The organism is Streptomyces sp. NPDC060000, assembly GCF_042737375.1.
Classification (GTDB): domain Bacteria; phylum Actinomycetota; class Actinomycetes; order Streptomycetales; family Streptomycetaceae; genus Streptomyces.
Map to the genome: position 1 here is coordinate 1 of NZ_JBHWUU010000056.1, position 56060 is coordinate 56060.

Below are 56060 nucleotides of genomic sequence, written 5' to 3' on the forward strand. Positions count from 1 at the left end.
AGACAGCCCCCGCACCGGGCCGGAGCCGATATCTGTCGGAACTACTCGCCGGGGTGGGCGAGTTCGATGTCGTGGCCGTCGACGCCGGAGCCCGCCACGGTCAGCGCGGTGGCCACCGGCGGGTAACCGGTCGCGATGACCGTGTACTCGCCGCCGTCGAGGTCGGCGAAGGCGTACGCCCCGTCCGCGCCGGTGGTGGCCGTGCCGACCACGTTGCCCGCCGCGTCCACGAGCGTCACGCGCGCGTCGGCCAGCGGACCGTACGGCGCCCGGACGACACCCTGGAGCTGGACTCCCGCGTCGAGGACGACCTCCGCGCGGGTCACGCCCGTCACGCCGATCTCGACGGGCAGGGCGCGCGGCCGGAACCCGACGGCGTTCACCGCGACGGTCACGGCACCCGGTACCAGCTCCGTGAAGGAGAACTCGCCCTGCTCACCGGTGGCCGCGGTGGCCAGCAGATCGCCGCGCACATCGGTGACGATCACCATCGCGTCCTTGACGGCCTCACCCGACTCGGCGGCGCGCACCACACCGCCGAGGCCGCTGGTCCCGCTGAGCAGGATGTCGTACGCGACCGGCTCGCCGTTCACGACGATCGTGGACGCCTGCGGCTGGAAGCCGTCGGCGGAGGCGATCAGCACGTACGAACCCGTGCCCGGCGCGTCCAGCGCGTAGGAACCGTCGGCCTGGGCGACCGACCGGCCGAGCTGGCGTCCGGCGAGCGAGATCAGCGTGACGGCGGCCTGCGGGACGGGCGCGCTCTCCGTGCCGCGGACGAAGCCGTGCACAGGGATGCCGCCCGAGGGCGCCTGGAGGGGTTCGGCGGTGGCGACGGCGGCGAGCCGCTGCGTGCCCTGGACACCGGCCTGGTGACCCGGCTCGGCAGCCGTCTCGGCGACCGCCCAGCTGGGGACGTTCTCCTCGGGGCGAGCCGTGGCCGTGTCGGTCACCGCAGCCCCGGCCGGAGTCGCCGCCGTGGTCGTGGTCGTCGCCGGGGACTCCGTCGTGGTCTCCGTCTGCGCCAGCGCACCCTTGGTCCGCAGCGGGACCTCCTTGATGAACAGGGTGATCAGGAAGGCGAGCAGTGCCAGGACGGACGCGATCAGGAAGACGTCCGCGATGCCGTGGCCGTACGCGCTCTCCATGACGGTGCGCAGCGGCGCGGGCAGCTTGTCCATGTCCGGGATCTCGCTCGAGCTCGAACCGGAGCCGAGGGACGCGTACTCGGGGCCGAGGTCGGCGATGCCGTCCTTGGCGTAGTCGGTGATGCGGTGGGCCATCACGGCACCCAGCGCGGAGACGCCGACCGCACCGCCGAGGGAACGGAAGAAGGTGACGGTGGAGCTCGCCGAACCGAGGTCGGCCGGGCTCACCTGGTTCTGCGTGGACAGCACCAGGTTCTGCATCATCATGCCGATGCCGAGACCCAGCAGGGCCATGAAGACGGCCATCTTCCAGTAGTCCGTGTCGTACCGGATGGTGCCCAGCAGACCGAGGCCCGCCGTCACCAGGACGCCACCGCTGACCAGCCAGATCTTCCACTTGCCGGTCCGGGTGATGAACTGCCCGGAGACCGTGGAGGAGATGAACAGACCGCCGATCATCGGGATCGTCATGACACCCGACATGGTCGGCGACTTGTCCCTGGCCAGCTGGAAGAACTGGCTGAAGAAGACGGTGCCGGTGAACATCGCGACACCCACGAAGAGCGAGGCCAGCGACGACAGCGTGATGGTGCGGTTGCGGAACAGCCGCAACGGGATGATCGGCTCACTTGCCCTGGACTCGACCAGCACGAACAGCAGGCCGAGCAGGATCGAGCCGCCGACCATCGTGTACGTCTGCCACGACACCCAGTCGTACTTGTCACCGGCGAAGGTGACCCACAGCAGGAGCAGGGAGACCGCGGCGGAGATGAAGAACGCGCCGCCCCAGTCGACCTTGACCTCCCGCTTGACGACGGGCAGGTGCAGGGTCTTCTGCAGCACGATCAGCGCGATGACCGCGAAGGGCACACCGACGTAGAAGCACCAGCGCCAGCCGAGCCACGAGGTGTCGGTGATGACACCGCCGAGCAGCGGACCGCCGACGGTGGCGATGGCGAAGGTCGCGCCGAGGTAGCCGGAGTAACGCCCGCGCTCACGCGGGGAGATCATCGCGGCCATGACGATCTGCGCCAGGGCGGAGAGACCGCCGACGCCGATGCCCTGGACGACACGGCAGGCGATCAGCATGGCCGGGTTCTGCGACAGACCGGCGGCCGCGGATCCCAGCACGTAGATGACGAGCGCTATCTGGACGAGCGCCTTCTTGCTGTACAGGTCGGAGAGCTTGCCCCACAGGGGCGTGGCCGCGGTCATGGAGAGCAGCGCGGCGGTGACGACCCAGGTGTAGGCGGACTGGCCGCCGCCCAGGTCGCCGATGATCTCGGGCAGGGCGTTGGTGACGATCGTGGACGACAGGATCGCCACGAACATTCCGAGCAGCAGCCCGGAGAGCGCCTCCATGATCTGCCGGTGGGTCATCGGAGCGTCGTCGGCGGAGCCGTGGGACCCTCCGCCGTGCTTCGCGTGAGCCCGCACACCGGCTGGTGTGGTCGTTGCCATGGGCTTCCTTTTCTTATGTTGCTCGTGCGGGTGTACGGGTGGTCTGTGTCTGTTCGCTTACGGGAACAGGAGGCGGGGGTGCGGGCGGGGGCGGCGGGCGGTGCGCGATCGTCCGGCAGTCGCCGAAGCTGGCGCGCAGCCGGGTCAGCAGTCCGATGAGCTGGCCGACCTCGGTGTCGGTCCAGTCGCCCAGCCGCTCCGCGAGCAGCTCGGTGCTCCGGCGGGACAGCTCGACGAGCATCGCGTGGCCCTCGGGGGTGAGGTGCAGGATGCGGGAGCGCTTGTCCGCCGGGTCGGGGGAGCGTTCGATCCAGCCCCGGTCCGCGAGGTGCGCGGCGTGTCGGCTGGTCACGGACATGTCGACGGCGAGCAGCTCGGAGAGTGCGCTCATGCGCATGTCGCCGTGGCGGCCGAGGAGCGCCAGCACGCCGGCCGAACCCGCGGAGCAGTCCTGCGGCAGGATCCGCCCGAGGTCCCGCTTCACCGCCCCGACGGCACTGAGCTGACGCGCCAACTCCTCGTACTGCGCCTGCCCTGCCATCACACCTCCCAAGTTGTTGCTTAGGGCAACCATAGGAGCGGTTGGTTGCTGCAGGCAAATAAAACGGCGACAGGCCCCGCAAAAAGTTGGCAAAGGCAAGTATTGCGAGGGTAAATGTGCAGGTGAGGGAGTTGCCGGTGGCCCCGAAGGGAGCGGGAGCCGACCGCGGACGAGAGCGAGATCCGACCGCGGCGCGGCTGCGGTCGTTTCAGTGGCCGTGGCCGTGGCCGAGTTCTGGAGGAGAGGGGGGACGACCGTGGCCCAGAGGCAGGAGCAGGGCAGGGGCGGCCAGTACCGGGCCGCGTCGCCCTCCCCTGGTGCGCACGAACCGGGTTGTGCGGGGCCCCTTCGGTATCAGTGCCGAATCGCGGACGAGGCGGCCGGCGAGGGTGGCGGCCTGCCGGTCCCCAGTGGTCGGCCGTCGTGTCCGCAGGGTGGCGGCCTGCTCTGGTCCTCGGAAACCGGCCGTCGTGTCCGCGGGGTCGCGGACAGCTCGGGTCCTCGGAGGCCGGCCTCCGTGTGCGTGGGGTCGCGGACATCCCGGATCCCCCAGTGGTCGGCCGTCGGGTCCATCCGCAGGGTCCCGGGTGTCCGGAGTGGTGACCCCCACTTGGGCCGCCCCGCGCATTTTCGCTAGTGTCTCGGCCCATGGCTAACACGCAGGGCCCCCAGGGCAACCACGACCCCGCCGGCAGCACCCAGATGTTCCGCGCGTTCGTCGACGACGGCGCCCCCCGGGCCGCCCAGCCGGCTCCCACTCGGTCCGGGCCCGGTATCGGCCTGATCGTCGGCATCGTCGCCGCGGTCGTGATCGTCGCGGCGGTCGCCTGGCTGGCGCTGAAGTAACGGCCGGCCCGTACCGGACGGTGTGGCCGGGGGCGTCAACGGCCGTGTTTCACCACGGCGTTACCGCGCACCCGGCACCGCTCGACCGACCCCACCGGCCTCTCGCTGCCCGCCCTCACGCAGCTCCCACGGTTCCTCACTCCCACCGGACCGAGACGTCCCGTGTCTCGATGTGCATGCCCAGTGGTACCCGCCACGCGTCGACGCAGACCGTCCAGGTCTTCTCCCTGCGCGCGCCCGCGGCGATCGGCGTCGGGAGCGCGGCCGTCGATCCACGCGTCGCCCAGTCGATGCCGAGCGAGTCGACGACATGGGTCCCGAAGGTCACCGTGCCCGAACGCACAGCGGTGCCACCGGAGTTGCGGAAGGCGAGCGTCACGTCCTCGCACCACCGTTGATCCGTACCCGCGCGGACGGGATCGCTCACGGTGAGGGAGGCCGGCCCGGCGGGCGCGGTGCCGGACGGGCCCGTGGGCGCCGGTGAGGCCGAGCCCGAGGACGTACCGCCTTCGGAACCCGTGGAACCTGTGGAACCCGTCGATCCCGACGAGCCCGTGGAGCCGCCCTCGGGGGCCGGAGTGGCTGGAGAGTCAGAGGCGCCCGAAGAACCCGGGGCAGCGGTTTGTGAGGAGGCGGCGCCGGATTCCGCGCCGCCTGCGGCCGGGCCCCGCGCCCCGTATCCGCTCCCGCCTCCGGCCGTTGCTCTCTCCGCGGTGGCCCCCGGACCGGCTCTTCCCTCGGGAGGGCCGCTCGCTCCGTCCAGCGGGACGAGCCGTACCCCGCCCGTCGGATCCGCGGGGTCGCCCGGTCGTGAACCCGGAGGTGCCGTCTCGCCCGCCGTGCCGATGGCAACGTAGCCGTCCTGGTGACCGCCGCTCCCGCAGCCGGCCAGCAGACCCGCCGCCATCACGACGGCGGCCGCCGACGCGCCTCGTACGGCGCCCCGGCGGCCACGTGCCCGTGTCGGACTTCGCATCGCGTCAGTGTGTCTGACGCTCAGTCAGGAAGGAAGTCCTCGACCGAGTACGACCAATTGCCAGTCGTCAGTAACCAGTTGTCAGTGCCAGAAGCTGGTAGCCAGCGGCCGGCAGCTGGTCGCTGAACCGGCTAGTCGGAGATGAGGCCCTCGCGCAGCTGCGCCAGGGTCCGGGTCAGGAGACGGGAGACGTGCATCTGGGAGATGCCGACCTCCTCGCCGATCTGGGACTGGGTCATGTTGGCGAAGAAGCGCAGCATGATGATGCGGCGTTCACGCGGCGGGAGCTTGGCCAGCAGGGGCTTCAGCGACTCGCGGTACTCGACGCCTTCCAGGGCCGTGTCCTCGTACCCGAGGCGGTCGGCCAGGGAGCCCTCGCCGCCGTCGTCCTCCGGGGCCGGGGAGTCCAGCGAGGAGGCCGTGTAGGCGTTGCCGACCGCGAGGCCGTCGACGACGTCCTCCTCGGAGACGCCCAGCACCGCGGCGAGTTCGGCGACCGTCGGTGAGCGGTCCAGCTTCTGGGAGAGCTCGTCGCTGGCCTTGGTGAGGGCCAGGCGCAGCTCCTGGAGGCGGCGCGGGACGCGCACCGACCACGACGTGTCGCGGAAGAAGCGCTTGATCTCGCCCACGACCGTCGGCATGGCGAACGTGGGGAACTCCACGCCCCGTTCGCAGTCGAAGCGGTCGATCGCCTTGATCAGGCCGATGGTGCCGACCTGGACGATGTCCTCCATCGGTTCGTTGCGCGAGCGGAAGCGGGCCGCCGCGTAGCGCACGAGGGGGAGGTTGAGCTCGATGAGGGTGTCCCGGACGTACATGCGCTCGGGGCTGTCCTCGGCGAGGGTGGCCAGTCGCAGGAACAGGGAGCGGGACAGGGTGCGGGTGTCGATGGCCCCCGTGGCCGTGAGGGCCGGGGCCGGAGCGGCCTCGGGAGCCGTGACGTCGTCGAGCACGTCGAGAACGACGGGCTCGGCAGGCGTGCTGGGCGCGGACTCGCTCTTTGTGAGCGTGAGCACCTTCGAGCTGCCCTGATCTGCGGACATGCCACCCCCTTTGGGTCGCGGGACGGTCGCGGCGAACATTCCCGCTTGAGGAACGTCAGCCTTCACCTGAATACCGGCGCCGAAGCCCCGGCAAACGCGCTTCCGGCAGAATGTCACATGTCGGCAACACGCTGTAGTGACATGTCGACATGAGAGTTACGAAACGGCCCTGGAAACAGGGGGTCTGACGGCATTTCAGCGCAGATATACCGGGAATGGCGCCGGTGAGTGATTCGCTCTCAGAGGTGACGTCTCGGTCAGGCTTGCGATCCCGGATCGAGTGACGTGTCGGAGCGTGTCAGCGTGTGCCCGCGTGGGTCCGCGTCATGCCTCGATGCGGTTGGCCGAGCGAAGCCGCTGGAAGCTACGCGCGAGTAGCCGGGACACATGCATCTGGGAGACACCGAGTTCGGCGCTGATCTGGGACTGCGTGAGGTTGCTGTAGTAGCGCAGCAGGAGGATGCGCTGCTCGCGCTCGGGGAGTTGGACCAGGAGGTGGCGCACGAGGTCGCGGTGCTCCACGCCGTCCAGTGCCGGGTCCTCGTAGCCGAGGCGGTCGAGCAGGCCCGGCAGGCCGTCGCCCTCCTGGGCCGCCTCCAGCGAGGTGGCGTGGTACGACCGGCCCGCCTCGATGCAGGAGAGCACCTCGTCCTCGCCGATACGCAGCCGCTCGGCGATCTCGGCCGTCGTCGGGGTGCGCCCGAAGGCGGTCGTCAGGTCCTCGGTCGCGCTGTTGACCTGCACCCACAACTCGTGCAGCCGGCGCGGTACGTGGACCGTGCGGACGTTGTCGCGGAAGTACCGCTTGATCTCGCCGATGACCGTCGGCATGGCGAACGTCGGGAACTGCACGCCCCGCTCCGGGTCGAAGCGGTCGATGGCGTTGATCAGGCCGATGGTGCCGACCTGGACGACGTCCTCCATCGGTTCGTTGCGGGAGCGGAAGCGGGCGGCCGCGTAGCGCACGAGCGGCAGGTTGGCCTCGATGAGCGCCCCGCGCACCCGGTTGTGCTCCGGCGTGCCCGGCTGGAGCTCCTTGAGCTCGCCGAAGAGCAGCTGGGTCAGCGCCCGGGTGTCGGCGCCTCGGCGCCGCTCGGGGGGCGGCTCGGTTTCGGGGACGGCTTCCCGGGCGGCTTCCCCGACGGCTTCGGGCGCCGCTGCGGGCGCGGCCAGGGCTTCCAGGGCGGGCGCCGGGGCCGGTGCCGGGGCGGTTGCCGGGGGTGCCTCTTCCTGAGGCGGCGCAGTACTGGCCGACACGGTCAACGCCACCTCTTCGTCAGGTCAACATCGGTCAACTCATCCGTCAAAAGCGGTCATAGCATCACAAGACATGTGCACTGTGTGCAAGCACCCCATAACGCCGTGTTGAGGGAGAAGTTGGGCCGTCGTGCCGGTCCCGGACAGGCGAAAGCCCCCCGCTGTTCCGGCGGAGGGCTCCGTACTGCCGAGGAGGTGTGCCGCGAGGGACGGCTCAGAACTCGTAGTCGGCGACCACCCAGGTGGCGAACTCCCGCCACAGGGCGACGCCCGCCTGGTGGGCCGGGTGCTCGATGTACCGCTTCAGGGCGTCCGCGTCCTCGACCGCCGAGTTGATCGCGAAGTCGTGGGCGATGGGCCGGTCGCTGATGTTCCAGCCCAGCTCCCAGAAGCGCAGTTCCTCGATCCGGCCGCCGAGTGCCCGGAAGGCGGCCTCACCCTCTACGACCCGGGGGTCGTCGCGCTCGACGCCCTCGTTGAGCTTGAAAAGGACCAGGTGGCGGATCATGGGCACTCCCGGTGGGTGCTACTTGGCCCCGTCGGCGAGCCAGGTGAAGAAGTCACCGACGGCCTTGGCGGCGTCCGATATGCCCTGGAACCCTATCTGGACGTAGTCCGCGGCCTTGGCCGGGTCCGTGATGATCACGTAGAGCGCGAAGACCACGATTACGTAGACGGCGATCTTCTTGGCGTTCACCGCCACCTGGCCTCCCCTGTATGCGCCCGTTCGGGCCCTGTTGCCGGCGGCGAGTGTAACCGGAAGTGCGATTTTCACACCGCTTTTTGAGCGTCTCCGGCGCGTTGGTGAACCGTTCGAGGGCCCTCGTCCGATGAAGGGGCGAAGGGCCACGGAAACGCGACGAAGGGCCCGGCTCACAGAGCCGGACCCTTCGTCCTGAAGCGGTAGCGGAGGGATTTGAACCCTCGGTGACTTGCGCCACACTCGCTTTCGAGGCGAGCTCCTTCGGCCGCTCGGACACGCTACCGAGGGAGACCTTACAGCAAGGCGGGGCCCGGTTTGAAATCGGTATTCGGCGGTGGATCACCGGTCGCGGAAGAACTCCGTGAGGAGTCCGGCGCACTCCTCGGCGAGGACGCCTTCGAGGACCTCGGGGCGGTGGTTGAGGCGTCGGTCGCGGACGACGTCCCAGAGGGATCCGGCCGCGCCCGCCTTGTCGTCGCGGGCGCCGTAGACGACCCGGTCCACCCGGGACTGCACGATCGCGCCCGCGCACATCGTGCACGGTTCGAGGGTCACCACGAGCGTGCAGCCGGACAGCCGCCACTCGCCCAGCGCGGCCGCCGCCCGACGGACGGCGAGCACCTCCGCGTGGGCCGTCGGATCGCCGCCGGCCTCGCGTTCGTTGTGGCCCCTCGCGAGGACCGTCGTACCGTCCGGAGCCAGCACGACGGCACCGACCGGGACGTCCCCGCCCCGGACGGCCAGCCGTGCCTCGTCCAGGGCGAGCCGCATCGCGGCCCGCCAGGGGTCGCGTACGGGGTCGGGCGCCGTTCCCGGTGCGGTCAGCGGACGGTCTCCAGGACCTCCGAGGCGCCGAGGGCGTCGGCGATCTCGGTGACCGCGTCCGAGGACAGCGCCCTCAGCTCCTTCTCGCCGACACCGAGGTCGTCGAGGATGCCTGCGTCGCCGACCGGACCGTGCGGCACGGCCTCGGCGGAGCCGTTCACGGTGCTGACGGCATCCTCTTCCTCGTCGTCCTCGGCGTCCTCGTTCTCACCGTCCTCGGTGCCGTCGAGATCGAGGGTGTCCAGGGCGTCCAGGTCGCCAGGATCCCTTCCGAGCAGTTCGTCGGTGAGCAGGATCTCGCCGTACGAGCTGCGGGCGGCGGCTGCGGCGTCGGAGACGAAGATGCGAGGATCCTCCTCGCCGTCGATGCGGACGACCCCGAACCAGGAGTCCTCCTGCTCGATCAGCACGAGCACCGTGTCGTCGTCGGGAGAGGCCTCCCGGGCCAGGTCGGCCAGATCCGACAGGGTCTCCACATCGTCGAGCTCCGTGTCGCTCGCTTCCCACCCGTCTTCGGTGCGCGCGAGCAGTGCGGCGAAGTACACCGTGACTCTCCCACTGGTCTTAGGCGTGCCGGTTGGGGGTCCCCCCGGCGGAGGTTGTGGGCGGAGAGAGCTCAGGCTCCGAGCCCCACCCACTCGGAATCGTGGCAGAAACAAAGCGTCCAGGGGACATCTTCGGCCCCCTGTGTCCGGTGGTTTTGATCGCACGTCCATGAGCAGGTCCATGACCGCGTCCGCGAGTGACTCACCAGCGCGCTCGTTGCCGCCTTCAGCGGATCGTACGCGGCTTTCCCGTGCGCCCACGCACGCCCGCTCCGCGTGACCACCTGTGGCGGGTGGCGATCTTCCCCGTATGCCCCAAGTCCCGTACGGCTGCGGCTACCAGCGGAATGTGCGCATGCGCATCGCGTGGCGCAGACGGGCGGTCTTGGCGCGGCGTGGCTGGACCCGGTCGCGCAGTTCGCGCGCCTCGGCCAGCTCGCGCAGAAACCGGGCGCGGCGCCTTCGGCGCTCGGCGTCGGTCTCGTCCGATCGCGCCCTCTCCGGCGAGTCGTTGTCGGGCAGGTTGGGCAGCTCAGGCATCAGCACATCACTCCGGGTACCCCGGTCCGTCTCCTTACCTTTCTCCCACTTTCCCTCTCACGGGCGGTTTGACGCCGGCCAACGGCCCAACCCGGGGGCAACCCAGGGTGAGAGGTTCACTGTGTGTGGGGGCGCCCGGGCGGGTTCGGCCCGGTTACTGTTGTGGACATGCGTCTTCACGTCGTCGACCACCCCCTGGTCGCCCACAAGCTCACCACGCTGCGCGACCAGCGCACGGACTCCGCGACCTTCCGCCGGCTGGCCGACGAGCTGGTCACCCTGCTCGCCTACGAAGCCACGCGTGACGTACGCACCGAGCAGGTCGACATCAAGACGCCGGTCGCCTCGACCACCGGCGTCAAGCTGTCCTACCCGCGTCCGCTGGTCGTGCCGATCCTGCGCGCGGGCCTCGGCATGCTGGACGGCATGATGCGGCTGCTGCCGACCGCCGAGGTGGGCTTCATGGGCATGATCCGCAACGAGGAGACGCTCGAGGCGTCCACGTACGCGACGCGCATGCCGGAGGACCTCCTGGGCCGCCAGGTGTACGTCCTGGACCCGATGCTGGCCACCGGCGGCACGCTGGTCGCCGCGATCCGCGAGCTGATCCGACGGGGCGCCGACGACGTGACGGCCGTGGTGCTGCTCGCCGCTCCGGAGGGCGTGAAGCTCATGGAGCGCGAACTCGCGGGCACCCCGGTCACCGTCGTCACGGCGGCGATCGACGACCACCTCAACGAGCACGGCTACATCGTCCCGGGCCTGGGCGACGCGGGCGACCGGCTGTACGGCGCGGCCGAATAACCCGAGCAGGCCGAGACACCCGTAACGCCCGTAACGCCCGTAACGCACGTAGCGCTCGAGCAGCCGGTCGGTGACGGGGCGGGAAGGCGGCGGGGCGGCAGGGCGGCGGGGCGGGAAGGGCTGCTGCTAGCAGCCCTTCTTCGTGGACGGTGTCGGCTGGGGCGCGGCCAGGGCCGTCAGGGCCTTGACCGAGGCCGTCTGGCTGGTCAGCGCCTTGAACTGGTTGCCGATGATCAGATCGACGGCCGTGCCCCTACGGGCGGCGTCGGTACGGCGCTCGGCGGCGATGAGCTGGGTGGCGAGCACCGGCAGGGAGGTGTTCAGCGAGGATGCGGGGCCGAGCAGTATCCCGGCGCCGGTGACCTTCTTGTCGTACTGCTTGGCGGCGTTGCCCACCTCGCCGATCTTGAAGCCGCGTTTCTTCAGCTCGTCCGCGGTGGTCTTGGCGAGGCCGCTGCGGGTGGTGGCGTTGAAGACGTTGACGGTGATCTGGGCGGGCTTGGGCACCGCGCCCACAACGGCAACGGCGGCGGCAGCGGCAGCCGACGCGGAGGCCGCGGGGCTCGCCTTGGTCGCGTTCGCCGGGCAGCCGGCCCCGGCGGCCGTGGCCGTACCCCCGCCGCCCGTGAAGACGTCGATGAGCTGAAGGGTGCCCCAGCCGGCCACGCCGAGCACGGCGCCGCAGGCGACGACCACGACGGCCAGCCTGCCGCGGCGTCGATGGGGGCGCATGCGGGGGTATTTGTCCCCCGTGATCCGGTACTTGCCGCCCATGCCGGGGGGAGTCAGCATGCTCATGAGCGCAGCGTAGTGCGCCCGGGCGGCCGTGACGAATAAACGATCATCCGACACCGCTCGGGGTGCGGGAAAGCACCCGAAAGGGTCAACCCGAAGGGTCGGCCGGGGCGGGTGGCGGGGGTCCGGCGGAGGGTCAGTCCAGCTCGAGCACGCGCGCGTGCAGTACCTGTCGCTGCTGGAGTGCCGCCCGCACCGCGCGGTGCAGCCCGTCCTCCAGGTACAGGTCGCCCTGCCACTTCACGACGTGCGCGAAGAGGTCGCCGTAGAACGTGGAGTCCTCCGCGAGCAGGGTTTCCAGGTCGAGCTGCTGCTTGGTGGTCACCAGCTGATCGAGGCGGACCGGGCGCGGCGCGACGTCCGCCCACTGCCGGGTGCTTTCCCGGCCGTGGTCGGGGTACGGCCGGCCGTTTCCGATGCGCTTGAAGATCACACGGAAAGCCTACCGGTCCAGACGTTCCGGGCGCAGCCATGGAGACGGAGTGCGACGCTGGAAAAGACGTGATGAACGGGGGTAAAACGGAACGATGGTCTGCCGACGAGTGGGTCGACGAGCGCCGCTGACATCGCCGTCGGGTACGCCTTCACCGGGCCCGCCCTCGACCTCGGCGCGCTGCTGTGGGACGGGAAGTGGCCTGCCCGAGGCCCCGTCCGGATCCCGCTCCCGATGCTGAACAGGCACGGTCTGGTCGCGGGCGCCGCCGGCACAAGCAGGACCAGGACGCTCCAGCTGATCGCCGAGCAGCTCTCGGCGCGGGGTGTGCCGGTCTTCCTCGCCGACGTCAAGGGCGATCTGTCGGGTGTGTCGGCGCCGGGAGCGGCGGGCGACCGGGTGTGGGGCCGGGCGGCGGAAGTCGGCCAGAAACGGACGGCGACCGGCCCCCGCCGAGTTCTACGCCCTGGGCGGCCTCTTCCACGACCTCCCCGAGATCGGCGACGCCCCCGAGCTCGTCTTCTTCTTCGACGAGGCGCGTCTGCTCCCCAGTGACGCCTCGAAGGCTTTACTCGAAGGCTTTACTGGACTCCATCACGCGGACCGTCCGGCTGATCCGCTCGAAGGGGATCGCCGTGTTCTTCGTCACGCAGACCCCGAAGGACGTGCCCGGCGATGTCCGGGCCCAGCTCGCAACCGTGTCCAGCACGCCCTGCGGGCCTTCACCCCGGACGACCAGAAGGCCCTCGCGGCCACGGTGAAGACGTTCCCGAAGTCGCCGTACGACCTGGAGGAACTGCTCACCTGGCTCGGCACCGGGGAGGCCGTCGTGACCGTCCTCAGCGAGAAGGGCGCCCCGACGCCGGTCGCCGCGACCCGGCTGCGCGCGCCGGAGTCCCTGATGGGTCCGGTGGATGGGCCGGTCCTCGACCGGGCCGTGCGGGAGTCCGCGCTCCCCGAGCGGTATGCACAGGCTGTGGAAGAGCGGTCCCAGTGGTCCCAGTGGTGGCGACGGGTGCCGCCGCCGTGACTTCGGCGACCGAGCCCGGCATCAGCAGGACGAGCAGCAGCAACCAGCGTCCGCAGCCGGGTACGGCTGCGGGGGAGGCGGGCTGCGAGGCTCATGAGGGGTCATCTCCCCGCGACACGCGCCGTCTTCAGCATGCCGGGGCTCGGATGCGCCCGTTCGGCGGACAACCGGCTCACCCGGTGTGCGGCACCTGGGCACCTGGCGGCCCGGCCCCGGATGCGCCGCGCGGTGACGGTCCCGACGAAGCCGACCGCCACCGGCCGGTGCCGCCGACAAGGTGAGGACGGCGACGACTAACTCTTCGTGGCCTTCGCAGCCTTGCTCTTCGTGTCCTTCGCGGCCTTCGCCGCCGCCTTCATCTCCTGTTTGTGCGCCCGCACCTTCACCAGCGACTCCGGGCCGGTGATGTCGGCGACGGACCGGAAGGACCTCGGCTCGCCGTAGCTGCCGGCCGCCTCCCGCCACCCCGTGGGCCGGACGCCGAGCTGCTTGCCCAGCAGCGCGAGGAAGATCTGCGCCTTCTGCCTGCCGAAGCCGGGCAGTTCCTCGAGCCGTCCGAGCAGGTCCTTGCCGCTGTCCACGCCCTTCCAGACGGCACCGGCGTCACCGTCGTAGTGCTCGACGAGGTACTGGCAGAGCTGCTGGACGCGCTTGGCCATGGAGCCGGGGTAGCGGTGCACGGCCGGCTTCTCGGAGAGCAGCGCGGCGAAGGTCTCCGGGTCCTGGGCGGCGATGTCGTGCGCGTCCAGGTCGTCGGCGCCGAGCCGGTCGGCGATCGTGCGGGGCCCCTTGAACGCCCACTCCATCGGAACCTGCTGGTCCAGCAGCATTCCGACCAGCGCGGCGAGCGGGGACCGCCCGAGGAGCGCGTCGGCCTCGGGGTCCTGGGAGAGGTGAAGGGTGACGTCCATGCGTCGATGATCCCGCCTGTGCCGTCAGCCCGCGCGCCAGTACCCCAGCGCGTGCAGCCGATCCCTGGGGACGCCGAGTTCCTTGCGTACGTAGGCCGACAGCGTCCTGGTGGTGCGGGTGTCGCAGGCGATCCAGACGTACGGGTCGGGGGTGGCCGTCAGGAGGGCGGGCAGCTCGGCCCTCACCTGTTCGACGAGGTGGGCACCGGCGTCCACCCTGGGCACGTGCCGTATCTCATGGCGTGCGGGGTCGGTCCGGAAGGGGAGGCCGTCCGCGCCGTCGGGTGGGCCCTCGAACCAGACGGTCGCCGGGGCCGAACCGAGCGCCCCCTCGCCCGCGCCGAGCAGGGAGTTGATGGCGGGCAGGGAGGCGGGGTCGCCGATCACCAGGACGTGCGAGGGGGCCGGGACGGGCGGTTCGAAGCCGGTGCCCTGGACGGTCGCGTCGATCGTGTCGCCGGGTTTCGCCGCCCGAGCCCAGTCGCTGGCCGCGCCCTCGTGCAGGGCGAACTCCAGGGCGAAGGCGCCGGCCGCCTGATCCGGGTCGACGAGGGTGTAGGCCCGCTGGTGCGGCCGGCCCGCGTTCTCGAACCAGAGCCGGATCCAGATCGTCGGGTGGACGCCGGTGGCGGCGAGCAGCCCGCCGTCCGAGAGGCGCAGCCGGCGGTACTCGCCGGTGACCTCCTCCACGTCCGTGACGGTGAGCGTGAAGTCCTTCGCCCGCATCAGTCTGAGGACCGTGCCCTCCCAGCCCCGCCCCTGCGCCATGGCCTCCACACCCCTCGCGTACGATTTCGGCTCAATCCACTTAGGCAAGCCTAACCTAAAGCAAAAAGGGGCCAGAGGGTGACCACCGAGATCTACCGGGACGCCTGGGGCGTCCCGCATCTGCGCGCCGGCAGCGCCCTCGCCCTCGCCCGCCTCCAGGGATCGGTCACCGCCCGCGACCGTGCCTGGCAACTGGAGGTCGAACGGCACCGGGCGCGCGGCACCTCGGCGTCCTTCCTCGGCCCCGAGGCCCTGCCCTGGGACCTCTTCGTGCGCCGCGCCCGCCTCGACGACACGGCGAGACGCTGCTTCGGCGAGCTGGAGAGACAAGATCCGGAGACGGCGGACTGGGTACGGGCGTACGTCGACGGCGTCAACGAGGGGCTGGCCGGCGCCGACGCCCCCGAGTTCACCCGGACCGGCCTCGCCCCCGGCCGCTGGGAACCCTGGACCCCGCTCGGCGTCTGGCTGGCCACGCACATCCTGTTCGCCGGATTCCCCGCCAAACTGTGGCGCGAGGAGGCCGCCCGGCACCTCGGCCCCGAGGCGGTCGGCCTGTTCGCCACCGACGGGCCCGGCACCTCAGGCAGCAACGGCTGGCTGGTCGGCGGGGACCGCACGGTCACCGGGCAGGCGGTCATCGCAGGCGACCCGCACCGCTTCATCGAGGACCCCGGCGTCTACCAGCAGATCCGGCTGGCCTGCGACGAGTTCGACGTCGTCGGGCTCGCCGTCCCCGGTGTTCCCGGCATCGCCCACTTCGGCCACACCGGCACGGTCGCCTGGGCCATCACCAACGCCATGGCCGACTACCAGGACCTCTACCGCGAACGGCTGCGCCGCACCGGCGCGGGCGTCGAGGCACTCGGTCCTGACGGCACCTGGCGGCGGGTCGCCCGGCACACCGAACTCGTGCGTGTCGCGGGCGAGGAGACCGTCGAGGTGGAGGTCCTCGAGACCGAGCGCGGCCCGGTGATCGCCGGCGGCCCGGAAGGCCTCGACGACGGCACCCCGCTCGCACTGGCACTGCGCTATCCGCCCCGCGTCACCGCCGACCTGGGCTTCGATGCCCTCCTCCCCCTGCTCCGGGCCCGCCGGGTCGCCGACGTGGACCGTGCCTTCGACCGCTGGGCCGAGCCCGTCAACGTCGTCCAGGCCGCCGACACCGAGGGCGGTCTGCTGCACCGGGTCGCGGGCCGGGTGCCGCTGCGCGCCGAGGCGAACGGAACCCGGCTGGTGCCCGCCTGGGAACCCGGCCACGGGTGGACCGGCTGGCACGAGATGCCCCGAGCGGGACTGACCGACGGCCTCGCGGTGATGGCCAACCAGCGGGGCCCCGCCGCGGAACTGGGCGTCGAGTTCGCCCCGCCGCACCGGGCCGACCGCATCCGGGCGCTGCTGGGGGAACGCCGGCACTGGGCCGCGTCCGACATGCCGGCCATCCACACGGACACCCATCTGGCCTCCGCCGCGCCCCTGCTGGACCACCTGTCCGCCCTCGACGACCTGACCGGCCCGGCCGGCGACCTCCGCGACCGTCTGCTGCGCTGGGACCGCCGGATGGACGCCGACAGCCCGGAGGCGGCCCGGTTCGCGGCCCTGCGCAGCGCGCTGGTCCGCCGGCTCGCCGCCCACCCGGCCTTCGCGGCCCTCACCACCCCGCCTGCCTACCCGGAGGTCCTCCTCCCCTGGCTCGCCCTCCTCCCGCGCATCGGCTTCGCCCTCGAACACCTCCTGCGCGTCGAGGAGCTGTACGGGATCGACCGGGCGGCGCTGGTGCGGGAGGCCGTCGAGGAGGTCGCCTGGCAACCGGCCGCCCGCTGGGGCGACACCCACCGCCTCGCCCCCTGGCGGGCACTGCCCGACCCCACCCGGGAGGCCCCGGCCCTGGCCGGCGACCACGACTGCGTGCTGTGCACCTCGGCCGTGCCCGGCTGGACCGACCTCGCCGCGCGCGGCCCGGCCGCCCGTTACGTGTGGGACCTGGCCCGCCGCGAGGACAGCCTGTGGGTCGTCCCGTTCGGCGCGTCCGGTCTCCCCGGCCACCCCCACCACCACGACCAGCTCCCCCTGTGGCTCAAGGGCGAACTGACCCCGGTCGTCACCGACTGGGCACAGCTGACGAAGGAGAGCGACGATGACTGACAGCCGGGACAGCCGGGACAGCCGGGACAGCCGGGACAGCCGGGACAGCCGGGACAGCCGGGACAGCCGGACCGTCCGGGGCGCCTATGTGTACGAGCAGGTGGTCGACGGGTTCGGGACCTTCGGCATCCGTCCGCTCGACGCCGAGGGCGACGCGGACGTCGTCCACGGCTGGGTGCGCGAGGAGCGGGCCGTGTTCTGGGGCATGAACGGCCTGACGCGCGACCAGGTCGCCGAGATCTACGCCCATATGGCGGGCCTCGACACCCATCACGCCTTCCTGGCCGAGCTGGACGGCACCCCGGTCGCCCTCCTCCAGACCTACGAGCCGACCGAGGACCGGGTCGGCGAGTGCTACCCCGTCGAACCCGGGGACATCGGCGTCCACCTGCTCATCGCGCCGGCCGGCGAACGGGGGGCCCGGCCGGGCTGGTCGGCGGCGCTGATGGGCGTGTTCGCGTTGTACGTGCTGGTCGGCCTGGACCGGCCGCGTGTCGTGGTGGACCCCGATGTGCGCAACGGGAAGGCGGTCGCCCGCTTCCTCCGGCAGGGCTTCGAGGCCGGGCCGGTCGTCACGCTGCCGGAGATCGACCTGCCGGACGTGTACCTGCCGGAGAAGCGCGCGCAACTGGCGTTTCTACGCCGGGAGGTAGCGTTCCCCGGGTGACCTCACCGCTCACCCCCGAAGACCTGGTCGCCCTCACCCCCGAAGACCTGGTCGCCCTCCCCCATGCTCGGCTTCGTTCGCGCGGGGGACCCCGATCGACCTGGAGCCGATTCGCCGCGAGCCGGGAGGGCCTGGCCGAGGCGTGGCCGCAGGGGGTGCGGCGGTGGCGGGATGCGGTCGCGGTCGGCCGCCTGGGCCCGCCCGGAGGACGTCGGTGCCGCCTGCGTCTTACTGGCCTCCCCGCTCGTGTCCTGGATCACCGGACACGATCTGGTGGTCGACGGCGGGGTGTCGGCACGGCCGACCTGGTGAACCGGATGCCCTGTGCATGCGTACGTAAGCCCGAGCACACGAGTCTCGGGTCTCAAGCAAGGCGGAGCGGTGACGTGAGCGAGGGGCGAGATGGCGGACGACACGGTGGTGGGCGCCACGCCGACGGGCGACCCGGCGGCGGTCGACGCGGACTTCAGGGGCTGGTGCTGCTGGGCACCGTGCTGGTCCTGCTCCTCCTCGGCGGCGGACCGGCCTCGGCGCACGCGGCCCTCCGCGGCGCCGACCCCGCCGACGGAAGCGTCGTCAAGAAGGCCCCCGGCTCCATCACCCTCACCTTCACCGAGTCGGTAGGCCTGCTCGACGACTCCTTCCGCGTCTTCGACCCCGACAACCGGCGGGTCGAGACCGGCAGCACGAGCCACGCGGACGGCCGCGCCGACACCGCGCGGGTCAGGCTTCCCGCCAAGCTCGGCACCGGCACCTTCACGGTGGCCTGGCGCGTGGTGTCGGCGGACAGCCACCCGATCGCCGGCGCCTTCACCTTCTCGGTGGGCGAACCGTCCGCGATCCCGCCGCCCCTGCCCAGCACCTCCGTGGAGAACCCGGTCACCGGCGGCCTCTTCAACATCGGCCGCTACCTCGCGTACCTCGCCGCGGCCCTGCTCATCGGCACGGCCGCCTTCGTCGCCGTCTGCCGTCCGCCGGACGTCCGGCCCCTGGGCAGGCTGCTGCTGGCCGGCTGGTGGACGCTCGCCGGATCGACGGTGTTCCTGCTGCTGCTCCGCGGCCCGTACGAGACCGGCACCGGCCCCGCGCGGGTCCTGGACCCCTCGGAGCTCACCCGCACGCTGGGCACCCGGCCGGGACTGGCCCTGGTGGCGCGCCTCGCGCTGCTCGCGGTGGCCGCGGTCCTCCTCCTGCGGCAGCGGAAGGCCCTGCGGGAGGGGAAGGGCACGGGGGAGCGGCCGTCCCGCACGGCGCTGCTGACCGGCGCCGCGCTGGCGGTGGGCCTGGCCCTGACCTGGGCCGGCGCCGAACACGCGTCGGCCGGTATCCAGGTCCCGGCGGCGATGACGTCCTCGGTGCTGCACCTGCTGGCGATGGCGGTGTGGCTGGGCGGTCTGGCGGCCCTGCTCACCCTGTTCTACCGCGCGTCCGTCCCGTCGCGCGTGGTCGGCCGCTTCTCGCAGATCGCGGGCCTCGCGGTGACCGTCCTGGTGGTGACGGGCGTCTACCAGTCCTGGCGCGGTCTCGGCTCCGTGTCCGCGCTGACGGACACGACGTACGGGCGGGTCCTGCTGGCCAAGCTGGCCGCGGTGACGCTGCTGCTGGTGGCGGGTGCGCGATCGCGGCGGACGGTGACAAGGGAGAGGACGGCGAGGAGTGTGACCGTGGTGGCGGCCGAGGAGGAAGAAACGCGGGAAGCGCGGGTACCGGAGCCGGTGGGCGGACGATCCATGAGCGCGGTGGACGGTCTCGCGAAAGGCGCGACGCACAGCGCGGTGGACGGTCTCGCGGCAGACGCGGCGCACGGCTCGGTGGACGGTCTCGCGGCAGACGCGGCGCACGGCTCGGTGGACGGTTCCGCGGGTGGTTCGTCACTGCAGGAGGCACCCCGGCCGGCGGCGGCACCGGCCCTCACCCCGGCCGAGGACGCCCGGCGCCGTGCGCTGCGCCGCTCCGTGCTGGCCGAGGTCGTCGTCTCCGTCGTCGTACTCGTCCTCACGACCGTCCTGACGGGCACCCTGCCGGGTCGGGCGGCGGCCGAGGCGGCGACGGCTGAACAGTCCGCCGGCGTGCCCGTGGCCTCGGTGACCAACATCCCCTTCACCATCGACTCCGGCGACCCCGGTGTCCGTGGCGTCAGCGGCAAGGTGCAGGTCACCCTCGACCCGGGCCAGGTCGGCGACAACGGGCTCCAGGCGGTGGTCTACGGCGCCGACGGCGGCTTCGTCACAGTCCCCGAACTGCGCATCTCCTTCAGCCTCCCCGACCAGGACATCGGCCCCCTCGACGCCAAGATCACCGACCGGGGCGGCTACTGGGCCGCCGACGCGGTCAACCTGCCCATCGCGGGCACCTGGGAGATGAAGGTGACGGTACGGGTGTCGGACATCGACCAGGTGAGCGAGACGAAGCCGGTACGGATCGAGCGCTGAGGCGGCCGAGGCGGCCGAGGCGGCCGGGGCCGCGCCCTGCGCGGGGCGCGGCCGGTCAGTGTGCCGGGTCCGGTGTGGCGTGGCGGGCCGCGAGGGCACGTTCCTCCTCCTCGAGCCGGCGGGAGCACCGCGCGTCCGGGTCGTAGGCGACCGCCGTGCTCACACAGGTGCAGAACACCCGGGCGTCGCGCGTGACGCGGCTGGTGACGCGGAAGGTCGAGCGGCGCAGGTCACCGATGGTGGTGGTGATGGTGACCGGCTCCGGCTGGAGCACGAGGGGTTCCACGTAGTCGAGCTCGTGGCGTGCGTAGACGAACCTGGGGCGGATCTCCTGCCCGGGCAGTCCGGGACGCAGATAGAACATGTCCATGTGGGCGTCCTGGATCATCTCCAGCAGCCGGACGTTGTTCACGTGGTTCATGGAGTCCAGGTCGCTCATGCGTACCTGGCGGAGGTAGAGGTGCGGCCGGGAGTCCGGTACCTCCAGGGGCGTGCGCCCGGTGCTGGTGCGGCGGATGTCGGTCGCCAGGGCGTGGGTCAAGATGTCACTCCTCGGAACATCGGAACAGGGGGCCCGGCCACCGGCACCGGGTACGCGTACGCGGGATCCGGTGCAGGTGCAGGTGCAGGTGCCACTGGGACTGCGGGACTGCGGGACTGCGGGACTACAGGGCCCGCTCGATCAGGTCGGCCGCGGCCCCCGCCCCGCCGGCCGCCGCGATCTCCCGGCGCATGGCGGCCACGCCCGCGCGGATGTCCCGGTCGGACGAGACGCGCAGGACGGCCTCGCGCAGCGCCTCGGGGGTGACGCCCTCGCGCGGCAGGTGGACGCCCAGCCGTAGGCGTTCGATCCGGGCGGCGTTGACCCGCTGCTCGGCCATCTGCGGGACCGCCACCAGCGGTACGCCGTAGTGCAGGGCCTCCATCGTGCCGCCCATTCCGGCGTGGGTGACAAAGGCGTCCGCGTGGGCGAGCACCGCCAGTTGGGGCACATGGGGATGGACTTCGACGTTGTCGGGCAGCGGCCCCAGCCCGTCCACCGGGACTGCCGGGCCGACGGACATGACCACATGCCAGGGCAGCTCGGCGAAGGCCTGGACGCAGGACCGGTAGAACTCCGGCCGCCGGGTGAACTGGGAGCCCAGCGAGACGAGCAGGACGGGCAGGTCCGGCCGGGGCGGCTGCCAGGAACCCTGGTAGGAGCGGTCCCCGAGGGCCGGTCCGACGTAGGCGACGCGCTGAGCCGCGACGGTGTCCGCCCGGCGCTGGAAGGCCCGGGGGAAGAAGGCGACGGCGTGTTCGGGCCGTACGAGGTCTTGGATCCGCGTGCTGTCGACGCCCTGTTCGGCGAAGGCGGCCGCCAGTCGCCCGAAGCCCGGCAACTGGGGGAGCCCTGGCACGTCGAAGAACTCGGGGACGATGCCGTCGTAGGCCAGATGGGTGGGTGACGCCACGACGGCCGGCACCTGCCACCGCGCCCCCAGCATCAGGCCCGCGAAGGCGTAGATGTCGCACAGCACCAGGTCCGGACGGTCCCTGCCGTACGCGCGGGCCAGGACGGGCAGGGACGCCAGCGCCACCTCCACGACCCGTGCGAACCCCTCGCCCATGTCCTCCGGCGCCTCCGAACCGTCCCCCGGGTCCGGGTAGAGCACGGGCTCGGCACCGGCCGCCTTCACCTGGTGCACGAAGTCCTCGGTGACGGCGTAACTGACCCGGTGCCCCCGCCGTACGAGCTCCTCGACGACCCCCAGCGTCGGGTTGACGTGCCCGTGCATCGGAACGTTGAACACGGCGATGTGCGCGGGAAAGGGCGCGGGGAAGGGCACGCGAACGGGCGCGGGAATGTGCGCGGGATTCGGATGAGTACCAGGCACGACACGCAACTCCTGTCCGGCACGGAGCCGGGGCGGGGGACTTGAGGACGGGGCGCCCGAACGGCGGACGCGGAGTCCCGATTAAAGGCGCACGGACACCGTTCGTGACCGCAAACCTGCGGCAGTGTCACCCCATCAGGGAGCCTCCACGGCCGCGCGTTGACACCGGCGGAACCCTTGCGGGGCACCCACCGGGCACCTGCGCGGCGCACCCCGGGAGGGGGTCGGCGACGTAGCGGACGTGACCGCCGGTCCGATCGGCCGTTGGGGGTACAGGACGTCGTCCCTCAGCAGCCGGCCCACGACAGGACCGGCTCAAGACGGGGGACGGCCCATGACAGGAGCAGTCTCATGCCCGGATCGCATCTGCCCTTGATGGAAGAGGGGATGGCCCGCTGGCCGTTCGGCCCGCCCAACGCCGGGATCGCCCTGGACTTCGTGGGCGCTCCGCCCGCGCTGGACGAGCTGCGGGCCCTGGTGGAGGAACGCTGGAAGGCGCTGCCCAGGCTCACCCAGACCCTGGTCGCCCCCGGCGCCGCCCGGACGGGCCTGGCCTGGTGGACCGGCCGGCACCGCTGGGCGCGGCGGGACGGCCACGGCCTGGCCCAGCAGGTCGGCAGCGCGGACAGCACCCTCCGGGAGGCGGTCGGCCAGTGGTTCCACACGCCGTTCCCGGCCGACCGGCCACCGTGGAGCCTGCACCTTCTGCGCGGGACCACGGAAGGGGAGTTCTCCCTGCTGTTCCGGATGCACCACAGCCTGCTCGACGGCCGTTCCCTGACGACCCTGCTGCGCGCCCTCTTCGACGACGGCCGACCGCTGGAAGGACCCGCGTCGCTGGCGGTGCCCGGCCCCCGGCGACGGACCGTCCGTCCCGGCCCGGCGGGGGGCGGCCCGCCGGGCCTGCTGACCACGGGCCGTGCGGTGCCCCTGCCACACCGGGGTGCCCGGGAGCCCGCGTACACCGTCGTACGGCTGCGGGCCGACGTCCTGCGGGCGGCGCGCGAAACCGTCCGGGTGGGAGAGGCCGGCTCCGCGCGCCCGGCGACCACCAACGAGGTGTTCCTGGCGACGGTCTCCGGCGTCCTGCGTTCCTGTCTGTCGGCTTCGCCCTCCGCGTCCGCCCCCCTCGGGGACGGCCTGTCCGCGGATGCGGAGCCGAGACAGGTGTGGCTGTCGGTCCCGGTGGACGAGCGGCCCGACGACTGCGGTGAGTTCCTCGGCAACGCGTTCGCCAACGTCCGGGTCCCCGCGCCGGTGACGCTGTCCGACCCGTCGGCCCGGCTGACCGCGTGCATCGGTCTGCTGACCACCGTCACCCGGCCCCGGCGCACCGCGGAGAAACTGGTCGAGGGCACGCTCGGGGCGGTGCCTGGGGCGACCCTGGCGCTGGCCGGCGGCAAGATCTTCGCGCCCGCGTACGCGCCGGCGGCCTGCTCCTACGTCCATCTGCGCGAGCAGGGCCGGACGCTGGCCGGACGACCGCTGCGGCACCTGACCATCGTCCCCATGGTGCCCCCGGCCGACACGGTCACCTTCGCGCTGGGCGGCTGCTCACCGGGTCACACGCTGAGCGTCGCCACCAACTCGGGCAGCCAGGACGCCGGCCTGCTGGCGGAGGCGTTCCTCGACGAACTGACCCTCCTCGCCGAAGGGGCCCGCCGACCCGCCGACCGCCGAACGGGAAGAGCCGCTGAACGGGAAGAGCCGCTGAACGAGAAGACCCGCTGAACGAGAAGAGCCGCCGACGTGTCGACGTCGGCGGCCCTTTTTGCGGCCGTCCGCGAAACCACTGTCACCGGCCGGAGCTAGCTCGCCTTGCGTCGAGCCGCACCCATGCCGGAGAGGGATGGCTGCGCATCCTCGAGCAGGAAGATTTCGTCCTCCCCGAAGTCCGGGGCCTGGAAGGGGTTCGTCGTCGGAGGCGGCGATGCCGCGGTGGCATGGCGGGTCGCCCCTTCCGGAGCGGAGAACAGCGAGGTCGGGTCGATGAGAGGTCTCCCATTCGTTACAGGGCCGTGGAAGGTCCTGGCGTGCCGTGACCGGGCACAACGGCGGTCCTACAGCTTGCTCATCTTGGAGTAGGGGCTCAGGATCCGCATTTGCGCCGAACCGAAATCCACGAGCGCGGCGATTCCGTCCTCGATGCCGATCACCCGGCCGAGGCCGTACATGTCGTGCGTGACCTGGTCGCCCACCTCGAAGTGCTTGGGAGACGGTGCGGCCGGGGCCTTGAAGGGACTGGTAGGCAGGTACCGCTTCTGTGCAGATGGCTTTGTCATTGCCTCCAGTATGGGCCTGGATGTACCGCTCGTAGCGGTCGTCTGCTCCGCTGTTCGTCACAGACTCGGGGAGTGAGCACCGCTCCGGCGGCTGAGCCGGGCCGCCGTACGCCGCTGACCTGGGCGTTCGACCGACGGGCCGACTGAGCCCGCGCATCAATTGTTATGTCTGGTGTCAGGCCCGGTGTCAGGTCCGGAACCGACTTTTCCGGGAGGTGCGCCCGTCGCCCTGGACGTCCGGCGCGTAGTGCTCCGGCTTTCCGCGTGCGGACGGCGGCGGAAGGTTCCGCCGTGGTGTGCCCACCGGCTCGGCGTCGGCCGCGAGCTCACCGCGGGAGCGGCGCCAGCCCGCCCGGGCCCGGGGGTGGTAGCGCCGGTCGTGCGGGACCAGTACGAACAGGGCGCTGATCAGCCGGCAGACCCGGCGATGCCGCCGGGCGTCGCGCGGCGACCAGGTGAAGCCGAGCAGGTCGCGGACCTCCTGGTCGTACAGCCCGACGGTGAACCAGACGAAGGTCCGCCCGATCAGCGCGCCGACCGGGCGCCACATCGCGTCCGGCAGCCACGGCAGGACGGGCGGCTTCGCGATCCCGGCGATGTCGAGCACGTCGCGGGTGGCCTTGTTGTCCTCCAGCACCTCCGTGCACATGTGCCGCCAGTAGAGCTGGAAGTCCTCCCAGCTCTCCGGCACCGGCCGCATGCTCATGCCGTACAGCCGGTACCACTGCACGTGCTCGTCGAACAGTCGGCGCTTCTCCGCCTCCCCGATGCCACCGGCGAAGCGCTCCGCGATCAGGATCGTGCTGACGAAGAACGTGGAGTGCGCCCAGTAGTAGGTGTCGGGATCCAGTGCGTGGAAGGGACGCCCCCGGGCGTCGACGCCCCTGATCCGGGCGTGGTAGCCGCGGACCTCGAGCGCGGTCCGGCGGGCGCGCGGACCGTCGTAGACGACCCCGAAAATGGGATAGAGCGAGCGGAGCAGGCGCTGCCAGCGTTCCTCGAAGAAGCGCGAGTGCTGTTCCACGCCCGCGCCCAGCCCGGGATGCATGTTCTGCATCGACCCGGCCCACAGCGCGGTGAGAAGGCCACGCCAGTCACCGAGGTACTTCCAGGTCAACGAGTCCGGCCCGAGCGGCTCGGGCGCCGCCCCTGCCACCAACTCCCGTTCCCCTCCCGGCTCTTCACGGATCTCCTCCATGGTCAGACCATGCCCGTCGACGCCGGATTCCGAAAGGCCGCGCGGCGACACCGGAGTGGGACGACGGGGTCCGGCCTGCCCACCCAGTCCGGCCCTCCGGCGCTCACCGAGGTGATGACCGCGGTGAGCGCCGCGGTGACGGTCGCGCTGCCCGGCGCGGTCACCAGGCAGTCCACCTCGCCTTGGGCGGTGTACGTGATGTTCCGCTCCGCGGAGTAGCGGGAGACGGCGACCGTGCCGTACGCGTCGGTCGGTAAGCCGGTGGACGCGCGGGGACCGGTTCGCTGTACGGGGCAGCGTGCGCGTCGAACGCGAACGAACGGATATCGGCGTCATTCACATAAGGCAACCGGAATTCGGCTGACCCGGTCACACTCGCGTGCGCCGGCCGTTCCTGCGACTTCCCGGAGGCCGTGGCACCAGTGACCACGATGGCGGAAACCACCCAGGCGATGACCACGGCCAAGGATGCCGGGGCGGGGTGACCTGCTACCAGTACAAGGTCGACCAGCGCTGCTGCGCTGATCCGTTGCAGTCCCAGAGTTGGACCTTGGTGCCGTTCCCGCCGATGGTGTTCAGATCGGCGTCGACGCAGCGATTGCTGTATCGGCTGAGGACCTGGTGGGAAGCGCCGGTGGAGCCGCCTGTGATGGTCCACTTCTGCTGCAATGACCCATTGCAGTCCCAGAGTTGCACCTTGGTGCCGTTCGCACCGATGGTGTTGAGATCGGCGTCGAGACACTTTCCGCTCTTTGAACTCCTGATGGTCCCGTCACCATAGAGAACCCAATTCTGCTGGGTGCTCAGGTTGCAGTCCCAGAGCTGCACCTTGGTTCCGTTCACGCGGATGGTGTTGAGGTCGGCGTCGACACAGCGACCGCTTTTCTGGCTCTTCCAGACGAAGACGGGATGGCTGGCAGCCTGAGCGGGTTGGATGCCCCCAGCCGCCAGAAGCCCAGCCGTCAGAGCACATGCCGTCATGATTTTTTTGACCATGGTCAGCCCCCCTGCAATACCGCATACTTTTGCGGCCGGACACCTAATATTGCATGATTTGGTGCCGATTCGGCGGCATTCAGAATAATTATCACAAAAGAACAGTAGTGGTCATTATTGAAATCACTTATCGCAAATCCGCTCAAGCCTGTTGGTGCTCGGTCCAGGAACGCGTACGGACGCCTACGTCTTCACCTCGCCGATCGACGGAGTGCTGAGCCCGAACCGGGTGTTTCCTGGCCGCCCGTCCGTGCAGGGGGAGGCGTTCCCGTACGGGTGAGACGGCGCTCCGCGGTCCCGCTGCTCCGTGGAGTCGGGCCGAGGCGACACGGCCGCGGGAACAGGGAAAACGGAGTGATGGCCAACGCGAGGGAGCGGCTGGGTGTGCTGCTCGGAGGGTCGAAGGCGGCGGAGTCCAGCGCCCGGCTCGAAGCACCGGCGGACGGCGTCGGCCTTGAGATGGCCGGGGTCGGACCGGTGCGTCTGCCGCTCCGGTACCACCCCAGCCGTCATGTACATCTGCTACTTCATGACATGAGTGAACCGGTGATCGAATCCATGGCGGATGTCCGCAGTCACCTCGCTGACGTCATCGATCGCGCCCGCCGGGAGGACACCCCGACGATCATCACTCGGCGGGGCAAGCAGGAAGCCGTAGTGATCGACATCCAGGAGTACCAGCGCCTGCGTGAGATCGCGGAGAAGGCCGAAGAGGCGTGGCTCAACCAGCTGGCCGACGAAGCCGAGTCCGAGGGTGCGGAGGGCTCGGTCTCGCTCGAAGAGATGGCCGCCTTGTTGCGTGCCGATCAGGGCTGACCCGATGGGGCACGTCACGCGCTTCACGCCGCACGCCCAGCGGGACATGCTCAAGATCCCGCGCCCGGACGCCCTGCGCATCCTCTACCGCCTCGCTGAACTCCGGAAGGCGCTGGACGTCGGCGGCACCGCCTCCTTCGACGTCAACGCCCTCCAGGGGCACAGCGCCCGCTGGCGGCTCAGGGTCGGCGACTACCGCGTTGTCTACACCGTTGAGGACGGTCAACTGATCGTGTGGGTCCCGGCCGCCGGCAACCGCCGCGATATCTACCGCCAAGTTCCATAGGCCCTCCGCAGTGCGGGTTGGTGCCGACTGCCCGCCGGGGATCGCGGGGGCGTACGCCTGCCTGTTTGTCGAGATGTTCTGAAGGCCCGAGCCCGAACACCGACTTCCACACCTGGAAGCGGCTGCTTCGGGATGCCGGTGTCCGGAACGGCCGTCTTCGTGACGCTCGCCACACTGCCGCGACCGTCCCGCTGATCCTCGGCGTCCCGGACGTCGTGATCGACTCGATCATGGGCTGGGAGCCCGGGGGAGCCGCTCGGATGCGCGGCCGGTACATGCATGTGACGGGGACCATGCGCCGCAAGGTCGCGCAGCAAGTCGGCGACGCTCTTCGGGAGCTCCCGAAAACGGGCTCAGAGACGAACTGGGACAGAAACTGAGACGGCCAACGACGAAGGGCCCCGCCGCGAACGGTGGGGCCCTTCGACATCGTGCCCGGTGAGGCACTGGCGGAGGATACGAGATTCGAACTCGTGAGGGGTTGCCCCCAACACGCTTTCCAAGCGTGCGCCCTAGGCCACTAGGCGAATCCTCCGCGGCAAACAATACAAGACGTTGAGGAGTGCTCGCGAACTCGTTCCCCCCGCTCAGATCCTGTAGCCTGTGCGCAGCCCCTCACGCGGCGCTATCTGACTGAACTCCCCCAGGGCCGGAAGGCAGCAAGGGTAGGTCGGCTCTGGCGGGTGCGTGGGGGGCGCTTGCGTTCGCGGGGCCGGGCGGAGGGCCCGTGCGCGGGACCTGATGTCAGTGGGCGCCTATAACCTCGTATACGTGTCGTCTCTCGCGCTGTACCGCCGCTATCGCCCGGAGTCGTTCGCCGAGGTCATCGGGCAGGAGCATGTCACCGGCCCGCTGCAGCAGGCGTTGCGGAACAACCGGGTCAATCACGCGTACCTGTTCAGCGGGCCGCGAGGGTGCGGGAAGACCACCAGCGCGCGGATCCTGGCCAGGTGCCTGAACTGCGAACAGGGGCCCACGCCGACCCCGTGCGGTGAGTGCGAGTCCTGCAAGGACCTGGCGAGGAACGGGCCGGGGTCCATCGACGTCATCGAGATCGACGCCGCTTCGCACGGCGGTGTGGACGACGCCCGTGACCTGCGGGAGAAGGCCTTCTTCGGGCCCGCCCGCAGCCGTTACAAGATCTACATCATCGACGAGGCCCACATGGTCACGCCGGCCGGTTTCAACGCGCTCCTCAAGGTCGTCGAGGAGCCGCCGGAGCATCTGAAGTTCATCTTCGCGACGACCGAGCCCGAGAAGGTCATCGGGACCATCCGGTCGCGGACCCACCACTATCCGTTCCGGCTCGTGCCGCCGGGGACGCTGCGGGACTACCTCGGTGAGGTGTGCGGACAGGAGGCCATCCCCGTCGAGGAGGGTGTGCTGCCGCTCGTCGTGCGTTCCGGCGCGGGTTCCGTGCGTGACTCCATGTCCGTCATGGACCAGCTGCTGGCCGGCGCGAGCGACGCCGGTGTGACGTACGCCATGGCCACTTCCCTGCTCGGGTACACGGACAGCTCGCTGCTCGACTCCGTCGTCGAAGCCTTCGCCACCGGTGACGGCGCCGCCGCCTTCGAGGTCGTCGACCGGATCATCGAGGGCGGCAACGACCCTCGCCGTTTCGTCGCCGACCTGCTGGAGCGGCTGCGGGACCTCGTCATCCTCGCCGCCGTCCCGGACGCGGCCGAGAAGGGGCTCATCGACGCCCCCGCCGACGTGATCGAGCGTATGCAGGCCCAGGCCGGTGTCTTCGGCGCCGCGGAACTGAGCCGCGCCGCCGACCTCGTCAACGAGGGCCTCACCGAGATGCGCGGCGCCACCTCGCCCCGTCTCCAGCTCGAGCTGATCTGCGCGCGCGTGATGCTGCCCGCCGCCTACGGAGACGAACGGTCCGTGATGGCCCGCCTCGACCGCATCGAGCGCGGTGTGAACTTCTCGCCGGGCGGCGCTGTGCAGGGGACGGCGCAGGGGGCGCCCGCGATGCCGACGATGGGTTACGTGCCCGGGCCCGAGGCGCACGGCGGGGCCACCATGCCCGGGGGGGCGCCGATCGCGCCCGGTGGCGGGGTTGCCGCAGCCCGCGCAGCGGTGCGGGGTCCGGGGCCGGGTTCGGGTCCGGCCCCGGGGCAGCATCCCGGTCCGGGTGGTCAGGGGCCCGGCCAGGCGACTGTGCCTGCCGCGCCGGCGCCCGCGGAGCCTTCGCCCGCGCAGCCCTCGCCCGCCCAGCCTCCGGTCGCCCCGGCACCCGCGCCGACGCCCGCTCCGGCCGTGGCCTCCGCTTCCGTCCCGCCGGTGGAGGAGGCTCCGGCCGCGAGCCCCCAGGCTCCTGCCCAGTCCGCTCCCGGCGCCTGGCCCACCGCAACCGCGGCGGGCAGCGGACGCCGCCCCGGCGGCTGGCCCACGGCCACGCCCGCGGGCGGCGGCGGACGGCCCCCGGCGCCCCCCGCCTCCCCCTCCGCCCCCTCGGCTCCGGCCCCGGCAGCCACCCAGGCGCCCTCGCCCGCCGCCGGTACGTACGCGCCCCCCTCCGGCGGGCTCGACCCCCGCATGCTCTGGCCGAACATCCTGGAGGCCGTCAAGAACCGCCGTCGCTTCACCTGGATCCTGCTCAGCCAGAACGCACACGTGGCGGGCTTCGACGGCACCACGCTCCAGCTCGGTTTCGTCAATGCCGGCGCCCGCGACAACTTCGCGAGCAGCGGCAGCGAGGAGGTGCTGCGGCAGGCGCTGGCCGAGCAGTTCAGCGTCCAGTGGAAGATCGACGCGGTCGTCGACCCGTCCGGCGGTTCGGCGCCCCCGCCGACCGGCGGCTTCGGTGGTGGTGGCGGTTTCGGCGGCGGCGGTGCGCCTGGCGGCCACGGCGGACCCGCGGGCCACAACAGCCCCGGCGGCTACGGCGGTGGCGGTACGACGGGCCCTTCCGGCACGGCTGCGCCCCAAGCGCCGGCTGCCCCCGGCTCCCCTGACCAGCAGGCATCCCCGTCGGCGTCGGCCTCCGCCTACCCGGCCCCCGCCCCGGCACCTTCCCGTCCGGCCGCTCCGGAACCGGTGGCCCCCGAGGACGACATTCCCGAGGACGACGACCCCGACCTCAACGAGTCGGCTCTCTCCGGCTACGAACTCATCGTGCGCGAACTCGGAGCGACGGTGGTCGAGGAGTTCACCAACGAGTAGGCACGCGCCGTGAGCGGACCTGTCGGCGCTCGGCGCTCGGCGGGCGCTTGAGGGCTCGGGCGCTCGGGTGCTTGGGCGAGCAGAGGCAGGCACGCCCGTGGGGCACGATTGCGGGAACGCTTGTAGAAACGCACGATGTCCCCGCCCCGAGGCTTTCGGAAGCCCGCACAAACACCCCGCCCCCGGCCCGTTAGGCTGACACCCGTGAACGTCCTCGTCATCGGCAGCGGCGCCCGCGAACACGCGCTGTGCCGCTCACTGTCCCTCGATCCCGCCGTCACCGCGCTGCACTGCGCCCCCGGCAACGCCGGCATCGCCGAGGTCGCCGAGCTGCACCAGGTCGACGCCCTGGACGGCGACGCCGTCTCCGCGCTGGCCGTGGAGCTCGGCGCCGAGCTGGTCGTCGTAGGCCCGGAGGCGCCGCTGGTCGCCGGGGTCGCCGACGCCGTGCGCGGGGTGGACATCCCGGTGTTCGGCCCCTCCAAGGAGGCCGCGCAGCTCGAGGGCTCCAAGGCGTTCGCCAAGGACGTGATGGCCGCGGCCGGCGTACCGACCGCCCGCTCCTACGTCTGCACCACCCCCGAGGAGGCTGCCGAGGCCCTCGACGCCTTCGGCGCCCCGTACGTCGTCAAGGACGACGGTCTGGCCGCGGGCAAGGGCGTCGTCGTCACCGACGACGTGGAGGCCGCCGCGGTGCACGCGGCCGGCTGTGAGCGTGTCGTCATCGAGGAGTTCCTCGACGGCCCGGAGGTCTCCCTCTTCGCGATCACCGACGGCGTCAGCGTCGTCCCGCTCCAGCCCGCCCAGGACTTCAAGCGCGCGCTCGACGGCGACGAGGGCCCCAACACGGGTGGCATGGGCGCCTACTCGCCGCTGCCCTGGGCCGATCCGAAGCTGGTGGAGGAGGTCCTGGAGACCGTTCTCCAGCCGACCGTCGACGAGATGCGCCGCCGCGGCACCCCCTTCTCCGGTCTGCTCTACGCCGGCCTCGCGATCACCAGCCGCGGTGTCCGGGTGATCGAGTTCAACGCCCGCTTCGGCGACCCCGAGACGCAGGTCGTCCTGGCCCGGCTGAAGACCCCGCTGGCCGGTGTCCTCAAGGCGGCCGCCACCGGTGAGCTCGCCGACCTGCCGCCCCTGCGCTGGAGCGACGACGCGGCCGTCACCGTCGTCATCGCCTCGCACAACTACCCCGGCGCCCCGCGCACCGGCGACCCGATCACCGGCCTCGCCGAGGTGGCCGCCGAGGACGCCCCACACGCGTACGTGCTGCATGCCGGCACGAAGTACGACGGTGACGACGGCGACACGGTCGTCAGCGCCGGCGGGCGCGTGCTGTCCGTCACGGCGACCGGCGCCGACCTCACCGAGGCCCGCGAGCGCGCCTACAAGGCGGTCACGCGCATCGGTCTCGACGGTTCCCAGCACCGTACGGACATCGCGGCGAAGGCGGCGGCGGGCGCGTAGACAGCGGCTCAGCAGAAGCCTCAGAAACCTCTCAGGCCCCGGTGGCCATGGAACTCCGCACGGAGGACCCATGGAACCCGGGGCCTGATCGTTGCCCACCGTCATTCACCTTTCCCCAAAGCCATTCCATCGTGTGAGCGCTGAGCTATCCGGCTGACGTGGGCCGGAGCGCCAACTAGGGTGCGGCGCAAGCGTCCCGGTACTCGTTCCGGCACTTGGCCCACCGGCATTGCGATGTCAGTGGTCGGTGCCACAGTGGGGGAGTGAGCACTGCGAAGACAGCCGGGGGAAACAGGACTGCAGGGAGGGGGTGAGGTCCGGTCGTGACCGGTATGGGAGTGGAGATGGGCGCGCAGGCCGCGCGCGCCCGGGCGCTGGCGGTGCTGCGCATCCGCAGCCGGGCGCTCGCCGTCGCGCTGCTGCCCGCGGCCGCCGCGGTGATCCTGCTGGCGGGCGGTTCCGCCGGGCACTTCGTGGGCCCGGGGTGGGACACCGCCCGCTGGATCGTGTCCGCCGTCGCGCTCGTCGTACTGCTCGCCGCCGGTGTCATCGGCCTGGTCGTCGCCCGCGCGCGCCCCGCCGTCAGCCCGACGGTCGCCGTCGCCGAGGAGGCGGCCCCCGACCTGTACCGGCTGGTTCGTGACCTGGCCGACCGTCTCGACGTTCCCGCGCCCTCCGCGATAGCGCTCACGCCGGACTGCGACAGCTGGCTGGAGGACCGCACCCACCCGGCCCACGGCCCGTCCCCGTCCCGCGGCGGTGACGAGATAGCCGGCCCGGGCGGCTCCCACGGCCCCCTCCACCGCCGTACGACGGCGGCACCCGTCCTTGTCATCGGCTCCCCGTTCCTGTGGTGGATGCGCGTCGGCGAGCTGCGCGCCGTCCTGGCACCGGTCGTCGCCGGTACGGGACCTTCGGCGCACCCCGACATAGCGGCGGCCCGGCGCTTCGTGCGCGGGCTGGACGCCGCGGTGGCCGTCTGCGGTTACCGCGGCGACCGGTATCCCGCGCTGCGACCGGCCTGTTCGGGCATCGGCTGGGTCGCGCGCGCGATGCTGCGCGGCTGTCAGACCCACGCCGGCGAGATGGAGCGCGGCGTGGCCGCCGCGGCCGCCGAGCGTGCGCAGACCGTGGACTACGGCCTGCGCATCGTCGCCCAGGAGCAGGTGGGCCTTGCGTACGCGGGCTGGGACCGGTTGCTGACGCGTGTGGCGCTGCCCGCCTGGCGGATGGGCCGCTGGCCCTCCCGGCTGGACGCGGGCGTCGTGGCCGCCCTCACCGAGCTGTCCCGGCGGGACCGTCTGGCCGAGGGGTTCGCCTCCCGCCTCGGTGAGCGCCCCGCCTGCGACCTGCTCGAAGAGCCGGGCACGATCGACGAGGCCGCCTCGCTGCTCGCCGCCCGCCTCTTCCACGGCGGCCCTCCGGACCCGGGTCCGGACTGGGCACCGGTGGCCTGGGAGGACTACCCGGACGAGGTCGTCGACCGCAAGTGGCGCACCGACGCGGCCCGGCTCCACCGAGTCCTCGACGCGCTCGGCGTCCGCCGCGCCCCCGGCCTCACCACCTCGTCCCACCCCTGCGGCGCCGGCGGCCCCACACTGGCCCGCATCCTGGACCACCTGACGGCCAGGCCCGACGTGGACGACTCCCGCCTGACGGACGGGCCCGACGGGGGCGATCCACGCCTGACGGGCAGGTCAGGCGACGGCGGCGACCCTCATCGGACGGCCAGGCCCGACGCGGACGATCCCCGCCTGACGGACGGGCCAGGCGACGGGCACGACTCGCGCCTGGCTGACAGGCCCGACGGGGACGACCCTCATCGGACGAACCCGGCCCACCCGGCACCCACCCCCGCACCGACGGAGAAGCTGGGCATACCCTTCGCCGACCCCGAAATCCGATCGGCGCCATCCCCGTCCCCCGCCGACCCCCCGGCTGCCTCGGGCCCAGCCGCGCACCCCACCACCACTCCCTCCGCTGCCGGTATCGCCCCGGCGCCTGACGTGGCCAGCAGTTTCGAACCGGCCCCGAGCAGTGACCCGGCTACGACTTCCGACCTGAGCCCAGGCCTCGGGCGGGGGACGAGCCACCCGAGCCCCGGCCCCGCCGCGGCCTCCGACCGGGGTCCGAGCCCCGACCCGAGCCCTGATCCGCACCCGGCCCCCGACCCGGGTCCGGGCTCCGACCTCGCTTCGGACCCCGGGCCCATCACCCCGGCTTCCGTCCCCGCCCATGAGACCGCTTTCCCCCCCGATGGCGAGGACCCCGTGCCTCCGAACCCCCGCAGTGCCGCCCTCGCCGCCGGGCTCGGCGCCGAGCTGGGGCGGGAGGAGGCCGCGGCCGCGGCGGCCGCGCCCCCCGCTCCGGCCGGTCCCCCGGCGCCCGGGCAGGGCCCCGACATGGCCCTCTGGGACGAGGACGCGCTCCCCCTCTTCCCGCTCCAGCCGCCGCGCACCGACCGCGAGCTCCTGGCCGACCACGTCACGGCGATGGTCTGCTGCGCCGCGATGGACACCGTCGGCGCGATCCCGGGTCTCGACTGGCTCGACGGCCCGACCCTGCTCGTCGACGGTGAGCGCGTGCCCGACCTGACCCCCCGGGTGCTCAGCCTCGTCGAGGACGGCGACGCGGTCCCCCTGCGCACCTGGCTGGTGGAGCTCGGTATACGCCCGGAGAAGCCGGTGCGGCTCGGCTGAGCACGGCGATGCACCACCGCTGCCCGCGCGCCGCCCACCGAGACCGCCCGGACCGACTGCCCGCCCCACCGAGACCGCCCGGACCGACTGCCCGCCCCACGAGACCGCCCGGACCGGACGAACCAGAGGGACCGCCTGGACCGCCCTCGCGCCGAGCCACGCCGGACGGCCCGCCGTCGGCCCCGCCGGACGGACCGGCCCTCCCGGCCCCTGCATGCCGTCCTCTGCCCGCCCCCTCCAACCACCCCCCCCGTCCCCCCGTCCCCGACCTCCAGTCGACCCCGACCGCCCTCAACAGCCCGTCGGACGAGTTCTATCGGAGCCCCTGATTCCACTTTCGGCCAATTCGCAACGAATAGTGACTGCCTGCGCGCGGTATGTGATGTGCTGGGACCGATCGAGCCCATGGCAAGGGCTTGCGACATAGGCCAGACGCGCACGGCGATCACGTACGCACGAACCATCACGGGGGCACACGGGAGGGGAGCACCATGGGACCCGGACCAGTACCGGCACCAGGACCGGAACACATCCGCCGATGGGAGTCGGGAGCACTGGCCCACGCCGTGACGGACCCTTTCGGGCAGGGCCCCGTCCCCTGGCTGCGCGGCAGCGAGACCTACTTCGACGACACCGGCCAGGTCGTCCCCTGGTATGTGGACCAGGTGCCTGCTCCCGCCCGGCGCGGCACCCCCCACGTCCCCGGCCCCCGCACCGCGTCCTCGGCCGGAGGCCCCCGCTCGGCCGACGACGTGCACCGTCAGATCAAAGGCTTCGTCTCCACCGGCGCGGTCGCCCCCGGCGACGCCGTCGACTTCCACATCACGGTCGACCCGCCCCAGGAATTCAGCGTCGACATCTACCGCATCGGCCACTACGACGGTGACGGCGCCGCCAAGATCACCACCAGCCCGCGGCTCTCGGGCATCGTCCAGCCCCCGCCGCTGACCGCCGACCGCACGGTCTCCTGCCACCACTGGTGGCTCTCCTGGCGCCTGCAGGTCCCGTCGTACTGGAACGTCGGCGCGTACGTCGCCGTCCTCACCACCGTCGACGGCTACCGCTCCCACGTCCCCTTCACGGTCCGCGACCACCACCCCGCCGATCTGCTCCTGATACTCCCCGACGTCACCTGGCAGGCCTACAACCTCTACCCCGAGGACGGCCGCAGCGGCGCCAGCCTCTACCACGCCTGGGACGAGAGCGGCCGCCTGCTCGGCGAGGCCGACGCCGCGACCACGGTCTCCTTCGACCGTCCGTACGCCGGGGCCGGCCTCCCCCTCCATGTCGGTCATGCCTACGACTTCATCCGCTGGGCCGAGCGCTACGGCTACGACCTCGCCTACGCCGACGCCCGCGATCTGCACGCCGGTCACATAGACCCCACCCGTTACCGCGGCCTGGTCTTCCCCGGCCACGACGAGTACTGGTCGACCACCATGCGCCGCACCGTGGAACTCGCCCGCGACAGCGGCACCTCGCTCGTCTTCCTCTCCGCGAACTCCCTCTACTGGCAGGTGGAGTTGGGCCCGTCCCCGTCCGGTGTGCCCGGCCGCCTGCTCACCTGCCGCAAGCGCAAGGGGCCCGGCAGGCCCGTCCTCTGGCGTGAGATCGACCGCGCCGAGCAGCAGCTGGTCGGCATCCAGTACGCGGGCCGGGTGCCCGAGCCGCACCCGCTGATCGTCCGCAACGCCGACCACTGGCTGTGGGAGGCGACCGGGGCGCTCGACGGTGACGGCATCGAGGACCTGGTCGCGGGCGAGGCCGACCGCTATTTCCCGCGCACCCCCCTCCCGCCCCACGAGGACCGCATACTCCTCGCCCACTCCCCGTACGCCGACAGTGAGGGCGTCCTCCGGCACCAGGAGACCTCGCTCTACCGGGCCACCTCCGGCGCCCTGGTCTTCGCCTCCGGCACCTTCGCCTGGTCCCCGGCCCTGGACCGCCCCGGCCATGTGGACCCCCGTGTCCAACGCGCCACGGCCAACCTCCTGGACCGCATCTGCAAACGCGACTGACCTCGCCACGCCCTCTCGACCGCCTTGTGCCCGCCCCTCGACTTCCCTCTCCACGACCCTCGACCGGCCCCTGCGCGCTCCGCGACCGACCTCTGTACGCCCGCAACCGACTCTGTACGCCCGCCGCAACCGACTCTGTACGCCCGCTCGTCCCACCCGCTGTCCTCGAGCGATCCCGATGTACGGGACAATCAGCCCACAGGACAGAACCACGGGGAGGAACCGTGTCCGGATTCGTAGAAAAGCCCGAGCCCCTTCAGGTGCCGGGCCTGGTGCATCTGCACACCGGCAAGGTGCGCGAGCTGTACCAGAACGAGGCGGGCGACCTCGTGATGGTCGCCAGCGACCGCACGTCCGCCTTCGACTGGGTGCTGCCGACCGAGATCCCCGACAAGGGCCGCGTCCTCACCCAGCTCTCCCTGTGGTGGTTCGACCAGCTCCGCGACCTGGTCCCGAACCACGTCCTGAGCACGGAGCTGCCGGCCGGCGCCCCCGCAGACTGGGCGGGCCGCACCCTGGTCTGCAAGTCGCTCCGGATGGTCCCCGTCGAGTGCGTGGCGCGCGGGTATCTCACCGGCTCGGGCCTCGTCGAGTACAAGGAGTCCCGCACGGTCTGCGGCCTCGCCCTTCCCGAGGGTCTGGTCGACGGCAGCGAACTCCCCGCCCCGATCTTCACCCCCGCCACCAAGGCCGCCGTCGGCGAGCACGACGAGAACGTCTCCTACGAGGAGGTCGCCCGTCAGGTCGGTGCCGACACCGCCGCCCAGCTCCGCCAGGCGACCCTCGCCGTCTACGGCCGTGCCCGCGACATCGCCCGGGACCGGGGCATCATCCTCGCCGACACCAAGTTCGAGTTCGGCTTCGAGGGAGAGAACCTGGTCATCGCCGACGAGGTCCTCACGCCGGACTCCTCCCGCTTCTGGCCGGCCGACCAGTGGCAGCCCGGCCGCGCGCAGCCCTCGTACGACAAGCAGTTCGTGCGCGACTGGCTGACCTCGGCCGAGTCCGGCTGGGACCGCGCGAGCGAGCAGCCCCCGCCGCCCCTGCCCCAGCACATCGTGGACGCGACCCGCTCGAAGTACATCGAGGCCTTCGAGCGCCTCACGGGCACCAGCTGGACCTGACGCGAAAGGCCCCGGTCGATGACCGGGGCCTTTGCGATGGAGCGGACGACGAGGCTCGAACTCGCGACCTCAACCTTGGCAAGGTTGCGCTCTACCAACTGAGCTACGTCCGCAATGCGCCGTGGCGCGAGGCCAACTATACCCAACCCCGCTCCCGGGCGAGCCGTACCGCCGCGTGCCGGTTCTCCGCCCCGAGTTTCGAGACGGCCGAGGACAAATAGTTCCTTACGGTCCCCTGGGACAGCGCGGCCCGCTCGGCGATCTCCGCGACGGGCGCCCCGTCGGCGGCGAGTTCGAGTACCTCCGCCTCACGGGAGGTCAGCGGCGAGTCACCGGCGGCGATCGCGTCGGCGGCCAACTCCGGGTCGACATAACGGTTACCGCCATGCACGGTACGGATGATCTCCGCGAGCCGCTGCGCGCTCACCGTCTTGGGGACGAACCCGCGCACACCCGCCGCGAGCGCCCGCTTGAGATGCCCGGGCCGCCCGTGGCTCGTGACGATCAGTACCCGGCAGTCGGGCAGTTCGGCACGCAGGGATGTGGCGACGCTCACACCGTCGGCGCCCGGCATCTGCAGATCCAGGACGGCGACGTCGGGCCGGTGCGCCATCGTCATCGCCAGCGCCTCCGGTCCGGTGGCCGCTTCGGCGACGATCACCAGGTCGTCCTCCAGGGAGAGCAGCGCGGCCAGCGCACCCCGGATGAGGTGTTCGTCGTCGGCGAGCAGTACCCGCACGGTCATGAAGTGACCTCTCTCATGGCGGCCTTTCCGCTCAGCGGCACCTCGGCGACGACCCGGAAGACGTCCGCCCCGACGAACCCGGCCTCCAGTGTCCCGTCCACCCCCCGCAGCCGCTCCCGCAGCCCGGTGAGCCCCGACCCGTCGCCGCTCCCGGAGGCGGAGGACCCGGCGCCGTCATTTTCCACCGTCAGCACCACGCGGCCCTCCGGCATTCGCAACGCCACCGAGCACCGCCCGGCGTCTCCGTGCCGCAGCACATTGGTGGTGGTCTCCCGCACCACCCAGCCGAGCGCCGACTGCACCTCGGCGGGCAGCCCGCCGGCCTCCCCGCTCACCTCGCACGCGATCCCGGCCGCCCGCAACACCCCCTGAGCCCCGGCCAGTTCGACCCCGAGGTCGGCCTCCCGATATCCCCGCACGACAGCGCGTACCTCCCTCTGTGAATCCTGCGCCATCCGCTGGACCTCGATCATCTGCTCCACGGCCTCCGGTCGCCCGCGCCTGGCCAACTGCACGGCCAGCTCGCTCTTCAGTGCGATCACCGCCAGATTCCGCCCCATCACGTCGTGCAGGTCCCGCCCGAACCGCAGCCGCTCCTCGGCGACGGCGAGCCGGGCCTCGACCTCCCCGGCCCGGTCCGCCTCCCACAGCACCGCCAGGTTCCAGGCGCTGCAGCGGCAGGCGAACAGCGAGAAGCACGTCGCGAAGGCGGTCAGGAGCCCCACCATGAAGATCCCCGCCGCGTTCGGTTCGGCCCAGCCGAAGGCGGCCATGAGCAGCACGGCGAGCAGCGTGGAGTGCCGAAGGAACAGCCGGATGGGCACCACGAGCCCGTACAGCATCCCGAAGGGCAGCAGCGCGGCTCCTATGCAGAGCCTGACGGTCACCGGGTCGGCACCACCCAGCACGGTGAGCACCAGGGCCAGTGCCAGACCCAGGGTCAGCAGCGCGGCTGCGGGGTACAGGGCGCGGGGCGGGAGCTCGGCGCGGCGCAGGTAGTGGTCGAGGACGGGCCGCGTGAGCCGGTTCGCCTCGGCGCACTGGAGGGCGCCCGACAGCAGCAGCAACCCGCCGACGAGCAGTGGCGCGGGACGCTGCTCGAGCCCGCCCACCAAAGGCAGCGCGAGCCAGGCGAAGGAGAAGAACCAGGTGGTGAAGTACCAGGTGCCCAGGGTCTGCAACTCGACCCGTTCTGCCTTGCTGCGGTCCCGCCAGTGACGCCGCTGCCACCCCCGAATGCGGCCCAACATCCTTGCCTCCCCTACCGTTCGGCCCGCCACGATCCCGGCTGCGGCCCCGCGGGGTCAGCGCCGGGGATCCCAACGGAACCACCGCCGTACAGCAAACACCGCCAGGAGGGTCCAGGCCAGTGCGGTCGCCAGGGAGCCCAGTGCCTCGTACGCCGACAGGTTTCCGGTCCAGCCGCCGCGTATCAGGAGGATCACCGGGGACAGCGGCAGCAGCTCGCAGACGGACGCGAGCCGGTCGGGCAGCAGTTCCAGGGGCACGGCCACGCCGGAACCGACCATCGACACGAGCACCATGGGCGCCGTGGTGACCTGCGCGCTCTCCACGGTCCGGGTCACCGTCGCCGTGACGGCCGCGAACGCCGCGCACATCGTCAGTCCCAACAGCAGCCCCAGCACGGCGAGATGGGGCGCTTCGGGAGCCGGTAGGTCGAGCAGGACCGTGGCGCCGGCCACCAGCACCATGGACTGCACCAGCCCCATGGTGAGGACGGGCAGCGCCGACCCGGCGAGGATCTCCGGGTCCCGCAGCTCACCGGTGCGCAGCCGCTTCAGTACGAGTTCCTCGCGCCGGGCCGTGTAGATGGCCGACAGCGCCGAGTACACCCCGAACAGCAGTGAGAAGCCGATCGCGGCGGGCAGCAGCACCAGGCCGACGCTGAGCCCGGCGTCCTTCGCCTCCATGTCCTCGATCACCGGCGCCAGGCTGACCGGCAGCACCAGCGGCATGAACACGGCCGTGAGGAGAGTGCTCCTGCTGCGCCCGAGCAGCGTCAGCTCGGCCCGTGCGAGGGCGGCCATCCGGCTCGCGGGAGTCGTGACCGGATGGACGGCCGTACGGGTGGCCGAGCCCTTCACCTTCGCCCCGCTCATGCCGCGACCTCCTCGGTCTCGTCGCTCTTCGAGGCCTCCCGGGCGATCCCCAGGAACGCCTCCTCCAACGAGGCCGAGCGCACATCGAGCCTCCGCAGTGCGACCCCCGCCCGCTCGGCCCACACCAGCAGCCCGGTCGCCGCCCGCTGCAACTCCCGGGTGCGCAGTCGTATGACCCGTCCGTCGATCTCGTGACCGCACACACCCAGCTCGCCGAGCGGAGGCAGATCGCCCACGAAGTACCCCTCGGGCAGTTCGAAAGTGATCCGGGACGGCTGGGCCCCGGTCACCTCGGCTGGTGTTCCGGCAGCCGCGATGCGGCCCTCGTGCAGGATGGCCAGCCGGTCGGCGAGGTTCTCGGCCTCCTCCAGGTAGTGCGTGGTCAGCAGCACCGTCGTACCGGCGTCGCGCAGGGCGCGGACCAGGTCCCAGGTGTCCCGGCGGCCCTCGGCGTCAAGGCCGGTCGTCGGCTCGTCCAGGAACAGCACCTCGGGTGCGCCGAGGACCGCGAGTGCCAGGTCGAGGCGCCGCCGCTCGCCTCCGGACAGCTGCTTCACCCGGACGTCGGCCCGCCGGGCGAGCCCGACCAGCGCCAGCGCCTCCGCGACCGGGCGGGCGCCGCTCACACAGCCTGCCCACATGCGCGCGGTCTCGGCGACGGTCAGCTCGGAGGGGAATCCACCCTCCTGGAGCATCACGCCGGTGCGCGGCCGGACGGCGGCGCGCTCGGTGTGCGGATCGTGGCCCAGGACTCTTGCTCGCCCGCCGTCCGGGCGGGCGAGCCCCTCCAGCAACTCGACCGTCGATGTCTTTCCGGCGCCGTTGGTGCCGAGCAGCGCGAAGATCTCACCGCGGTCGACGTGGAAGGAGATTCCGCGGACCGCTTCGAACCCGCCCCCGTACACACGCCGGAGGTCGGTGACCTCGATCACGTGTTCATTCGTGTCCATGCCTCAAGCCTGTCCGCGGGAGGGGACCGGCAGCAGTGCGAGGTGTCATCACTCCGCATGACAAATGTCAGACGATCGCTCGCGGCACATCCAGGATCACGCCCGTGATGACGCCCACGCGAGGGAGGCATACGAAAAGACCCCGGTCCAGTGGACCGGGGTCTCATTCCTGAGCGGACGACGAGGCTCGAACTCGCGACCTCAACCTTGGCAAGGTTGCGCTCTACCAACTGAGCTACGTCCGCATTGCCTCCGACCGGCTCTCACCGATCGGCGCGGGCACCAGCCTACCTGATCCACAACAGTGGTCAGATCGGTGATGCAGAGCGGGTGACAGGGATCGCACACTGCGCCTTCCCCCTGGAAGGGGGATGTTCTACTACTGAACTACACCCGCATGTACTCCGTGAGCTGGGCTTTTCGGCCTTGCCCCTCGGCGTGCTCCAGACTCTAGCTGACCAGGAGGGGTGCAGCGCAAGTCGGTTCGTTCGAGGGGCGGGTGACCGGCCGTCGGACCGCGGCTCACGGGAGCCGATCAGCGAGCGCGGCTCACTGGGCGTCGGTGAACGCCTCGTAGACCTTCTTGGGAATGCGGCCGCGGGCCGGTACCTCCATCTTGTTGGCCTGGGCCCAGGCGCGCACGGCCGCGGGGTCGGGTGCGACCTCCGTCTGCTTGTACGCCTTGCCGGACCTCGAGCGCTTGCGGCCGGCGTCCACGTAGGGCGCGAGAGCCTTACGCAGTTTCTTGGCATTGGCTTCATTCAGGTCGATCTCGTACGACTTGCCGTCGAGCCCGAAAGCGATCGTTTCCGCCGCTTCCGAGCCGTCGATGTCGTCAGAGAGAGTGACCACGACCTTCTGCGCCACGAATATCGGTCCCTTCGTGCGACAGCTCTGCGATGACGTGCCAAGACGTCACGGAGATGTCGACTGTCCGCCTGTTATGGGGCAAAGTATCGGCTATTGGCAATTCATTTGTACAGTGCCCGGCATTGCAATGTGAAGCCCGACTAAATCTGTCCGCGTGTCCCAGGGCAATAGGGAACGCCGACGCACCCTGGATCTTTCCCTGAAATTTCCACGAAGGCACTGGTCCGATACCCGATCGTGATGGCGCTCACGTAGTTTCCTACAACTCTACCCGCGTAGAAATTTTGTGCGGGTAGTCTGAAGACACCTGTTGGAGACACCCGCAGGCACCTGCTCAGCACCACACCACCGGGAGTGCCAGTGGCACGCGTCGTAGTCGACGTCATGCTCAAGCCGGAGATCCTCGACCCCCAGGGCCAGGCGGTGCAGCGCGCACTGCCGCGGCTGGGTTTCGAAGGCATCTCCGACGTCCGTCAGGGAAAGCGATTCGAGCTGGAAGTTGACGGGCCGGTCGACGAGGCCGCCCTCGCCCGCATCCACGATCTTGCGGAATCCTTCCTCGCCAACACCGTGATCGAGGACTTCACCGTCAAGGTCGAGTCCGAAGAAGCGGTCGCGGGGGCCGCGAAGTGACCGCTCGTATTGGCGTCGTCACTTTCCCGGGCAGTCTGGACGACCGGGACACCCAGCGTGCGATCCGCTTGGCGGGCGCCGAACCCGTCGCTCTCTGGCACAAGGACAAAGACCTTCATCAGGTCGACGCCGTGGTGCTGTGTGGCGGTTTCTCCTACGGCGACTATCTGCGGGCCGGCGCCATCGCGCGCTTCTCGCCCGTGATGGAGACCCTCATCGAGCAGGCGAAGGCCGGCCTTCCGGTCCTCGGTATCTGCAACGGCTTCCAGATCCTCACGGAGGCCCACCTGCTTCCCGGCGGGATGCTCGGCAACGACCACCTCCACTTCATCTGCCGCGACCAGAAACTGCGGGTGGAGAACGCGGAGACCGCCTGGACCGCCGACTACGAAGCGGGCCAGGAGATCCAGATCCCGCTGAAGAACATGGACGGCCGGTACGTCGCCGACGAGTACACCCTCGACAAGCTCGAGGCCGAGGGCCGCGTCGCCTTCCGGTACCTCGTGCAGGGCGACGACGCCGACGGCTACGGCAACCCGAACGGCTCGCTGCGCGACATCGCCGGCATCTCCAACGAGGCCGGCAACGTCGTGGGCCTCATGCCGCACCCGGAGCACGCCGTCGAGCCGCTCATCGGGTCCGGCCGCACCGACGGCCTCCCGTTCTTCACCTCGATCCTCAAGAAGCTGGTCAACGCATGAGCCGGACGCCTCTGGACACGGTCGAGCACGCGGCCGAGACCCCCGACGTCGAGCTGCCCTGGGCCGAACTCGGCCTGAAGAAGGACGAGTACGAGCGCGTCGTGGAGATCCTCGGCCGCCGTCCCACCGGCGCCGAGCTCGCCATGTACTCCGTCATGTGGTCCGAGCACTGCTCGTACAAGTCCTCCAAGGTGCACCTCCGCCAGTTCGGCGAGAAGGCCCCCCAGTCCGATGCGCTGCTCGTGGGCATCGGCGAGAACGCGGGCGTCGTCGACGTCGGCCAGGGCTACGCCGTGACCTTCAAGGTCGAGTCGCACAACCACCCCTCGTACGTCGAGCCCTACCAGGGCGCGGCCACGGGCGTGGGCGGCATCGTCCGCGACATCATCGCGATGGGCGCGCGTCCGATCGCGGTGGTGGACCCGCTGCGCTTCGGCGCCGCCGACCACCCCGACACCAAGCGCGTCCTCCCGGGCGTGGTCGCCGGCATCGGCGGCTACGGCAACTGCCTGGGCCTGCCGAACATCGGCGGCGAGGTCGTCTTCGACGCCTGCTACCAGGGCAACCCGCTGGTCAACGCCGGTGCCATCGGCGTGATGCGGCACGAGGACATCCACCTCGCGAAGGCCTCGGGCACCGGCAACAAGGTCATCCTCTACGGGGCCCGCACCGGCGGCGACGGCATCGGCGGCGCGTCGATCCTCGCCTCCGAGACCTTCGACGACGCGAAGCCGTCGAAGCGCCCGGCCGTGCAGGTCGGCGACCCCTTCCAGGAGAAGCTCCTCATCGAGTGCACCCTGGAGGCCTTCCGGGAGAAGCTGGTCGTCGGCATCCAGGACCTCGGCGCGGCCGGCCTGTCCTGCGCCACGTCCGAGCTCGCCTCCAACGGCTCCGGCGGCATGCGCGTCACCCTGGACGACGTACCGCTGCGTGACTCGACGCTCTCGCCCGAGGAAATCCTCATGAGCGAGTCGCAGGAACGCATGTGCGCGGTCGTCGAGCCGGAGAAGGTCGCCCGCTTCCTGGAGATCTGCGACAAGTGGGACGTCATCGCGACCGTCATCGGTGAGGTGACCGACGGCGACCGCCTCGAGATCTTCTGGCACGGCGGCAAGATCGTCGACGTCGACCCGCGCACCGTCGCCCACGACGGCCCGGTCTACGAGCGCCCCTACGCCCGCCCGGAGTGGCAGGACGCCCTTCAGGCGGACGACGCGAACAAGCTGCCCCGGCCGCAGACGGGCCAGGAGCTCAAGGACCAGGTCCTGAAGCTGGTCTCGTCCCCCAACCAGGCCTCGAAGAAGTGGATCACGTCCCAGTACGACCATTTCGTGCAGGGCAACACGGTCCTCGCGCAGCCCGAGGACTCCGGGATGATCCGGATCGACGAGGAGACCGGCCTCGGCGTCGCCATCGCGACCGACGGCAACGGCCGGTACGCCAAGCTCGACCCGTACGCGGGCGCGCAGCTGGCCCTCTCCGAGGCGTACCGGAACGTGGCGACGACCGGCGCCAAGCCGCTCGCCGTCTCCGACTGCCTGAACTTCGGCTCGCCCGAGGACCCGGCGGTGATGTGGCAGTTCGCGGAGGCCATCCGCGGCCTGGCCGACGCCTGCCAGCAGCTGGGCACGCCGGTGACCGGCGGCAACGTCTCCCTCTACAACCAGACGGGCGAGGTGGCCATCCACCCGACCCCGGTGGTGGCCGTGCTGGGTGTCATCGACGACGTCGCTCGCCGCACGCCCGTCGCCTTCCAGGAGGAGGGCCAGCTGCTCTACCTGCTCGGCGACACCCGTGAGGAGTTCGGCGGCTCGGCCTGGTCCCAGGTCGTCCACGACCACCTCGGCGGTCTGCCTCCGAAGGTCGATCTGGAGCGGGAGCGGCTGCTCGCCGAGATCCTGATCTCCGCTTCCCGCGACGGCATGATCGACGCCGCGCACGACCTGTCGGACGGTGGTCTGATCCAGGCGGTCGTCGAGTCGGCGCTGCTCGGCCGCAGGGGCGCGCGGCTGGTCGTACCGGACGGGCTCGACGCCTTCACCTTCCTCTTCTCCGAGTCGGCCGGCCGTGCCGTGGTGGCCGTCCCGCGCTCCGAGGAGCTCCGCTTCAACGACATGTGCGGGGCGCGCGGCCTGCCCGTCACCCGCATCGGTGTCGTCGACGGCGACACGGTCGAGCTCCAGGGCGAGTTCGAACTGTCCCTGGAGGAGCTGCGCGAGGCCCACGAGGGGACCATCCCGGCGCTGCTCGCGTAAGCACCCGCGGCGCCCGCGGCACCCGCGTCCGCGCGGCACAAGTACGACGGTGAAGGCCTCGTCCCGTTCCAACGGGCGGGGCCTTCGGCGTGACCGTCACGCGGTTTCCGGCTCCCGCGTCGGCTCCCGCACCGGTTCCGGTGCGCCCGGCGCCGGACGGGACGTGGAGTGGACAAGGGAAGCGTCGGCACCAGTACCACGCGACCACGCGCGCGATGCACGACTGCCCGGGGGATCACGCGCGCAGGGCGTGACCGCCCCCGGTTTCCGGCGACCACTAGGCTCACCGCCATGCCTCCGGCCAGGAAACGCACACGCGTGTACGACCCCGCCAAGATCCGCGCCGCTGTCACCGCGCAGTTCGGCAACGTACGGCGGGCCGTGGGGACCCTCACCCCCGAGCAGCTCGCGCTGCCCACGCGGCTGGCGGGCTGGACCGTGCGGGACCTGGCCGCGCACGTGACCATGGCGGTGGCGACCGTCAGCCGCAACCTGGGCCGGGAAGAGCCACCGAAGGCGGAACTCACCCTCCTGGAATGGCCTTTCGCCACCGCCGCCCGGGCCGCCGACATCCGCGACGGCACCCGGGACCTCGCCGCCGCGAACCCCGACCTGAACGCCCTCTTCGCCCGCACCGAGGAGCGCGTCACCGAGGCCCTCACCGCCGCTCCGGGCGACCGCCTTCTCGCCGCTCGCACCGGCGTCATGACGCTCGCCGACTACCTGGTCACCCGGACCGTCGAACTCGTCGTCCACACCGACGACCTGAACGCCGCCGTCCCCGGCCTGGACATCCCGTACGACCGGCAGGCGCTCGCCGCCGCCACCCGGCTCCTCGCCGACGCCCTCGCCGCCAAGGCGCCCGGCGGCGCGACGGAGGTGCGGATCCCGCCGTACGCCGTCGTGCAGTGCGTCGAGGGCCCCCGGCACACCCGGGGCACCCCGCCCAACGTCGTCGAGACCGACCCGCTCACCTGGATCCGGCTGGCGACCGGCCGGGTGACCTGGCCGGACGCCGTCGAGCGGGCGAAGGTCGCCGCGAGCGGCGAGCGGGCCGACCTCACCGCGCTCCTGCCCCTGATGTCCTGAATTCGGCCCCCGGGTGGAACCGGCCGCCCCACCCGCCCCGTCGAACCGGCATGTACAGGCAGAGGCACAGCCCTACGCACACGTACACGCAGCGCATGGCGCTGACCGCGGCCGTCCTGCTCGTCCCGCTCGCCGCGGCCTGCGGGAGTGGGAAGGCGGACGGTGAGCAGCCCGGCAGCGGGGCGGTGAGCGCCGAGCAGCCCGTCACCGGTGTCCGCTGGAACGTCGACAGCGTCACCGTGGACGGCACCACGCACCGCGCCCCCTCCGGTGCGCACGTCGAGATCGAGGACGGCAGGGCGGCGGGCAGTTACGGCTGCAACAACTTCACCGCCAGGGCCGCCGTCGAGGGCGACAGCATCCGGTTCAGCGACGCCAGGTCGACCAGGATGGCCTGCCCGGGCCGGCCCATGGACTTCGAGCGTGCGCTGGCCGGCACCCTCACCGACGGCACCCTCCACACCGAGGTGAAGGGCACCACGCTGACCCTGGCCACGGCCGACGGCGACCAGGTCCGGCTGAGCGGGCAGTGACATCCGGCCGAGGGCCGGGAAGCGGCAGCGGCCGGCTCTTCCGACCCGGTGAACCGCGCCCACCGACCCCAATGGTGTGCGACACCTCACTCGTGCCCGTGGAACGGGTCCCCGCGCGGCCGCCACCGCAGCGTGCCCAGCCGTCGGTTGGATCACCGAATCTGCCGACTGACCTGCGAAAATGAGTCGATCTCGGCGAGGCGGACGACCGCTGATCGAGTTACCGGCGGGTATCCCCAATTCGGACCAGTGGTCGATCTCGCCTACACTCGGAAGCGTGCCACGTGGTGACGGTCGACTCAGTCATGATCTGCTCCCCGGCGAGAAGGGCCCCCAGGACGCTTGCGGCGTCTTCGGGGTCTGGGCTCCCGGTGAAGAGGTCGCCAAGCTCACTTACTTCGGGCTCTACGCCCTCCAGCATCGAGGTCAGGAATCCGCGGGAATCGCGGTCAGCAACGGCTCCCAGATCCTCGTCTTCAAGGACATGGGCCTCGTTTCCCAGGTCTTCGACGAGACCTCGCTCGGTTCGCTCCAGGGTCATATCGCGGTCGGACACGCCCGCTACTCGACCACCGGCGCCTCCGTGTGGGAGAACGCCCAGCCGACGTTCCGTGCCACCGCGCACGGCTCGATCGCGCTCGGCCACAACGGCAACCTCGTCAACACCGCCCAGCTCGCCGAGATGGTCGCCGACCTGCCCAAGCAGGAAGGCCGCACTCCGCGCGTCGCGGCGACCAACGACACCGACCTGCTCACCGCGCTCCTCGCGGCCCAGGTCGACGAGGACGGCAAGCCGCTGACCATCGAGGAGGCGGCCCACCAGGTCCTCCCGCAGGTCAAGGGCGCCTTCTCGCTCGTCTTCATGGACGAGCACACCCTCTACGCCGGCCGCGACCCGCAGGGCATCCGCCCGCTGGTCCTCGGCCGCCTGGAGCGCGGCTGGGTGGTCGCCTCCGAGTCGGCCGCCCTCGACATCTGCGGCGCCGCCTACGTCCGTGAGATCGAGCCCGGCGAGTTCATCGCCATCGACGAGAACGGACTGCGAACCTCCCGGTTCGCGGAAGCGAAGCCCAAGGGCTGTGTCTTCGAGTACGTGTACCTGGCCCGCCCGGACACCGACATCGCCGGCCGGAACGTGTATCTCTCCCGTGTGGAGATGGGTCGCAAACTCGCCAAGGAAGCGCCGGTCGACGCCGACCTGGTGATAGCGACCCCGGAGTCCGGGACCCCGGCCGCCATCGGTTACGCGGAGGCCTCCGGCATCCCCTTCGGCGCGGGCCTGGTGAAGAACGCGTACGTCGGCCGGACGTTCATCCAGCCCTCGCAGACCATCCGCCAGCTCGGTATCCGCCTGAAGCTGAACCCGCTGAAGGAAGTCATCAAGGGCAAGCGCCTGGTCGTCGTCGACGACTCGATCGTGCGCGGCAACACCCAGCGGGCCCTGGTCCGTATGCTCCGCGAGGCGGGCGCGGCCGAGGTCCACATCCGGATCTCCTCGCCGCCCGTGAAGTGGCCCTGCTTCTTCGGCATCGACTTCGCCACGCGCGCGGAGCTCATCGCCAACGGCATGACCATCGACGAGATCGGCACCTCCCTGGGCGCCGACTCCCTCTCGTACATCTCCCTCGACGGCATGATCGAGGCGACCACGATCGCCAAGCCGAACCTCTGCCGCGCCTGCTTCGACGGCGAGTACCCGATGGAGCTCCCGGACCCCGAACTGCTCGGCAAGCAGCTCCTGGAGACGGAGCTGGCGGCCGGTCCGGCAGCCACGGCCGCGGCCGACGCGATCCGTCGCCCGTAAGCCCCGCACGTATCACCAACCCGAAAGATCCCAGGCAATGTCTGCTGTATCTGATCAGTCGACTGCGTCGACGGGCACCTCCGGTGTATCCGGAACCGGTGCTTCCTACGCGGCTGCCGGCGTCGACATCGAGGCGGGCGACCGCGCCGTCGAGCTGATGAAGGAGTGGGTGAAGAAGACGCAGCGCCCCGAGGTCCTCGGCGGCCTCGGCGGTTTCGCCGGTCTCTTCGACGCCTCCGCCCTCAAGCGCTACGAGCGTCCGCTCCTCGCCTCCGCCACCGACGGCGTCGGCACGAAGGTCGACGTCGCGCGTCAGCTCGGTGTGTTCGACACCATCGGCCACGACCTGGTGGCGATGGTCATGGACGACATCGTGGTGTGCGGCGCCGAACCGCTGTTCATGACCGACTACATCTGCGTCGGCAAGGTCCACCCCGAGCGGGTCGCCGCCATCGTCAAGGGCATCGCCGAGGGCTGTGTGCTCGCCGGCTGCGCCCTGGTCGGCGGCGAGACGGCCGAGCACCCGGGTCTGCTGGGCGAGGACGACTTCGACGTCGCCGGCGCCGGTACGGGCGTCGTGGAGGCCGACCGGCTGCTCGGCCCGGATCGTATCCGCACGGGTGACACGGTGATCGCCATGGCGGCCTCCGGCCTTCACTCGAACGGATACTCCCTGGTCCGGCACGTCCTGCTGAAGCGTGCCGGGCTGTCCCTGGAGGCGCGGATCGACGACCTCGGCCGCACCCTCGGCGAGGAGCTCCTGGAGCCCACCAAGATCTACTCGCTGGACTGTCTGGCGCTCACCCGCACGACGGACGTCCACGCCTTCTCGCACATCACCGGCGGCGGCCTCGCGGCCAACCTGGCGCGCGTCATCCCGGACGGGCTGCACGCCACCGTGGACCGCTCCACCTGGACCCCGGCCCCGATCTTCGACCTGGTCGGCAGGACCGGCTCCGTCGAGCGCCTGGAGCTGGAGAAGACCCTCAACATGGGCGTCGGCATGATGGCGATCGTGCCCGAGGAGTCGACGGACGTGGCCCTGGCGACGCTGGCCGACCGAGGTGTGGAGGCCTGGGTCGCCGGCGAGATCACCGAGCGCGGCGAACACCCGACCGGCGCGGAGCTGGTCGGGGACTACGCCCGCTGAGGACCGAGCGGGCCGGGGACCGGACAGGCCGGTGACCAGATAGGCAGCACAAGACCCGGTCGGTGACCGAAGTCACCGACCGGGTGGATGCTCAGTACAAGGTCAAGCGCCGCGACGGTGTTGTGAGGAGTCCTCGCCGTCATCCTCGTCGTCGGCCCCGTACAGCTCGGCGTACCGAGCGTACGGGTCGTCGTCCTGCTCATCGTCATCGTCATCGTCCTCGAATGGCTCACCATTCGGCGGAATATTCGATGGCGATGCGCCCAGCTCTTCGGCCAGGCGTGAGAGATCTGTCCCGCCGCTGTTGTACTTCAGCTGGCGGGCGACCTTCGCTTGCTTGGCCTTGGCCCGGCCGCGCCCCATGGCTCGACCCCCTCAACGACGGGGCTCGACGGCCCCAGGTTGACACGCGTTCATGATCCAGGACGGCCTCTCCGTGGAGAGCCCGTCGTAGGGCTCCCACGGTACCTGAGCCCACGCCCGTACGGTACGTCGCCCGTAGTACGCGCGTGTGCGCAGCACCTTTGGGTCGCCCCGTTCTCGCTGGTCAGTGGCGAGTTTAACCACTTATCGGCGGCCGACCCGCCCGGAGGAGTGAGAGTTCTCTCCAACTTTCCACCGGCCGGTACCGACGAAACCCCCGGACGGGGCGCCGCGGAGCCCTGCCGAAGCGTCACCAGCCGCGTGCCTGGGCCGCCTCGTGCATCCGCTGCTCGGCGATCCGGTCGGCCGCCGCGGCCGGCGGAATACCGTCATCCTTCGCACGTGCGAAGATGGCCAGCGTGGTGTCGAAGATCTTCGCGGCCTTCGCCCTGCACCGCTCGAAGTCAAAACCGTGCAGCTCGTCGGCGACCTGGATGACCCCTCCGGCGTTCACCACGTAGTCCGGCGCGTACAGGATCCCGCGGTCGGCGAGGTCCTTCTCCACGCCCGGGTGGGCGAGCTGGTTGTTGGCCGCGCCGCAGACGATCTTCGCCGTCAGCACCCCCACCGAGTGGTCGTTCAACGCCCCGCCCAGCGCGCAGGGGGCGTAGATGTCGAGCCCGTCGATCCCGATCAGGCGCTCGGTGTCGGCGACCACATCCACCGAAGGGTGCTTGCCGGCGATCCGGTCCACGGCTTCCTGGCGGACGTCCGTGATCACGACCTGGGCACCCTCGTCGAGCAGGTGCTCGACCAGGTGGTGGCCGACCTTGCCCACGCCCGCGATGCCGACCGTACGGCCCCGCAGCGACGGGTCGCCCCACAGGTGCTGGGCGGAGGCCCGCATGCCCTGGTAGACGCCGAAGGCGGTCAGCACGGACGAGTCGCCGGCCCCGCCGTTCTCGGGCGAGCGGCCGGTCGTCCAGCGGCACTCGCGCGCCACGACGTCCATGTCGGCGACATAGGTGCCGACGTCACAGGCGGTCACGTACCGACCGCCGAGTGAGGCCACGAAACGGCCGTACGCGAGCAGCAGCGCCTCGGTCTTGATCGTATCGGGATCACCGATGATCACGGCCTTGCCGCCGCCGTGGTCCAGACCGGCCATGGCGTTCTTGTACGACATCCCGCGCGCGAGGTTGAGCGCGTCGGCGACGGCTTCCGCCTCGGTCGCGTACGGGTAGAAGCGGGTACCGCCGAGGGCGGGGCCCAGCGCGGTGGAGTGGAGGGCGATGACGGCCTTGAGGCCGCTGGCGCGGTCCTGGCAGAGCACGACTTGCTCATGACCGCCCTGGTCCGAGTGGAACAGGGTGTGCAGTACATCAGCAGGTGCGCCGGAAACGTCGGTCACTGTGGTGACTCCCGGGTATCGAGCGGCGGTCGGGACGGAGGCACCGTAAGGGTGGCGGGGCCTGGTGGTCTGAGAGTAGAGCCTGCATGGTCCGCCGAGCTCGCAGTGTCGGGGATCACCTTCTCCCGGAGTACCGCCATGGGACGATTCGCAGGGTTTCCCGGTCTGCCCAGGGGGGAGGGAGCAGGCGTGTCCAAGGTGTCCTCCGTGATCGTTCCGTACGCGGTCTATCTGCGCGTGTACGAGCCGCTGGCCGCCTTCCCGGAGCCCGAGCGCACCCACTGGGCGCGCTACGCCCGTCGCCCCGACCACCCCTCCTACCAGGACGAACTGCGCCGCTCGCTGGCCGACCTGCTGCCCATCCCGCCGGTCGCGGTGCCCGTGCACGAGAGCGGCGACGCGTTCGTGACCGAGGTGGAAGGGGTGCTCTGCGTCTGCCCCTGGCGTACCCGGCTGCGCGGCTGGCTGGCCCTGGCGGAGCTGGACGACGAGCTGCCGGGGCCCGTCCTGGACTCGGCGCTCCCCGAAGTCGTGCGCCTGGAGGCCGCCAAGGACCACGAGCGGTGGCTGGAACGCAACCCCGACGCCCGCCCGTGGATCCGCACGGCGGTCTGGCAGGTGCCGCTGAACTGGTTCGTCCTCGTCGCCGACGAGGAGCGGGAGTACGAGAAGGGGACGGCGGAGGTGGCCCCCGTCCTGCGCTACCGCACGCCGATGGTGCAGGCGCGGCGCCGGGTCGCCCGGTCCCTGCGGACGCTGAAGAACGCCATGGACGAGGGGCCGCTCATCGACGGCCTGCTGGACGTGGGGCGCTGGCTGGAGGAGTTCCATCCGCGTTCGCTGGTGGAACTGGATTACGGCGGTCTCGTGCATGTGCTGCCGGCGGGCGATCTGGAGGACGATCACTCGGCGAAGGACGTGGCCGAGGGGATCGAGGCGCTGCGGACCGGGGACGGCGCGGCGGCGGGCGAGGCGTACGCGCGGCTCGTGGAGCGGTGGCGGTCGGTACGGGACCGGCGCTCGGCCAACTGAGGGCCACTGAGGGCCACTGAGGGCCCGGAGGGCTTACCGGTGCTGTGAACTGACGATGTGACAGATGTGACAGCGCTTTCATTAGTGACCTGCGTCACGGCCCGGGAGGGGCCGGACAGCGTACGGTCAACCGCACTTCACGGAACTGACGGGACGTAGGTCCCGATCCGGGCTTATGTCGCAAGGGTGATGGAACGCACGTACACGACCCTTGCGCCGCTTGCCCCTCCTCATGCCAAAATAGGACAAGGAGTCCGGGGAGGGCTCCGTCCGCCTGCTTATGTTCCACTGTGGGGGGAAAGCTCGGCATTGCAGCGCTTTGGGGGGTCTGATGCCTCGTGATCGCCCTGTGACTGATCGTCACAGTGGCGTGACTGTCCGCTATGACATGGTCCATCGGCTTCCGTCGCCGATGAACACCTGGGGGGCAATTCCATCGGTTTGGCCGACGTGGCTGGACGGATGGTGTAGTTGTAGTGCCGAGGACAAGCCGTTCGTCCTATAACCGACTCGACTCGCGTCCGCCATTTCGGGCAACGCGGGTCAAGGTGCAGAATTTAGAGGAAAGAACCGAGAAGGTTCGGTTCTCCCGAGGAGGCCGCTCATGACCGCTCGCACCCCTGATGCTGAGCCGCTGCTGACCCCGGCTGAGGTCGCCACGATGTTCCGCGTCGACCCCAAGACGGTCACGCGGTGGGCGAAGGCCGGCAAGCTCACGTCGATTCGTACGCTCGGCGGACACCGCCGTTATCGCGAGGCAGAGGTTCGCGCACTGCTTGCGGGTATTCCGCAGCAGCGCAGCGAGGCCTGAACAACTGAATAACCGGGCAACACGTCAGGTCCCCAACCTGTGCGGACGCCCGGAACCTGGCTACAAGCGACGTGGGTCCTGCCCCAACAGGCCCCTCGCCCACCGGGAACGTCGTCGATCGCGCTGGACTCCGCCGGGTCCAGCGCGATCTTTTTTGTGCGCTTGAGGCGGCTTCAGGTCGCTTGCCGAGTCATATCAAGTGGCTCTGTGAGTGGCCTTGTCGGACTCTGGGGAGGCTCTGGGAGGGTTCCGGGAGGCATCCTCCTGAGTGGTGCAATTGCACATATAAAATTGACCAGTTGTAGGAGCCTGGTAAGAACCCGGGTTTTCAAAACTCATGCGGTGACACCCGTCACATGCCAGGAGCCTTGTTGCCTCTGGCTCATGTGCGCTAGGGGAAGCTCGCGTTCCAGCGTCCCGCGCGCGTACGGCGGTTGGCGCGTGCGGCGGCGCGATAGGCGGTCTTGACGGGTTGGCGGCCCGGTGGCCTCGGCGGGTCTGAGGGTGAGTCACGCCGTTGAGGGGCTCTTGCCCTCCACGGCCCCCGCAGGGGCATCCGTCCCCCGTGGGGCGCCGTCCATCGCCAGCCGCAGTAAGCGGTGGCAGATCGGGCAGTGGCGGGTCAGATGCCGGTAGGGCGTCGCGGCCGACAGATGTGCGCGCAGCAGGGCCCGCGTCTCGTGCCTGACCGGTACCGCCATGCCCCACCTCCGTCGGGCCACGCGAAAACGGGCCCTGGGTTCTGGGGTACCGGCGGAAAGTGACGGCGTCAAGGGACCGGCCGACAACGCAGAGAGCCCGGATCCGAAGATCCGGGCTCTCAGTTACTGCGGTCCTGACGGGATTTGAACCCGCGGCCTCCACCTTGACAGGGTGGCGAGCACTCCAAACTGCTCCACAGGACCAGGTTTTGCGGCACTTGGTGTTGCGTTGTGCTGCGAGAAGGACTGTACAGGAGGGTGAGCCCGCCGGTCGAACTCACCCTGTGTACGGGTGCCGTTACGGCGCCGCCGCGTCGATCGCCTTCACGATCCGTTTGTCGGAGACCGGGTACGCCGTGCCCAGCGCGTGGGCGAAATAGCTGACCCGGAGCTCCTCGATCATCCAGCGGATGTCCAGGACCTGCTGGGGAACCGGCCGGCCCGGGGGCAGCTGCTCCAGCAGCCACGCGTACTCGTCCTGCATCTCGTGGACCTTCTCCATGCGGCTGGTGTCCCGCTGCACGCCGGTCGGCATCTGCTGGAGGCGCCGGTCGGCGGCCACCAGGTAGCGCATGAGATCGGGCAGGCGGCGCAGCCCCGCCCAGGTCACGAAGCCGGGCTTCACGAGGGCGTCCAGCTGCCCCCGTACGTCCGTCAGGTTCGCGAGCAGCACGGGGCTGCGTACGCCCTTCAGACGGCGCTCACAGGCCTGCCAGGCGGCCAGCACCTGCTGGACCTGCCCGACCGTGCGCACCGTCGTGTCGACGATCTCCGCGCGTACCTTCTCGTAGAGCTTCCGGTACGACTCCTCGTCCCAGGCCGGCCCGCCGAAGTCGGCGATCAGCCGGTCGGCCGCCGCCATCGCGCAGTCGTCGAACAGCGCCTGGATCGAGCCGTGCGGATTCGCGGACAGCGCGAGCTTCTGAGCGTTCGTCAACTTCTCGGATGCGAACTTTGCCGGGTTGACCGGAATGGTGCGCAGGATCAGTCGGCGCGTGCCCTTCCACATCGCCTCGGCCTGCTCCGCCTCCGTGTCGAAGAGACGTACGGACACGGTGTCCCCGTCGTCGACGAGCGCCGGGTAC

Annotated in this window: 51 protein-coding genes, 6 tRNA genes, 1 other RNA gene and 3 pseudogenes (1 of these 61 running past the window's edge); 27 read left to right on the forward strand and 34 right to left on the reverse strand. The window is 71.0% G+C overall.

Annotated elements, in window-relative coordinates; all coding sequences use genetic code 11:
- Positions 1-41 precede the first annotated feature (41 nt).
- Both ACFWBB_RS26975 and ACFWBB_RS26980 read right to left on the reverse strand, forming a co-directional pair.
- On the reverse strand, positions 42-2609 hold the full coding sequence (locus tag ACFWBB_RS26975) for an MFS transporter (RefSeq protein ID WP_385277474.1): 2568 nt from the start codon (positions 2607-2609) through the stop codon (positions 42-44).
- Between the two features lie 13 nt (positions 2610-2622).
- Positions 2623-3150, reverse strand: coding sequence for a MarR family winged helix-turn-helix transcriptional regulator (locus ACFWBB_RS26980; RefSeq protein ID WP_385277476.1), 528 nt, complete (start codon positions 3148-3150; stop codon positions 2623-2625).
- Between the two features lie 648 nt (positions 3151-3798).
- Between ACFWBB_RS26980 and ACFWBB_RS26985 the strand changes: the two genes are divergently transcribed.
- Entirely contained in the window at positions 3799-3996 is a 198-nt protein-coding gene (locus ACFWBB_RS26985; protein WP_385277478.1) for a hypothetical protein, read from the forward strand.
- Between the two features lie 136 nt (positions 3997-4132).
- Here the strand turns inward: ACFWBB_RS26985 and ACFWBB_RS26990 are convergent, their stop codons facing one another.
- The 9 genes from ACFWBB_RS26990 to ACFWBB_RS27030 all read right to left on the reverse strand — a co-directional run bounded on the left by ACFWBB_RS26990 (position 4133) and on the right by ACFWBB_RS27030 (position 9885).
- Positions 4133-4423, reverse strand: coding sequence for a hypothetical protein (locus tag ACFWBB_RS26990; RefSeq protein ID WP_385277480.1), 291 nt, complete (start codon positions 4421-4423; stop codon positions 4133-4135).
- Positions 4424-5103: 680 nt separating this feature from the next.
- Positions 5104-6015: an RNA polymerase sigma factor SigF gene (locus tag ACFWBB_RS26995; RefSeq protein ID WP_385277482.1), complete on the reverse strand. Its 912-nt coding sequence runs from the start codon at positions 6013-6015 to the stop codon at positions 5104-5106.
- Between the two features lie 324 nt (positions 6016-6339).
- The gene (locus ACFWBB_RS27000; protein WP_385277484.1) at positions 6340-7272 is read right to left on the reverse strand and encodes an RNA polymerase sigma factor SigF; all 933 of its coding nucleotides are present in this window, start codon (positions 7270-7272) and stop codon (positions 6340-6342) included.
- Between the two features lie 214 nt (positions 7273-7486).
- Entirely contained in the window at positions 7487-7780 is a 294-nt protein-coding gene (locus ACFWBB_RS27005) for a Dabb family protein (RefSeq protein ID WP_385277486.1), read from the reverse strand.
- Between the two features lie 18 nt (positions 7781-7798).
- Positions 7799-7975 carry a hypothetical protein gene (locus ACFWBB_RS27010; RefSeq protein ID WP_385277488.1) on the reverse strand — a complete coding sequence of 59 codons (177 nt, stop codon included), beginning with the start codon at positions 7973-7975 and terminating at the stop codon, positions 7799-7801.
- A gap of 198 nt (positions 7976-8173) precedes the next feature.
- Positions 8174-8258: transfer RNA gene (locus tag ACFWBB_RS27015), tRNA-Ser, on the reverse strand.
- Positions 8259-8314: 56 nt separating this feature from the next.
- A complete protein-coding gene (gene tadA, locus ACFWBB_RS27020; RefSeq protein WP_385277490.1) occupies positions 8315-8746 on the reverse strand; it encodes a tRNA adenosine(34) deaminase TadA in 432 nt (143 codons plus the stop codon).
- A 50-nt stretch (positions 8747-8796) separates the two neighbouring features.
- Positions 8797-9345, reverse strand: coding sequence for a hypothetical protein (locus ACFWBB_RS27025; RefSeq protein WP_385277492.1), 549 nt, complete (start codon positions 9343-9345; stop codon positions 8797-8799).
- 336 nt (positions 9346-9681) lie between these two features.
- A complete protein-coding gene (locus ACFWBB_RS27030; protein ID WP_385277494.1) occupies positions 9682-9885 on the reverse strand; it encodes a hypothetical protein in 204 nt (67 codons plus the stop codon).
- Between the two features lie 168 nt (positions 9886-10053).
- On the opposite strand from ACFWBB_RS27030, the gene upp reads away from it, so the two are divergent.
- Positions 10054-10689: a uracil phosphoribosyltransferase gene (gene upp, locus ACFWBB_RS27035; RefSeq protein WP_385277496.1), complete on the forward strand. Its 636-nt coding sequence runs from the start codon at positions 10054-10056 to the stop codon at positions 10687-10689.
- Between the two features lie 126 nt (positions 10690-10815).
- Here upp and ACFWBB_RS27040 read toward each other — a convergent pair whose 3' ends face one another.
- Both ACFWBB_RS27040 and ACFWBB_RS27045 read right to left on the reverse strand, forming a co-directional pair.
- Complete coding sequence (locus tag ACFWBB_RS27040; RefSeq protein WP_385277569.1) at positions 10816-11463, reverse strand: LytR C-terminal domain-containing protein; 648 nt, start codon at positions 11461-11463, stop codon at positions 10816-10818.
- 157 nt (positions 11464-11620) lie between these two features.
- Positions 11621-11917 carry a type II toxin-antitoxin system VapB family antitoxin gene (locus ACFWBB_RS27045; protein ID WP_004943146.1) on the reverse strand — a complete coding sequence of 99 codons (297 nt, stop codon included), beginning with the start codon at positions 11915-11917 and terminating at the stop codon, positions 11621-11623.
- Positions 11918-12016: 99 nt separating this feature from the next.
- On the opposite strand from ACFWBB_RS27045, the pseudogene ACFWBB_RS27050 reads away from it, so the two are divergent.
- Positions 12017-12920: pseudogene (locus ACFWBB_RS27050) on the forward strand (helicase HerA-like domain-containing protein); the annotation flags it as partial.
- Positions 12921-13240: 320 nt separating this feature from the next.
- On the opposite strand, the gene ACFWBB_RS27055 reads toward ACFWBB_RS27050, so the two are convergent.
- On the reverse strand, positions 13241-13858 hold the full coding sequence (locus ACFWBB_RS27055) for an HhH-GPD-type base excision DNA repair protein (protein ID WP_385277498.1): 618 nt from the start codon (positions 13856-13858) through the stop codon (positions 13241-13243).
- A 24-nt stretch (positions 13859-13882) separates the two neighbouring features.
- Complete coding sequence (locus ACFWBB_RS27060; protein WP_385277500.1) at positions 13883-14626, reverse strand: siderophore-interacting protein; 744 nt, start codon at positions 14624-14626, stop codon at positions 13883-13885.
- A 78-nt stretch (positions 14627-14704) separates the two neighbouring features.
- On the opposite strand from ACFWBB_RS27060, the gene ACFWBB_RS27065 reads away from it, so the two are divergent.
- The 4 genes and pseudogenes from ACFWBB_RS27065 to ACFWBB_RS27080 all read left to right on the forward strand — a co-directional run bounded on the left by ACFWBB_RS27065 (position 14705) and on the right by ACFWBB_RS27080 (position 19870).
- On the forward strand, positions 14705-16771 hold the full coding sequence (locus tag ACFWBB_RS27065; protein WP_385277502.1) for a penicillin acylase family protein: 2067 nt from the start codon (positions 14705-14707) through the stop codon (positions 16769-16771).
- Complete coding sequence (locus ACFWBB_RS27070) at positions 16764-17438, forward strand: GNAT family N-acetyltransferase (RefSeq protein WP_385277504.1); 675 nt, start codon at positions 16764-16766, stop codon at positions 17436-17438. Before ACFWBB_RS27065 ends, ACFWBB_RS27070 begins: the two co-directional genes overlap by 8 nt.
- A 122-nt stretch (positions 17439-17560) precedes the next feature.
- Positions 17561-17750: pseudogene (locus ACFWBB_RS27075) on the forward strand (SDR family oxidoreductase); the annotation flags it as partial.
- A 164-nt stretch (positions 17751-17914) separates the two neighbouring features.
- Positions 17915-19870, forward strand: coding sequence for a copper resistance CopC/CopD family protein (locus ACFWBB_RS27080; RefSeq protein WP_385277570.1), 1956 nt, complete (start codon positions 17915-17917; stop codon positions 19868-19870).
- Between the two features lie 55 nt (positions 19871-19925).
- Here the strand turns inward: ACFWBB_RS27080 and ACFWBB_RS27085 are convergent, their stop codons facing one another.
- Complete coding sequence (locus tag ACFWBB_RS27085; RefSeq protein ID WP_385277506.1) at positions 19926-20411, reverse strand: acyl-CoA thioesterase; 486 nt, start codon at positions 20409-20411, stop codon at positions 19926-19928.
- Positions 20412-20535: 124 nt separating this feature from the next.
- The gene (locus tag ACFWBB_RS27090; protein ID WP_385277572.1) at positions 20536-21699 is read right to left on the reverse strand and encodes a macrolide family glycosyltransferase; all 1164 of its coding nucleotides are present in this window, start codon (positions 21697-21699) and stop codon (positions 20536-20538) included.
- 399 nt (positions 21700-22098) lie between these two features.
- On the opposite strand from ACFWBB_RS27090, the gene ACFWBB_RS27095 reads away from it, so the two are divergent.
- Positions 22099-23478 (forward strand): wax ester/triacylglycerol synthase domain-containing protein, encoded by a 1380-nt coding sequence (locus ACFWBB_RS27095; protein ID WP_385277508.1) that lies wholly within the window; start codon positions 22099-22101, stop codon positions 23476-23478.
- Positions 23479-23807: 329 nt separating this feature from the next.
- On the opposite strand, the gene ACFWBB_RS27100 is transcribed toward ACFWBB_RS27095, so the two are convergent.
- On the reverse strand, positions 23808-24029 hold the full coding sequence (locus ACFWBB_RS27100) for a hypothetical protein (protein ID WP_385277510.1): 222 nt from the start codon (positions 24027-24029) through the stop codon (positions 23808-23810).
- 187 nt (positions 24030-24216) lie between these two features.
- Entirely contained in the window at positions 24217-25227 is a 1011-nt protein-coding gene (locus tag ACFWBB_RS27105) for an oxygenase MpaB family protein (RefSeq protein ID WP_385277512.1), read from the reverse strand.
- A 9-nt stretch (positions 25228-25236) separates the two neighbouring features.
- Between ACFWBB_RS27105 and ACFWBB_RS27110 the strand changes: the two genes are divergently transcribed.
- The gene (locus tag ACFWBB_RS27110) at positions 25237-25446 is read left to right on the forward strand and encodes a hypothetical protein (protein ID WP_385277514.1); all 210 of its coding nucleotides are present in this window, start codon (positions 25237-25239) and stop codon (positions 25444-25446) included.
- A 270-nt stretch (positions 25447-25716) separates the two neighbouring features.
- Here the strand turns inward: ACFWBB_RS27110 and ACFWBB_RS27115 are convergent, their stop codons facing one another.
- On the reverse strand, positions 25717-26223 hold the full coding sequence (locus ACFWBB_RS27115; RefSeq protein WP_385277516.1) for an RICIN domain-containing protein: 507 nt from the start codon (positions 26221-26223) through the stop codon (positions 25717-25719).
- Between the two features lie 357 nt (positions 26224-26580).
- On the opposite strand from ACFWBB_RS27115, the gene ACFWBB_RS27120 reads away from it, so the two are divergent.
- The 3 genes and pseudogenes from ACFWBB_RS27120 to ACFWBB_RS27130 all read left to right on the forward strand — a co-directional run.
- The gene (locus ACFWBB_RS27120; protein ID WP_385277518.1) at positions 26581-27039 is read left to right on the forward strand and encodes a type II toxin-antitoxin system Phd/YefM family antitoxin; all 459 of its coding nucleotides are present in this window, start codon (positions 26581-26583) and stop codon (positions 27037-27039) included.
- Positions 27040-27043: 4 nt separating this feature from the next.
- Positions 27044-27325, forward strand: a complete 282-nt coding sequence (locus tag ACFWBB_RS27125) for a type II toxin-antitoxin system RelE/ParE family toxin (protein ID WP_385277520.1) — start codon at positions 27044-27046, stop codon at positions 27323-27325.
- Between the two features lie 83 nt (positions 27326-27408).
- A pseudogene (locus ACFWBB_RS27130) lies at positions 27409-27705 on the forward strand (site-specific integrase); the annotation flags it as partial.
- A gap of 67 nt (positions 27706-27772) precedes the next feature.
- On the opposite strand, the gene ACFWBB_RS27135 reads toward ACFWBB_RS27130, so the two are convergent.
- A tRNA-Ser gene (locus ACFWBB_RS27135) sits at positions 27773-27860 on the reverse strand.
- Between the two features lie 71 nt (positions 27861-27931).
- On the opposite strand from ACFWBB_RS27135, the gene ffs reads away from it, so the two are divergent.
- The 6 genes from ffs to ACFWBB_RS27165 all read left to right on the forward strand — a co-directional run bounded on the left by ffs (position 27932) and on the right by ACFWBB_RS27165 (position 37807).
- An RNA gene (gene ffs / locus ACFWBB_RS27140) (signal recognition particle sRNA small type) lies at positions 27932-28030 on the forward strand.
- A gap of 66 nt (positions 28031-28096) precedes the next feature.
- Positions 28097-30499 (forward strand): DNA polymerase III subunit gamma and tau, encoded by a 2403-nt coding sequence (locus ACFWBB_RS27145; RefSeq protein ID WP_385277522.1) that lies wholly within the window; start codon positions 28097-28099, stop codon positions 30497-30499.
- 204 nt (positions 30500-30703) lie between these two features.
- Complete coding sequence (gene purD, locus ACFWBB_RS27150; protein ID WP_385277524.1) at positions 30704-31966, forward strand: phosphoribosylamine--glycine ligase; 1263 nt, start codon at positions 30704-30706, stop codon at positions 31964-31966.
- A 332-nt stretch (positions 31967-32298) separates the two neighbouring features.
- The gene (locus ACFWBB_RS27155; RefSeq protein ID WP_385277573.1) at positions 32299-34665 is read left to right on the forward strand and encodes a hypothetical protein; all 2367 of its coding nucleotides are present in this window, start codon (positions 32299-32301) and stop codon (positions 34663-34665) included.
- Between the two features lie 491 nt (positions 34666-35156).
- Entirely contained in the window at positions 35157-36683 is a 1527-nt protein-coding gene (locus ACFWBB_RS27160; RefSeq protein ID WP_385277526.1) for a N,N-dimethylformamidase beta subunit family domain-containing protein, read from the forward strand.
- A gap of 224 nt (positions 36684-36907) precedes the next feature.
- Positions 36908-37807, forward strand: coding sequence for a phosphoribosylaminoimidazolesuccinocarboxamide synthase (locus tag ACFWBB_RS27165; RefSeq protein WP_385277528.1), 900 nt, complete (start codon positions 36908-36910; stop codon positions 37805-37807).
- A 37-nt stretch (positions 37808-37844) separates the two neighbouring features.
- Here the strand turns inward: ACFWBB_RS27165 and ACFWBB_RS27170 are convergent.
- The 8 genes from ACFWBB_RS27170 to ACFWBB_RS27205 form a co-directional block, all read right to left on the reverse strand.
- Positions 37845-37920, reverse strand: a tRNA-Gly gene (locus ACFWBB_RS27170).
- 23 nt (positions 37921-37943) lie between these two features.
- Entirely contained in the window at positions 37944-38552 is a 609-nt protein-coding gene (locus ACFWBB_RS27175) for a response regulator (protein ID WP_385277530.1), read from the reverse strand.
- Positions 38549-39802: a sensor histidine kinase gene (locus ACFWBB_RS27180; protein ID WP_385277532.1), complete on the reverse strand. Its 1254-nt coding sequence runs from the start codon at positions 39800-39802 to the stop codon at positions 38549-38551. The genes ACFWBB_RS27175 and ACFWBB_RS27180 overlap by 4 nt, the downstream gene beginning before the upstream one ends.
- 54 nt (positions 39803-39856) lie before the next feature.
- The gene (locus ACFWBB_RS27185) at positions 39857-40672 is read right to left on the reverse strand and encodes an ABC transporter permease (protein WP_385277534.1); all 816 of its coding nucleotides are present in this window, start codon (positions 40670-40672) and stop codon (positions 39857-39859) included.
- Positions 40669-41622: an ABC transporter ATP-binding protein gene (locus tag ACFWBB_RS27190; protein WP_385277536.1), complete on the reverse strand. Its 954-nt coding sequence runs from the start codon at positions 41620-41622 to the stop codon at positions 40669-40671. Before ACFWBB_RS27190 ends, ACFWBB_RS27185 begins: the two co-directional genes overlap by 4 nt.
- Positions 41623-41794: 172 nt before the next feature.
- Positions 41795-41867: transfer RNA gene (locus tag ACFWBB_RS27195), tRNA-Gly, on the reverse strand.
- An 80-nt stretch (positions 41868-41947) separates the two neighbouring features.
- A tRNA-Gly gene (locus tag ACFWBB_RS27200) sits at positions 41948-42019 on the reverse strand.
- Positions 42020-42171: 152 nt separating this feature from the next.
- Positions 42172-42489 carry an Lsr2 family protein gene (locus ACFWBB_RS27205; protein WP_385277538.1) on the reverse strand — a complete coding sequence of 106 codons (318 nt, stop codon included), beginning with the start codon at positions 42487-42489 and terminating at the stop codon, positions 42172-42174.
- A gap of 363 nt (positions 42490-42852) precedes the next feature.
- On the opposite strand from ACFWBB_RS27205, the gene purS reads away from it, so the two are divergent.
- The 7 genes from purS to purM all read left to right on the forward strand — a co-directional run bounded on the left by purS (position 42853) and on the right by purM (position 50657).
- Entirely contained in the window at positions 42853-43125 is a 273-nt protein-coding gene (gene purS, locus ACFWBB_RS27210; protein ID WP_020131278.1) for a phosphoribosylformylglycinamidine synthase subunit PurS, read from the forward strand.
- Positions 43122-43826 carry a phosphoribosylformylglycinamidine synthase subunit PurQ gene (purQ, locus tag ACFWBB_RS27215; RefSeq protein ID WP_385277540.1) on the forward strand — a complete coding sequence of 235 codons (705 nt, stop codon included), beginning with the start codon at positions 43122-43124 and terminating at the stop codon, positions 43824-43826. The genes purS and purQ overlap by 4 nt, the downstream gene beginning before the upstream one ends.
- Positions 43823-46081 (forward strand): phosphoribosylformylglycinamidine synthase subunit PurL, encoded by a 2259-nt coding sequence (purL, locus tag ACFWBB_RS27220; RefSeq protein WP_385277542.1) that lies wholly within the window; start codon positions 43823-43825, stop codon positions 46079-46081. Before purQ ends, purL begins: the two co-directional genes overlap by 4 nt.
- Before the next feature lie 291 nt (positions 46082-46372).
- Positions 46373-47170 (forward strand): sterol carrier family protein, encoded by a 798-nt coding sequence (locus ACFWBB_RS27225; RefSeq protein ID WP_385277544.1) that lies wholly within the window; start codon positions 46373-46375, stop codon positions 47168-47170.
- Positions 47171-47265: 95 nt separating this feature from the next.
- A complete protein-coding gene (locus tag ACFWBB_RS27230) occupies positions 47266-47703 on the forward strand; it encodes an META domain-containing protein (protein WP_385277546.1) in 438 nt (145 codons plus the stop codon).
- A gap of 277 nt (positions 47704-47980) precedes the next feature.
- Positions 47981-49507: an amidophosphoribosyltransferase gene (gene purF / locus ACFWBB_RS27235; protein ID WP_385277548.1), complete on the forward strand. Its 1527-nt coding sequence runs from the start codon at positions 47981-47983 to the stop codon at positions 49505-49507.
- Between the two features lie 37 nt (positions 49508-49544).
- Positions 49545-50657, forward strand: coding sequence for a phosphoribosylformylglycinamidine cyclo-ligase (gene purM, locus ACFWBB_RS27240; RefSeq protein WP_385277550.1), 1113 nt, complete (start codon positions 49545-49547; stop codon positions 50655-50657).
- 102 nt (positions 50658-50759) lie between these two features.
- Here the strand turns inward: purM and ACFWBB_RS27245 are convergent, their stop codons facing one another.
- Together ACFWBB_RS27245 and ACFWBB_RS27250 are read right to left on the reverse strand one after the other, a co-directional pair.
- The gene (locus tag ACFWBB_RS27245; RefSeq protein ID WP_200726382.1) at positions 50760-51020 is read right to left on the reverse strand and encodes a DUF3073 domain-containing protein; all 261 of its coding nucleotides are present in this window, start codon (positions 51018-51020) and stop codon (positions 50760-50762) included.
- 310 nt (positions 51021-51330) lie between these two features.
- Positions 51331-52431 carry a Leu/Phe/Val dehydrogenase gene (locus tag ACFWBB_RS27250; RefSeq protein ID WP_385277553.1) on the reverse strand — a complete coding sequence of 367 codons (1101 nt, stop codon included), beginning with the start codon at positions 52429-52431 and terminating at the stop codon, positions 51331-51333.
- A 138-nt stretch (positions 52432-52569) separates the two neighbouring features.
- Here ACFWBB_RS27250 and ACFWBB_RS27255 point away from each other — a divergent pair, with 138 nt between their 5' ends.
- Both ACFWBB_RS27255 and bldC read left to right on the forward strand, forming a co-directional pair.
- Positions 52570-53463, forward strand: coding sequence for a hypothetical protein (locus tag ACFWBB_RS27255; protein WP_385277555.1), 894 nt, complete (start codon positions 52570-52572; stop codon positions 53461-53463).
- Positions 53464-54067: 604 nt separating this feature from the next.
- Positions 54068-54274: a developmental transcriptional regulator BldC gene (bldC, locus tag ACFWBB_RS27260; protein WP_003949541.1), complete on the forward strand. Its 207-nt coding sequence runs from the start codon at positions 54068-54070 to the stop codon at positions 54272-54274.
- 509 nt (positions 54275-54783) lie between these two features.
- On the opposite strand, the gene ACFWBB_RS27265 is transcribed toward bldC, so the two are convergent.
- The 3 genes from ACFWBB_RS27265 to hrpA form a co-directional block, all read right to left on the reverse strand.
- Positions 54784-54975, reverse strand: coding sequence for a DUF6274 family protein (locus ACFWBB_RS27265; RefSeq protein WP_385277557.1), 192 nt, complete (start codon positions 54973-54975; stop codon positions 54784-54786).
- Positions 54976-55104: 129 nt separating this feature from the next.
- Positions 55105-55179: transfer RNA gene (locus ACFWBB_RS27270), tRNA-Asp, on the reverse strand.
- A gap of 94 nt (positions 55180-55273) precedes the next feature.
- Positions 55274-56060, reverse strand: partial view of an ATP-dependent RNA helicase HrpA gene (hrpA, locus tag ACFWBB_RS27275; protein ID WP_385277559.1) — the 3' end only. It continues 3182 nt past the right edge of the window; the window shows 787 of its 3969 coding nt (coding positions 3183-3969); its start codon lies beyond the right edge, outside the window; its stop codon occupies positions 55274-55276.

Bases quoted from the DNA above. Each gene is read 5' to 3' on its own strand.
- upp (WP_385277496.1), top strand. From the start codon at position 10,054: ATGCGTCTTCACGTCGTCGACCACCCCCTGGTCGCCCACAAGCTCACC.
- ACFWBB_RS27115 (WP_385277516.1), bottom strand. From the start codon at position 26,223: ATGGTCAAAAAAATCATGACGGCATGTGCTCTGACGGCTGGGCTTCTG.
- ACFWBB_RS27190 (WP_385277536.1), bottom strand. From the start codon at position 41,622: ATGGACACGAATGAACACGTGATCGAGGTCACCGACCTCCGGCGTGTG.
- ACFWBB_RS27175 (WP_385277530.1), bottom strand. From the start codon at position 38,552: ATGACCGTGCGGGTACTGCTCGCCGACGACGAACACCTCATCCGGGGT.
- ACFWBB_RS27055 (WP_385277498.1), bottom strand. From the start codon at position 13,858: ATGGACGTCACCCTTCACCTCTCCCAGGACCCCGAGGCCGACGCGCTC.
- ACFWBB_RS27095 (WP_385277508.1), top strand. From the start codon at position 22,099: ATGCCCGGATCGCATCTGCCCTTGATGGAAGAGGGGATGGCCCGCTGG.
- ACFWBB_RS27005 (WP_385277486.1), bottom strand. From the start codon at position 7,780: ATGATCCGCCACCTGGTCCTTTTCAAGCTCAACGAGGGCGTCGAGCGC.
- ACFWBB_RS27030 (WP_385277494.1), bottom strand. From the start codon at position 9,885: ATGCCTGAGCTGCCCAACCTGCCCGACAACGACTCGCCGGAGAGGGCG.
- ACFWBB_RS26980 (WP_385277476.1), bottom strand. From the start codon at position 3,150: ATGGCAGGGCAGGCGCAGTACGAGGAGTTGGCGCGTCAGCTCAGTGCC.
- ACFWBB_RS27255 (WP_385277555.1), top strand. From the start codon at position 52,570: ATGGGACGATTCGCAGGGTTTCCCGGTCTGCCCAGGGGGGAGGGAGCA.
- ACFWBB_RS27060 (WP_385277500.1), bottom strand. From the start codon at position 14,626: ATGGCGCAGGGGCGGGGCTGGGAGGGCACGGTCCTCAGACTGATGCGG.
- ACFWBB_RS27155 (WP_385277573.1), top strand. From the start codon at position 32,299: ATGGGAGTGGAGATGGGCGCGCAGGCCGCGCGCGCCCGGGCGCTGGCG.
- purM (WP_385277550.1), top strand. From the start codon at position 49,545: ATGTCTGCTGTATCTGATCAGTCGACTGCGTCGACGGGCACCTCCGGT.
- ACFWBB_RS27105 (WP_385277512.1), bottom strand. From the start codon at position 25,227: ATGGAGGAGATCCGTGAAGAGCCGGGAGGGGAACGGGAGTTGGTGGCA.
- ACFWBB_RS27265 (WP_385277557.1), bottom strand. From the start codon at position 54,975: ATGGCGGTACCGGTCAGGCACGAGACGCGGGCCCTGCTGCGCGCACAT.
- ACFWBB_RS27160 (WP_385277526.1), top strand. From the start codon at position 35,157: ATGGGACCCGGACCAGTACCGGCACCAGGACCGGAACACATCCGCCGA.
- ACFWBB_RS27120 (WP_385277518.1), top strand. From the start codon at position 26,581: ATGGCCAACGCGAGGGAGCGGCTGGGTGTGCTGCTCGGAGGGTCGAAG.
- ACFWBB_RS27230 (WP_385277546.1), top strand. From the start codon at position 47,266: ATGGCGCTGACCGCGGCCGTCCTGCTCGTCCCGCTCGCCGCGGCCTGC.
- ACFWBB_RS27040 (WP_385277569.1), bottom strand. From the start codon at position 11,463: ATGGGCGGCAAGTACCGGATCACGGGGGACAAATACCCCCGCATGCGC.
- purL (WP_385277542.1), top strand. From the start codon at position 43,823: ATGAGCCGGACGCCTCTGGACACGGTCGAGCACGCGGCCGAGACCCCC.
- ACFWBB_RS27245 (WP_200726382.1), bottom strand. From the start codon at position 51,020: ATGGGGCGCGGCCGGGCCAAGGCCAAGCAAGCGAAGGTCGCCCGCCAG.
- ACFWBB_RS27185 (WP_385277534.1), bottom strand. From the start codon at position 40,672: ATGAGCGGGGCGAAGGTGAAGGGCTCGGCCACCCGTACGGCCGTCCAT.
- ACFWBB_RS27125 (WP_385277520.1), top strand. From the start codon at position 27,044: ATGGGGCACGTCACGCGCTTCACGCCGCACGCCCAGCGGGACATGCTC.
- ACFWBB_RS27225 (WP_385277544.1), top strand. From the start codon at position 46,373: ATGCCTCCGGCCAGGAAACGCACACGCGTGTACGACCCCGCCAAGATC.
- ACFWBB_RS27070 (WP_385277504.1), top strand. From the start codon at position 16,764: ATGACTGACAGCCGGGACAGCCGGGACAGCCGGGACAGCCGGGACAGC.
- ACFWBB_RS26985 (WP_385277478.1), top strand. From the start codon at position 3,799: ATGGCTAACACGCAGGGCCCCCAGGGCAACCACGACCCCGCCGGCAGC.
- ACFWBB_RS26995 (WP_385277482.1), bottom strand. From the start codon at position 6,015: ATGTCCGCAGATCAGGGCAGCTCGAAGGTGCTCACGCTCACAAAGAGC.
- ACFWBB_RS27110 (WP_385277514.1), top strand. From the start codon at position 25,237: ATGCCCGTCGACGCCGGATTCCGAAAGGCCGCGCGGCGACACCGGAGT.
- ACFWBB_RS27180 (WP_385277532.1), bottom strand. From the start codon at position 39,802: ATGTTGGGCCGCATTCGGGGGTGGCAGCGGCGTCACTGGCGGGACCGC.
- bldC (WP_003949541.1), top strand. From the start codon at position 54,068: ATGACCGCTCGCACCCCTGATGCTGAGCCGCTGCTGACCCCGGCTGAG.
- ACFWBB_RS27100 (WP_385277510.1), bottom strand. From the start codon at position 24,029: ATGACAAAGCCATCTGCACAGAAGCGGTACCTGCCTACCAGTCCCTTC.
- tadA (WP_385277490.1), bottom strand. From the start codon at position 8,746: ATGCGGCTCGCCCTGGACGAGGCACGGCTGGCCGTCCGGGGCGGGGAC.
- ACFWBB_RS26975 (WP_385277474.1), bottom strand. From the start codon at position 2,609: ATGGCAACGACCACACCAGCCGGTGTGCGGGCTCACGCGAAGCACGGC.